A 46,136-nucleotide genomic window follows, 5' to 3' on the forward strand; every position below is an offset into this window, starting at 1 on the left:
CTCGACACGCTTTTCGTCGAGTTGACACCCCTACTCACATGTGGCCCGCTCTTGGTGCGGCTCGTGATGGGACCCCACCGCCAACGCAACCCTCATACAAAACAGGCAGCCGCTCTACGCAACAGGCGTGCCATCAACCCGCCCCCAGCGCTACCCCCATTTCAGATTGCCGGGGTCTGGGGCAGAGCCCCAGGGGAAGCACGCAACGCAACCAGGCCGCCCGCAACAGCAACCACCACAAAAAGCCGCGCTACTCCTTGGCCAACTCATCCAAAACAACCTGCAAATCCGAAGCCAAAACAGGCACCAAAAAGGCAGCAGCAACCCGATGCTCCTTGTCCACAACAAAAGTGGACGGCACCGAATTAGCCGGAACCCCCTTGAAAACATTGATAAAACTACGAGCAGAAGCATCATAAATAGACGGATAGGTCAAAGACCGATCCTTCATAAAATCCCGAGGATGATCCTTGGAGGTCTCCTTGACATCAACCCCGACAACCTGAGTCCCACCATCAAAGATCTTCTGCATCTCAGGAGCTTCAGTCCGACAGGGCCCACACCAGGCCCCCCAAATGTTGATCACAACAGGCTTCCCCGCGTAATCAGACAGCCGAACGGTCTTGCCGTCTTCGAGCAGGGATTCGCCTTCAAGCCCCTTGAGCTCTTTGCGCTCACCAGGTGCATACCGGATCTCGACCTTCCCCCCAGGAGCAACGAGGTAAAAATCCCCGCCACCAACCTGAGCAGCGTCCTTCCCGGTAGTACACCCAGCCAACAACAACAAAACAACCAAAAACCGCTTCATGCCCCAGTCACCCGAGGATTGGTAGCCCCAACAGGCTCAGAATAAGAAATCCGAACCAACTGCTCACCCTCAAAGATCAACGAGGTGAGAGAAGCCAGCGAACACTCCCGACGACGAGGGTCGTGCCACATCCGCTTCCCCTCCAAAAACCGCCGCACAGTCCAAATCGGCAACTGATGCGAAACGCAAACAGCCTCATGCCCCTCAGCCGCAGCCCGAGCCTTCTGCACAGCGCCAAGCATCCGATGAGCGATCTCGATGTAAGGCTCACCCCAGGAAGGCCGGAACGGGTTGACCAGCTTCGGCCAGTGCTGGGGAGACCGAAGAGCACCATCCCCCACAGCCACCTTCAACCCCTGGAACTGGTTGTCGGCCTCGATCAACCGCTCATCGGTCGCCAACTCCAGCCGATGCGAGTCGGCGATGGGAGAGGCAGTCTGCTGTGCACGGTCCAAAGGCGACGCGACGACGTGCACGATGTCGTGATCGGCCAAGTGTTCGGCGACGGTCAGCGCCTGCTTCTGCCCGCGCTCGGAGAGCTTGAAGCCGGGCAGGCGGCCGTAGAGGATGCCGGTCGGGTTGTGCACCTCACCGTGGCGCAACAGATGAACGACGGTGCGGGTCACTTGCGGGCCTCCTTGGCGGCACGGGCCGCGTGCGGCAGTGCGTCGGCGATCACGGCGAACTCCTCTTCACCCATGGCGGCGTTCACGAACCACGCTTCGAACGCCGACGGCGGGGCGTAGACGCCTCGTTCCAGCAGTGCGTGGAAGAACGGCGGGAAGCGCCACGTCTCGCACGCCTGGGCGCCCGCGTAGTCCTTCACCTCGGTAGAACCGAAGAACACGCTCACCAGGTTCCCGGCGAACTGCACGCGGTGCTCGACACCGGCGTCGGTCAGAGAAGACGTGAACAACGCGCCCAGCCGGGTCGCGTTGCGGTTCAGGGCCGCGTAGACGTCGTCGTCGGCCGCGCGCAACGTGGCGAGACCTGCGGCGACGGCCACGGGGTTACCCGACAACGTGCCGGCCTGGTAGACGGGGCCGGAGGGCGCGAGACGGGCCATCACGTCCGCACGACCGCCAAAAGCAGCCGCCGGCAGGCCGCCCGACATGACCTTGCCGAACGTGTAGAGGTCGCCGCGCACGCGCTCCAGGCCGTACCAGCCGCCGCGTGAGACGCGGAAGCCCGTCATGACCTCGTCCATGATCAGCAACGCGCCGTCGGCGTCGCAGAGCGCGCGCAGCGACTCGTTGAAGTCGGGGGAAGGCGCGACGGCGCCCATGTTGCCCGCCGCGGCCTCGGTGATGATGCACGCGATCTCGCCGGGGTTCTCCTCGAACGCCGCGCGCACCGCCTCGACGTCGTTGTACGGCAGCACGATCGTGTCCTCGGCCTGCGCGCCCGTGACGCCCGGCGAGGAGGGCAGGCCGAGGGTCGCGACGCCGGAGCCCGCCTGGGCGAGCAGCGCGTCGACGTGGCCGTGGTAGCAGCCGGCGAACTTGATGACCTTGCGACGCTCGGTGAAGCCGCGCGCGAGGCGGATCGCGCTCATCGTGGCCTCGGTGCCCGAGTTGACCAGGCGGACCTGGCGGACCGGCTCGACGCGGTCGATGATCTCGGCCGCGAGCTCGATCTCACCCTCGGTCGGCGTGCCGAACGACAGACCGGACTCGGCCGCCTTCTGCACCGCGGAGACCACCGACGGGTGCGCGTGCCCGAGGATCATCGGACCCCACGACGACACCAGGTCGACGTACCGGTTGCCGTCCGCGTCCCACAGGTGCGGGCCCTCGCCCCGAACCATGAAACGCGGGGTGCCGCCGACGGAGTGGAACGCCCGCACCGGAGAGTTGACCCCGCCGGGGGTCAGCGTCGACGCGCGCTCGAACAGGGCCTGGGATCGACTCGCAGTCACGTACCCCAGTCTCACATGTCGGAGTCGGCGGCTTTCTGCGGCCGGGTGCGCACGGCCAGCATGACCTGGCGCACAGCGTCCAGGACGAGCACCGCGGCGAGCGTGGCGGCGCCGACGGCGGTGCCCAGCCAGTTGCCGTGGTAGCGCGTGGAGACCAACGGCTCGCGGCCCTCGAACGGGTACTCCAGCCGCACGACACCGCGGTTCCAGCACCACACGGCGACGATCACCAGCAGGACGATCGCGACGGCCTCGCCCGCGGCGATGAGCCACCGCTTGGGCTGGTGCAGGCCCGGTCCGGCCGGCACCTCCTCGGGCTCCACCACGACGGTCTCCGGCTCGGTCACGGCCTCTGTCACGTCGCTCACCTTCTCACGACCCGCCGCAGCCCGGCGAGCAAGGCTTCCGGATCGCGCGCCCACGCCAGCACCACCGTGCCGTCGACCAGCCGCAACGGCACCGCGGTCGTTCCCTTGGGCACCGACCAGCCGCCACCGAGCACCTTGGCGCCGGTGGGCGCGCCGACGTCGGTGAACGCCTCGATCATCGCGACGGGCAGCTTCTCGCGCCCGAACCGGGCGTCCTCGGCCGTCAGCTCGATGCTGCCGGTCTTCACCCGCAGGTTCACCCACACCACCGCGCAGAGCGTCAGCACGAGCCCCACGATCGTCCACAGCGCCGCGGACGCGGGCCCGGTGATCAGCTCGACCAGGTACCCGCAGACGGCGAACGCCGGCCCCCACAGCAACGGCCACCAGCTGCTGCCGGACTCCCGGTAGAGCACTAGCGGACGTACCTGTTCGACGCGGGCAGGAACTGCAGCACCACGGCCGCGACCGTCAGTCCGATCACGACGACGCAGATCGCCGCACCCGGCTGCCACACCGGCAGCTGCAGTTCGAGCGCCAGCGTCACGATCATCGACAGGATCCCGAGCCCGCCGAGGATGGTCAGCAGGATGCGCGCCCAGTTCTGCCCGTTGCGCAGCACGACGGCGAACGCGATGTACGGCGCGGCCGCCACGAGCATCCCGAAGCCCGACATCACCGCGATGGTCCGCAGCCCGAGCTCACCGGCCCGCCTGCTCTCCTCGGTGATGGTGCGGTCGCCCGCGATCAGGTGGTCGGCGTTGACCAGCAGCAGCACGGGGACCACCGCGACGGACAGCAGCGCGCCCGCGATCCAGATCCACATGGCGGCGGTGATCGTCGGCGGCCGCGGCGGCGCCATCTCCTGCGGCAGCACGGGCGCGAGCGGCGTCATCGCGAAGCTCGCCTGGCCGACGTGGTTCACCTGGTACTGGCCGGTGGGCGGGTACTGCCCGGTGGGTGCCGGAGGGTAGCCGCCGGCCGGGTTCTGCCACTGCACGTCGTTGCCGGGGTTCTGCCACGGGTCCTGCGGATGGGTCACGGCTCACGCACCTCCGCGAGCCACTTTGCCGTACTCGTCTGCCACGTGAAGACGATTGCGGCGCAGAGGAGCAGCAACGTGACCAAGTTCGACGCGCTGATGCCGACGAACAGGATCCAGACCATGTGCGCGATCGCGACGAACGACATCGTGATCCGCGCCCAGTTCTTCCGCTTCAGGAACAGGCGGGTCAGCAGGACGTAGGCCACCACGAAGACCAGCGCGACCGCGGTCAGGGTGGCGAGGAAGCTCGTGACCTGCCCGGACGTCCAGTCCGTCAGCCGCTGCACCTCACCGCGCTGGAACCACAGCCCCGCCGTGGTGAACAGCACGAAGACGGCGGTCGCGAGCCACAAGCCGGTCGCGATGCGGACCGTCCGGGGTGTGTCCTGAGCCTTCACGTCAGCTGCTCGCGCTCGGACAGGTAGTCGGTCGACTGGCGGAAGTAGAACAGCACGAGGCCGGACACGGCGATAAGCGCCGTGACGATGCCGAGCGTGTTGGTGATCATCTGGAAGAACAGCCCGATCAGCAACGTGATCATCAGGCCGGTGCGGCTCTTCCTGATCCCCGACCTGACCTTGCCGGCCAGCCAGATGGCGAGGCCCGCCAGCACCACCGTCACGACCAGCGAGACGATCACCAGGCCGTTCATCGTCGAGGCGATCATGTCCGGCGTGATCTTCTGGTCCGTGTTGGCCCGCACGGCCGCGTCGATCAGCGCCTGCTTGTTCAGCAGCACGAACAACGCGGCCAGCACGCCGAGCGCGGAGCCGGCGGCGACGAGCCAGTAGCCCAGCTTGATCGTGAGAGGGGTGCCCGATTCCTTCGGAGACGTCACGCTCGCGAACCTATGTGCGCAGGAAGTCGCTGTCCACCGCGACCCGCTTCGCGAAGTGCCAGGACACCCGGTACATCAGCACGATCGCGGCCGCGTCCAGCACGGTGGTGACGAAGGTGACGCCCAGGTCGACCGGCCGCATCTCCACGCCGAGCGACGCCGCGACACCACTGGCCCAGGCGACGAGCCGGAACAGTCCAAAAGCGACGGACGCGGCGCCCAGCACCGTCAGCACGATCCTGGCCCAGTTGCGGCCGCGCGCCATCGTGTTGGCCAGCCGCGTGTACGCGACGAGCACGGCGAGGGCGATCACGAGTCCGAAGAGGACACCGCCGTTCACGCCCGCGTCGATCTGGTCCTGGCCCAGCTCCGGGTTCTGCCGCCGCGCCTCGGCCACGAGCGTCTCGCGGTCGAAGAGCTGCGCGACGAACCGCAGCATGCCGACGCACGCGCTGGCGATCCACAGCCAGCGCGCGACGTCGACCAGCTTCGGCGGGCGCTCTACCTGTCCAGCCATCGGGCGGCTTCCACTGCCCAGTAGGTGAGCACGATGTCCGCGCCTGCCCTGCGGATGGAGGTGAGCGACTCCAGGATCGAGCGCTCGCGGTCGATCCAGCCGTTCTGCGCGGCGGCCTCGATCATCGCGTACTCACCCGAGATCTGGTACGCCGCAACGGGAACGTCCGAGACCTCGGCGACCGCGCGCAGCACGTCCAGGTACAGCAGGGCGGGCTTGACCATGACCATGTCCGCGCCCTCGGCGAGGTCCAGCTGCACCTCGCGCATCGCCTCGCGGGCGTTCGCGGGGTCCTGCTGGTAGGTCTTGCGGTCACCCGCGAGCTGCGACTCGACGGCGTCGCGGAACGGGCCGTAGAACGCAGAGGCGTACTTGACCGCGTACGCGAGGATGCCGGTGTCGGCGAAGCCCGCGACGTCGAGTGCGTTGCGGATGAACGCGATCTGGCCGTCCATCATGCCGCTGGGGCCGACGACGTGGGCGCCCGCGCGGGCCTGGGCCACGGCCAGTTCGCCGTACGCCTCCAGGGTCGCGTCGTTGTCCACGGTGCCGTCGGGCGCGAGCACGCCGCAGTGGCCGTGGTCGGTGAACTCGTCGAGGCAGCAGTCCGACATGAGCACGGTGCTGTCGCCCAGCTCCGCGCGCAGGTCGTTCAGCGCGACGTTGAGGACGCCTTCCGGGTCGGTGCCGGCGGAACCGACGGCGTCGCGCTCGGACGGGACGCCGAACAGCATGATGCCGCCGACACCCGCCTGCACGGCCTCGACCGCGGCCTTGCGCAACGAGTCGCGCGTGTGCTGCAGGACGCCCGGCATGCTGCTGATCTCAGCGGGCTCTGCCAGGCCTTCCTTGACGAACATCGGCAGCACGAGCTGACGGGGGCGCACCTCGGTCTCGGAGACCAGGCGGCGCATGGCGGGCGTCGTGCGCAGACGCCGCGGCCGGTGAAGTGGGTACATCTCGCTGACTCCCTGACGGAAGAGAGTCGAAGGGGCCGCTCAAAGGATCTTGAGCGGCCCCGACGGCTTCGTTGACTTAGCTGCGGCGCAGACGCTTGGTCTTGCGCGGAGGAGGCAGCGCTCCCTCGGCGCGCAACCGGGCGGCGTGGGCGGCCAGCGCGTCGACCAGCGCGGGCACGTTCGCCTCCTCGGGCTGCACGTCGACCCGGAGGCCGAACTCCCGCGCCGTCTCGGCGGTCTGCGGGCCGATGCACGCGACGAGCGTGCGGGCGTGCGGCTTGCCCGCGATGCCGACCAGGTTCCTGACCGTGGACGACGAGGTGAAGCACACCGCGTCGAAACCGCCGGACTTGATCATCTCGCGGGTGTCGGCGGGCGGCGGCGCGGCACGCACGGTGCGGTACGCCGTCACGTCGTCGATCTCCCAGCCACGTTCGCGCAGGCCCGCGGCCAGCGTCTCGGTGGCGATGTCGGCCCGCGGCAGCAGCACGCGGTCGACCGGGTCCAGGATGTCGTCGTACGGCGGGAAGTCGTTGAGGAGACCCTCGGACGACTGGTCACCGGACGGCACGAGCTCGGGGATGATGCCGAACGAGCGCACCTTCGCGGCCGTGGCCTCGCCGACGCAGGCGATCTTCACGCCGGAGAACGCGCGGGCGTCCAGGCCGAACTCGCGGAACTTCTCCCACACCGCGCGGACGGCGTTGGTCGAGGTGAAGACGACCCACTGGTAGCGGCCGTCGACGAGACCCTTGACCGAGCGCTCCATCTGCGCGGGGCTGCGGGGCGGCTCGACCGAGATCGTCGGCACCTCGACGGCGATCGCGCCGTGCGAGTGCAGGCGCTCGGACATCGCGCCGGCCTGCTCCTTGGTGCGCGGGACCAGCACTCGCCAGCCGTACAGCGCCCGCGACTCCCACCAGGAGAGCTTCGAACGCGCGGCGGCGGCGGCACCGACGGTGACGACCAGCGGGCCGCCCATCTCACCGGCGTCGGCCGCGACGGCGGCCAGCGTGGTGTCGACGGTGCGCTGCTGGAAGCCCGTGCCCTCGGCGGTCACGGCGACCGGGGTCTGCGGCGCGAGGCCGTTCTCGACCAGGTTCGACGCGGCCTCTGCCAGGTGCGAACCGGTCGCGTGCAGCACCAGCGTGCCGGGCGAGGCGGCGAGGCCCGCCCAGTCCGTCACGGCGCGCACGTCGACCTCGGTGTGCACACCGCCGAGCGCGACGCCCGCGTACGCCGGAACCGCGGTGCCGGAGGGCACACCGGGAACGACGTCGAACGGGATCGTCGACTTGGCGACGGCCTGCGCCTCCTTGACGACCGAGTCGAGCGTCAGCGGGTCACCCGCGACGAGGCGGACGACGGTGAAACCGTTCTTCGCCTCGTTCACCAGGTCCTTGGCCACGTCGGCGGACTCGCCGACAGCGGGGCGGACCTCGACTCCCTCGGCCACGGTCGCGAGGACGTCCGAGGGGACGTCCGGGTCGGTGACCACGATCTCAGCCCTGGTGAGCAAGTCGTGGGCCCGGACCGTGAGCAGCCCGGTGTCGCCGGGGCCGGAGCCCACGAAGGCGACGCGTCCGGGGGTCTTGCGTGCGCGGGTCATCAGGGCACTCCCCATCGATTACGCCTCTGGGCCGCTCAGCACAGCGGCCCCGAGGTCGAGCAACTCGGCGGCCAGCGCCCGGCCGAGTCCCTCAGCTTCGGTCAAGTCACCGGTGGCGGACGCGCGGAGGAGATCGTTCTCCGGCGTCGCTGCGACCCCGCGCAGGGAAAGTCGGTACACGACCTTCCCGTCGTCGTCGAGGTCTTCCACCACATCGGCCAGCGCGCCGACCGGCGCGCTGCAGCCCGCTTCGAGCGCGGCCAGCATGGCGCGCTCAGCGGTCACAGCGGCCCGGCTGGCCGAATCGTCCAGAGTGGACTGGATCAGGTGCTCGGCGTCGACGTCGTCGACCCGGCACTCGACTGCCAACGCACCCTGCGCGGGTGCGGGAAGCATCTGGATGGGCTCCAGCGTCTCGGTGATCTCGGCGACGCGACCGAGGCGCGCGATGCCGGCGCGGGCCAGCACCACCGCGTCGAGCTCGCCGCTGCGGACCTTGCCGATGCGCGTGTCCACGTTGCCGCGCAACGGAACGATGTTCAGCCCGAGGCCCAACGCCTCCAGCTGAGCGGCGCGGCGCGGGGACCCGGTGCCCACAGTGGACCCCGGCAGCAGCTCGCCGAGCGTGAGTCCGTCGCGCGCCACGAGGGCGTCGCGCGGGTCCTCGCGCTGGGGCACCGCCGCGAGCACCAGACGGGGGTCCGGCGCGGTCGGGAGGTCCTTGTAGGAGTGGACGGCGATGTCGATCTCGCCGTTCGCCAGCGCGTCGCGAAGGGCCGACGTGAAGACGCCGATGCCGATCTGCGCGATCGGCGCGTCGGAGAGGTCGCCCGGCGTCTTGATGACGACGATCTCGACCTGAGCTCCGGCAGCCCTGAGCGCCTCGGCGACGGTCCCCGTCTGCGCGAGCGCCAGTGCGCTGCCTCGGGTACCCATCCGTAGGGTGCGGGTCACCGCGTTTCACCATCCACTGAAGACTTGGTCTGACTGACGGCCCCAGGCGTCTGGGGGTCGAGCCCGAACAGCTCGCGGAGAGCCTCCGCGTAGCCGGTACCACCAGGGGCGGAGGCGAGCTCCTTCACCCTGACGGTCGGCGTGTGCAGGAGCTTGTCTACAACGCGGCGCACCGTCTTGGCCAATTCACCGCGTGTCGCGGCGTCCAGTTCGGGAAGTCGCGAATCAAGACGGAGCAGTTCGGCGTCGACCACCTCGGCCGCGCGCTTGCGCAGGGCCGTGACGGTCGGCGTGACCTCGGCGGACCGCTGGCCCGCGAGGTAGGCCTTCACCTCGTCGGCGACCAGCGTGGCCGCGAGGCGGGCGTCCTGGCCGGCTGGCGCGTCGGAGAGACGGCGCTGCAGCGTTTCCAGGTCCACCACACGAACGTTCGGCAGCTCGGCCGCGGCCGGGTCGACGTCCTTGGGCAGCCCGAGGTCGCACATCACGAGCGGCCGCGAGCGCTTGCTGATCATGTCCGCGCGGACCGTCGTGCCGACCGAGCCGGTGCACGCGAAGACGATGTCCGCGAGGTCGATCTCGACGGCCAGCGCGGACAGGTCGACGGCCGTCGCGGGGACGCCCTCGGCCTTCAGCGACGTGGCCAGACGCACACCGTTGGCCTGCGTCCTGTTCGCGATGACGACCTCGCCGATGCCCGCGCGGCGCAGGTGGGCGGCGGCAAGGCCGCCCATGGCGCCGGCGCCGACGAGCAGCGCGCGCTTGCCGACGAGGGTGCCCAGCTGGGCCTCCGCGTCACCGAGGGCCTCGGACACGACCGACGCGCCCGCGTGGTCGATGCCGGTCTCGGTGTGCACGCGCTTGCCGACGCGCAGCGCGTTCTGCGTGAGTTCGTGGACGGTCTTGCCGACGGTGCCCGCCTCGTCCGCCGCCGCGTACGCACCGCGCAGCTGGCCGAGGATCTGGGACTCGCCGACGACCATCGAGTCGAGGCCGGCCGCGACGGAGAACAGGTGCTCGACGGCAGCGGCGGCGTAGTGCACGTAGAAGTGCTCGTAGAGGGCCTGGGGCTCGATCTGCGCGTGCTGCGCGAGAACCTCGACGACCTCGGACATGCCGCCGTGGAACGACTCGACGACGGCGTAGACCTCGACCCTGTTGCAGGTCGACAGGACCATCGCCTCGGAGACGCTGGACGCGGCGAGCAGCTGACCGAGCACCTTCGGCAGGTTCGGCTCGGCCACCGTGACGCGTTCGAGGACCGGGACCGGGGCGGTGCGGTGCGACAGACCGACTACGAGCACGCTCATGCAGTCATCACCACGTCTGCCGGAGCCGTTTGGCTCTCGCTCACGGGCGAATCACCATCCCGTCCACACCGAGTCCGTTGTTGCCGACCGAGACGCTGGCAGCCTCGTCCGCACGTCGAGCGACGTGGAACGACAGGATCTGCATCTCGACCGCCAAGTCAACCTTGCGCACCTCGACGTTGTCTGGAACCTGAAGGACAACCGGTGCGAAATTAAGAATGCACTGGACGCCCGCAGATACCAAACGGTCGCAAACCGACTGGGCGGCGGGCGGCGGCGTCGCGATGACGCCGATCGACACCTCGCGCTCCAGGCAGACGGCGGTGATCTCGTCGATGTGGTTGACGGGGATGCCCCCAACAGGGATTCCGACGAGATCGGCGTCCACGTCGAAGAGGGCGGTGACCGGGAACCCGCGGCCGGGGAAGCCGCCGTAGTTCGCGAGAGCGTGACCAAGGTTACCGATGCCGACGACGGCCACGGAGTGGTTGCGCGTGAGGCCCAGGATGCGCTCGATGTGGCTGACGAGGACCTCGACGTCGTACCCGACGCCCCTGGTGCCGTAGCTGCCGATGTAGCTCAGGTCCTTGCGGAGCTTCGCCGCGTTGACGCCGGCCGCCTGGCTCAGTTCCTCGCTGGAGACCGCCGTGACGCCCTGGTCGGCCATGCCGGACAGGACGCGGAGGTAGACGGCGAGCCTGGCCACCGCCGCCTCGGGGATCGCACGGGCGCGCTCCCTGTCGGCAGGCTCCGCAGGGGTGGTGGTCGTCTCACCTTCGCCCCGCTGTGATGCCACGCTCTCCGACCTCCGGGTGTGCTTCACCGCAGGAAGTCCGCGGCGCTGGTGATGAACACACCGTACCGCTTGTGAACGCATGCACAAAGTCGGTGATCGGGTGTCACAGCACCGGTGACAGGGCGTGACCAGCGCTTCCTCGGTTCATGATCACTACGGGGTGAGTTCCTACTCGACGGTGAAGGTGACCGAATGCCATCCCGTCGCACCGTCGGGAACCGGGTCGAGGCGCGCCTGGTCCTGGGTCAGGCCGGACTTGTCGGTGGCCCTGCACTCGACCGTGTGACTGCCCTGCCGGAGGTCCACCTCGACCCGCCACATGCGCCAGGTCGTGTCGCTGACGTCGGTTCCGAGCACGGCCTCCTGCCACGGCCCGCCGTCGATGCGCACCTCGACCTTGGCCACGCCCTTGGGCTGCGCCCACGCCGTTCCGGCGATGACCGACTTCCCGGGAACCTTCTGCATCCGCTTGGGGCGGTCGATGCGCGAGGACGCCTTGATCGGCGCCCTGGTCGCCCAGCCGCGCGGGATCCAGTAGCCCTGGTCCTTCGCGAACGTGGTGACGTTGAGGTCGGTGACCCACTTGGTCGCGGACACGTAGCCGTAGAGGCCCGGCACCACGAGCCGCGCCGGGAACCCGTGCTCCGCGGGCAGCGGCTCGCCGTTCATGCCGATCGCGATCAGGCCGTTCTCCAGGACGTAGTCGAGCGGGCTGCCGGCCGTGAAGCCGTCGTCGCTGGTGCTGAACAGCTGGTCGGCGCCCTGCTTGACGCCGGCCTCCCGCAGCACGTCGCCGATCCTGATGCCGACGAAGTTGCCGGTGGAGATGTACGGGCCGCCGACCTCGTTGGAGACGCACGTCAGCGTGACGGTCTCCTCCACCAGGTCCCGTCGGCGGATCTCGTCGAACGTGAGCACCATCGGCCGCTCGACCATGCCGTGCACCCGCAGCGCCCACTCCTCGGCCCGGATCCGCGGAACGCTCAGCGCGGTGTCGATCCGGTAGAAGTCCTTGCCGCTGGTGATGAAGCTCGGGGTGCCGTCCTTCACGAAGTCGGCGCCGAGCGGGATCTCCGGCGCCTTGGTCTTGGGCGTGAGGTCGCCGACGGCCTGCCTGCTGCCCTCGACGTCCGTCCGCGCGCCGAAGACCTGCCCCACGACCCCCGCCGTGACGGCCAGGCCCGCGGTGATCAGGAACCCGCGCCTGCTCTCGCTGTCCTGGGCCTGCACGTGCAGGTAGCGGAACACGTAGACACCCGCGGCGGTGCTGGCCACGGGCGCGAGCAGGGCGAGCTGGCCGACGTCGGGCCTGGTGACGACCGCCGCGAGGCCGGCGAACCCGAGCAGCACGACCACCAGCGTGCCCGGCGCGGGGCTGTTCCTGCTGGCCAGGCCCGCCCCGACGGCGACGCCCACGAGGACTACGGCCATGCCGATGAGCAGCACGAGCTTGTCCGCGGTGCCGAACGTCTCGACCGCGAAGTCCTTCAGCCAGGACGGCGTGAGGTCGATGAACGCGTTGCCCACGGCGAGGTACGGCGAGGCGCTCAGACCCACGAACGCCGCCACCAGGTGCCCGGCCGCGAGGGAGGCGGCGAGCGCGAGCAGTCCGGTGAGGGCGGCCTTGGCGGGCTTCATGCCTCTAATTCGACACCAGTGGGGCGGTGGTTCGCCGAAGTCGTAAGGGGGCGGTAATCAACTTCCGGGGTGGGCGGGGTCCAGTCCTGGCCGCCGGTCCCCGCACGTCTAGGCGAGGGCCGCCCGCAGGCGGTCCTCCTCCACCTTCCAGTACCCGTGCTCGGCCCCGTCCACCAGGAACACCGGCACCCGGTCGCCGTACTCGGCCCGCAGCTCGGGGTCGCTGTCGACGTCCTCGACGGACCAGGTGGCGCCCACCTCCGCGCAGATCCGCTCGATCTCGACGGCGGCCTCCTCGCAGGAGTGGCACGACACCCGGCTCATCAACGTCACGTGGTGGGACATGCCCTCATGCTCCCAGGGGCTTGCGGAGCACCGCACGCGCCAGCTTGCCGGTCGGCGAGTGCGGCAGGGCCGGGGCGAACTCCACGACCGCCGGCACCTTGAACTTGGCCAGGCGGGCGGCGCAGTGGGTGACGACGTCCTCCGTCGACAGCTCCTGGCCGTCGCGCAGGACGATCACGACCTTCACCGACTCGCCGGTCCTCTCGTCCGGCACGCCGACGGCCGCGGCCTCCAGGACCCCGTCCAGCTCGCCGACGACCTGCTCGACCTCGTGCGGGTAGACGTTGAAGCCGTTGACGATGATCAGGTCGCCCGCGCGGTCGACCAGGTGCAGGTCGCCGTCGGCGTCGATGAAGCCGACGTCGCCCGTGCGGAACCAGCCGGAGGAGTCCGGGCCGTGCGCGCCGTCTGGCCAGTAGCCGCTGAACAGGTTGTCGCCCTTGGCCGAGACCAGGCCGGTGCCGGGCTCGTCCTCGTCGATGTCGAGCACCGAGCCGTCGGTGTCGACCAGGCGGATCTCGACGCCCGGCAGCGCCTGGCCCACCGAGCCCGGCTTCGGCACGCCGCCGACCAGCGTGGACGTCAGCACCGGGCCGGTCTCGGTCAGGCCGTAGCCCTCGTAGACCGGGATGCCGATCGCGCCCTTCATCTCCGCGATGACGCCCGCGGGCAGCGGGGCGGCGCCGGAGGTGAACAGGCGGACGGTGGCGAGCTTCTCGCGCAGCAGGTCGACGGGGTGGGCGAGCATCGCCCGGTACATGGGCGGCACGCCGACCATCGTGGTGACGCGGTGCTCCTCGATGACGTCCAGCACGGTGGACGGGTCGAAGCGCTCCAGCAGGACCGCCGTCGCACCCGCGCCCGCCGCCTGGAGCAGGCCGGGGCCGAGGCCGTAGACGTGGAACAGCGGCAGCGCGAGCAGCACCCTGTCGCCCGCCGTCACGGGGGCCGGGCGCAGCGCGGCGCACTGCGTGACGTTCGCGAGCAGCGCGCGGTGGGAGAGCATCGCGCCACGCGGCACGCCGGACGTGCCGGAGGTGTAGCCGAGGACGGCCAGGTCCTCGCCGCCGCGGACGGCCTCGAAGGGCTCGGCGGTGGCCTCGACGTCGGGGACGTCGATCACGGTCGCGTCGGAGCCCTCGCCGTCGCCGACGAGCAGCGCGGCGCCGGAGTCGGCCAGGATGCGCTGGAGCTCACGCGGCGGGTTGCCGGGGCCGGTGGGGACCACGACACCGCCCACGCGGAGAATTCCGAACACGGCGACCACGAACTCGGGGCTCGTGGGCAGCCGTACCGCCACCCGGTCGCCCGATTCGAGTCCGGAATCGGCCAAACGGCGGGCGAAAGCGTCGACCGCGCGGTCGATGGTTTCCCACGTGAGGCTCTTTCCGCTCGCCACGTCGACCAAGGCGACATGGCCTGGTCCCCGCTGTGCCGAGGCACGAACCAGATCTGAGACATTGCGAGCGGAAGTCAACATGGCCTCCTCATGAACAACTGGACGCTTCGAGCAGTCTTCCACGCGTGACGGGCGTCATGAAGTCGCGGTTCGCACGTCTCCACACAGCAAGCCCGTCCGCTACCTACTACGGAGTAACAACACGTATGCTGCCGCCACGGCGACTCTGTGGAGGTGCCGCGAGCCGATGACCGCGCGGGCACGACCGAACACGATCAGGACCACCCGAACCATGACGGGGGGTCAGCACGACGACGCCGACGAGCCGTGGCAGCTCGTCAAGGCCGCCCAGGAGGGTGACACCGGGGCGTTCGGAGTGCTGTACGACAAGTACGTCGACATGGTGTTCCGCTATGTCCTCTTCCGGGTGGGCGGCGATCGCGCGTTCGCCGAGGACGTGACCAGCGAGACGTTCCTGCGCGCGCTGCGGAGCATCGGTTCGGTCAGCTACCAGGGCCGTGACGTGGGCGCGTGGTTCGTCACGATCGCCCGCAACATCGTGTTCGACCACGTGAAGTCGAGCCGCTACCGGCTGGAGGTCACGACCGCCGAGCTCCAGGACAACCGCGAGGAGACGAGCGGTCCCGAGCAGGAGGTCATGACCGAGGCGACCAACGCGGAGCTGCTCCGGTGCGTTTCCCAACTGGGTGACGACCAGCGCGAGTGCATCACGCTGAGGTTCATCGAGGGCAAGTCGGTGTCCGAGGTCGCGCAGCTCATGGACCGCAACGAGGGCGCCGTGAAGGCGTTGCAACACCGGGCCGTACGGCGGCTCGCACAGATCCTCCCGTCCTGGTTGCGGTGATCGCGATCGCAGGGGCGTAACCCAAAGCAGATCAACTTCGTTACTCGGGCTGAGATGGACGGCAAGGGAAGAACACCGCGGTGGCGGCAGACGGAGCACGAGCGATTCGCCCGTGCCGTTGAAGGCGGCCCACAGCCGCTGGGGAACGACGACCTCGCTGAGGACCTCGCGATCGTCGAACTCCTGCGGCGGATGGACGTCGGCCCGGACGCCGAGACACGCGAACGGATGAAACAGCGCATCCTCACCGCGCCACCGCCGGAGAAGCCATTGGTGCTCTCGTCGGTAAGACGCGTGGGAGCGCGCGGGCGGGTGGCGGTCGCGGCAGCCGCGGTCCTCTGCTTGCTGTTGTCCCTCACCGGTATGAGCGTGCTGCTCAGCCGTGACGCGCTCCCGGGAGACCCGCTCTACGGCGTGAAGCGCACCACTGAGAGCGCCTCGCTCGGCCTGACGTTCGACGAGCAGGACCGAGCCCTCAAGCACCTCGAGTTCGCCGCCTCCCGCGTCACCGAGATGGAGACGCTGGCCGAACGCGCATCGGACTCGTCCGCGCAGCTCACGGCCCTGTCCGACCTCGACACGGACGCGGTCGAGGGCTCCCGCCAGCTCACCACGTACGCGACGGCGTCCGACAAGGCCGCGCTGCCGGACCTCCGCGACTGGGCGCTCGGGCAGTACGAGAAGCTCGGCACGCTGAGGCCCCGCCTGCCCGACGACGCGCGGGCCCACGCCGAGACCACGATGTGGCTGCTGGCGAGCATCGCCCAGCGCGCCCACGACCTGGCCGCACGGGCGGGCTGCAACGTCGTGACCAGCGGTTCCTCGGACACGCTCGGCCCGTTGCCTGCCAAGGACGACTGCGTATCGGTCGTCCCCGACCCGAACTCGTCGCCGGGCAGCAGGCCGTCCTCGGTGGCGCCGACCCAGTCGGGCGTGCCGGTTCCGTCCGGCTCGGCGAACCCGTCGGTGCAGCCCACGCAGTCGGTCGCGCCGGGCTCCTCCGCCGCGCCGACGTCGAAGCCGGGCACCTCCACCCAGCCCTCGACCAGCAAGCCGGGGATCACGATCCCGCTGCCCCTCCCGCTGCCGAGCATCTCGCTGCCGCTGCTGCCGGGCATCAGCTTCGGCTGAGCACGGCTCCTCGCAGGATCGCGAGCTCCAGCGGTGACGCCTGCTCGCGCCAGCGGTGGGCGACCGCCGCGTAGGTGGTGACGTCGTGCCAGCGGCCCTGCGTGTGGAACAGCTCGCGCAGGGTCGCCTCGGGTTCGAGGCCGGCTCCGGTCATGACGCCGCTCATCATCGCGTGGTCCGCCCGATGCCCCGCCCACACGCGGTGGATGCCGAGCGGGCCGAACGCGTGCGCGAACAGCAGCCTGCCCGCCTCCGACCCGCAGCCCTTCACGGGCGAGCCGGGAAGGATCACCAGGCCGGTGCACATGGCGTTGCTGCCGTACTCCTCCAGCAGCAGGCCGATCATGCCCGCCATCGTGTCGTCGTCGTGCGTGGTGATCGCGAAGACGAGCTTGCGCGGGGTGGGCGTGTAGAACGAGGCGGTCGCCTTCTCCGGGCTCATCCGGTCGACGCCGAGGTACCGCGTCAGCACCGGGCTGCCGTAGATGCGCTGGTAGACGGGCAGGTCCTCGTCGGAGAGCGGGCGCAGCCGGACGTGGGGGCCGATGAGCACGGTCACGGTGCACCGCCGACGAGCTGTTCGAGGTCGACGTAGTGGCGACCGGACGGCTGGGGCCTGCCGAGGAGGATCCGGCGGGCGGCGTCGGTGACGATCGCGCCGCCGAGCATCGTGCCGGAGGCGAGCTGCGGCCAGCTGCTCAGCGTGCGGCCGATCTCGGTCATCGCCTGCGCGAGCGCGGGACTGATCCGGCTCCCGTCGACCATCTGGACCATGAGCTCCACCATGGCGGCGCGGTCGAGGTGCGCGACCTCGGCCGACGTGACGTCACCGATCCGGCCGTGGAACAGCGGCCGGTCGGGTTCGAGGTCGAACCGCTCGACGTCGAGCAGGCCGCGGTCGTTGGTGTCCATCAGCACGGGGATGCGCCGTTCCCGCGCCTGCTCCCGTGCCGCGATCTTGACCCACGCCGTGTCGCACTCCTCCACGACCAGGTCGACGCCGTCGAAGAACTCACCCGTGGAGTCGCCGGTCAGGCCCTCCCGCCAGATCTCGACGTCCAGGTACGGGTCCAGTTCGAAGAGCTGCCGCGCGCACAGGACCGTCTTCTCGACGCCGAGCTCGTGCACGCCGGTGCGCAGCCGGTTGAAGTTCGAGAGACCGAGGCGGTCGAAGTCGGCGAGCCGGAACGCTCCCCCGACGCCCTCCATCGCGGCGGTGAGCGCGGCGCTGTTGCCGACGGACAACCCGATCACCGCGACGCGCTTGCCGAGGAGCACCTGCTGCTCCTCGCGCGTGATCTTGTTCCGGTTGCGGTCGGTGCGGACGAACCGGAACTCGTCGCGGGGCAGGACGTGCACGAGCCGCCCGCTCCAGGGATAGAACGCCCACGTTCCGTAATCGGCGGGATCGCGCCCCTGGAGCACCTCGGCCTTGGCGGCGGCCCACTCCGCCGGTGTTCTGACCCGGCCCGGCCCGCGGGCCGAGATCAACTCTTCGAGCTGCTCGTCGATGCGGTCGTGCACCGCTGTGACCCGGTGGTTCGCGAACAGGTCGGCGAGCTGGTCCACGTCCAGCAGCTCGGGACGCCAGGACTCGGCGTCGAAGTTCTCGGTTAACCGGGAGGAAGCTGAAACGATCATGGTCATGATCCAAGTAGATCATTCGTGTACGCCGAACGGCGTACACCACTCCGTGGCGAACCGGACACGTGCCGTGACCGACATCGGTGTCCCGACGCGCCCAAGCCGTTCTGCACCAGCTCTGAACAGGTTGGGCCGTCAGATCGCTAGGCTTGCGACATGGCAGGCAAGCGTGACGTGGAGAGCGACCGGCTGGCCGAACTAGCCGGCGAGGCATCGGCAGAGGCGGCGATCCAGGCCGCCGCGATGGCGCCCGAGCTCGAAAACGCGCTGACGGTCCCACCTGACCTGACCGCGGCCGCCTTCTTCGACGTGGACAACACGATGATGATGGGCGCGTCGATCTTCCACTTCGCCCGCGGCCTGGCCGCGCGCAAGTACTTCTCGTCGTCCGACCTCGCGGGCTTCGTCTGGCAGCAGCTGAAGTTCCGCGTCGGCGGCCGCGAGGACCCGGAGTCCGTCAAGGCGTCCCGCGAGCAGGCGCTCTCGTTCGTCTCGGGCCGCAGCGTCGCCGAGCTGGTGTCGCTGGGCGAGGAGATCTACGACGAGCTGATGGCCGACCGCATCTGGAAGGGCACCCAGGCCCTCGCCCAGATGCACCTCGACGCCGGCCAGCGCGTCTGGCTGGTCACCGCCACGCCGGTGGAGCTGGCGCAGATCATCGCCCGCCGCCTGGGCCTGACCGGCGCGCTGGGCACCGTCTCCGAGTCCGAGAACGGCATCTACACGGGCCGTCTGGTGGGCGACCTCCTGCACGGCAAGGCCAAGGCGCAGGCGGTGAGATCGCTCGCCGCCAAGGAGGGCCTCGACCTGCGCCGCTGCACCGCGTACTCGGACTCGTCGAACGACGTCCCGATGCTGTCGGTCGTGGGCACCGCGGTGGCCGTGAACCCGGACTCGCAGCTGCGCGAGGTGTCCCGCCGCAAGGGCTGGGAGATCCGCGACTTCCGCACGGGCCGCAAGGCGGCCAAGATCGGCGTCCCGTCGGTGCTGGGTGCGGGTGCCCTGGCCGGTGCGGTGGCGGCGACGATGGCGTACCGGCGCCGGGTCAAGTAAGCCCGAGGTCCTTCCACCCCTGCTCGCCGGCGGGGGTCAGCACCACCGCGCGACTCGTCCCGATCCGGCGCACCCAGCCTCGTTCGAAGAACACCGAGCAGAGGTGGGCTCCTGCCGCGCCGGCGAGGTGGGGGACGCGCTCGGTCCAGTCGAGGCAGGCCCGGCTGAGCTGGCGCTTCGAGGGCTCGAAGCCGAGTTCTTTGAGCCAGACCATGCCCGGTTCGGTGATGGTGAGTTCGGAGGCGGCGCGATCACCATTGGCCCCCAGCACCCCTGACCTGAGCAACCCCACCTTGAGCGCGATGCCGAGCTTCCCGGCGAGGTGGTCGTAGCAGGTCCGCCCCCGAGCCATCGCCTCCGACACCGAGGCCGCCCGCAACCCGCGCGGCGATGGCTGCGGGCCGGCGAACGCGACCATCGCCTCCAGCAGCTCGGCGACGTGCGGCCCGGCCAGCGCCACGTACCGGTGCCGCCCCTGCCGGTGCTCGGTCAGCAGCCCGCCGTCGACCAGCTTCGTCAGGTGCTCACTGACGGTGGAGGCGGCCACTCCGGCGTGCGAGGCCAGTTCGCCCGCGGTCCAGGCCCGTCCGTCCAGCAGGGCTCCGCAGATCGCGGCACGGGTGGAGTCCGCGAGCAGACCGGCGACCTGGGCGAGTGCTTCCACCCCTCCATTCTGCGACCGGAACGCTTCGGCCGGCACCGAACCGTCCAGCCCCTACCGTCGTCGGGCATGAGCGAAGAGCTGCTGCTGCCGGTCCCGTCGGTCCCGCCAGGAGACACGGGCGTGGCCTGGCTCAGATCGTCGGTGGTCAGGTTCAGCAACGGCCGGGAACACGCCCGCAGACGCGCTCTCACCGAGCGGCTGCTGGACGGCGTGCGGGCGAGCACCCTCGACGAACTGGCCGCCGCGCTCGGCCTGCCAGGCGCGTTGGACGACATCGCGCGAATCGCCCCGAGCTACCAACCCCACGAACCGATCACCCCGGAGGCGGACGCCGCCGTCGAACGCCTGGCCGGTGCGCACGACGAGGAGGCAGCGGCCCGGATCGGCCTGCTCGTCCAGGCCTGGGCCGCCACGAACGCGCTCGCCGAACGCCTCCGCACGGGCGACACGGCCCCACCGGTCCCGATCACCCGCAGGGCCACCGACCGAGGCGTGATCGAGGTCAGCCTCCAGGACCACCCGTTCGGTCACGGCCCGCACGCCTGCCCCGGTAGGCACCTGGCGGCTCGGATCGCCAAGAGCCTGGCGTTCAGGGCCCTGCACCACCAGGCGGAACCGCTGGTCCTCCCCAACGCGTGGGACTACGCCTCCGCCGTCGCCCTGCACGCGGCGGGCTTCGCGGCGGTCGGCACGACGAGCCTCGGCGTGGCCGCCGCGCACGGCATCCCGGACGGCACGGGCCTGGCCGGTGACCAGGCCGTCGCGCTCGCGCGGATGCTCGCGGACCTGCCGTTCCCCGTCACGGCCGACCTGGAGTCCGGGTTCGGCGCACCGCCGGAGGAGGTCGCGGAGCTCGTGGCCGGGCTCGGCGTCGCGGGCGTCAACCTGGAGGACGGCCGCCCGCACGGCCTCGCCGCCCCGCAGGAGCAGGCCGAGCTGATCACCGCCGTCAAGACGCGCACGCCAGGGGTGTTCCTCAACGCCCGCATCGACACCCACTGGCTGGGCAGGGCGAAGGAGGAGACCGAGGACCGGGCCCGCCGCTACGTCGACGCGGGCGCGGACGGGATCTTCGTCGCGGGCCTCACCGAACCACGCGAGATCGCGAAGCTCGCAGAGCTCGCCCCGCTGAACGTGCTGGCCCAGCAGCGCACGCCGAAGGAGCTCGGCGACCTGGGCGTCAAGCGCGTCAGCACCGGATCACTGCTGTTCAGAGCAGCACTCCACCACACCGTCACGACCGCGCGGGCGGTGCTCGACGGTGGGACGGCACCGGCGTTCAGCTACGAGAGCGTGCAGGACCTGATCAGCCGAGGAACACGTTCCGGCGCTGGGTGAGCAGCCGGTACAGGGTCTGCTGGATCGTCTCCCGCACCTGGTCGGTGAGGTTGAAGACGAGCATCGGGTCGTCGGCCGCGTTGTCGCCGAACACGTCCGTCCGGATCGGCTCGCCGAACTCGATGTACCACTTGGACGGCAGCGGGATCGCGCCCAGCGGCCCGAACAGGGGGAAGAACGGCGTCACCGGGAAGTACGGGAAGCCCAGCAACCGGGCGAGCGTCTTGATGTCGCCGATCATCGGGTAGATCTCCTCGGCGCCGACGATCGACACCGGAATGATCGGCACGCCGGTCTTCAGCGCCGCCGACACGAAACCGCCGCGGCCGAAGCGCTGCAGCTTGTAGCGGTCCTTGAACGGCTTGCCGATGCCCTTGAAGCCCTCCGGCCACACGCCGACGAGCTCACCGGACGACAGCAGCCGTTCGGCGTCCGCGTTGCAGGCGAGCGTCTGGCCGCCCTTGCGCGCCAACGCGCCCAGCATCGGCGTGCGGAACACGAGGTCGGCTCCCAGCCCGCGCAACGGCCGGTGTGCAGGGTGCTCGGACGCGATGCCGTACGCCGTCATCAGCGCGTCGAGCGGCACGGTGCCGGAGTGGTTCGCCACGATCAGCGCGCCACCGGCCATCGGGATGTTGTTCAGGCCGATCGTCTCGACGCGGAACCACTTCTCGTACAACGGCTTCAGCGGAGGCATCAGCACGTTCTCGGTGAGGTCCTTGTCGAACCCGAACTCGTCGATCCGGTAGTCGCCCGCGATCCGCCTGCGCGCGAACGACAGCAGGTCGGTCAGCCTGCGTTCCCAGTCCGGTGCGGCGGACTGCTGCTGCTCCGGCTCGGGAACCACCTCGACGTGGCGCGATCTGCGCGCCGCGTCGCGTTCCGGGTCGTGCAGCGGGATAACGCGTGCTCCTGCCACTGCGTTCATCTCCTCATAGCAAAGATCAGCGGAAACGGGCGGCCGCGTCGAGGATTCCCCGTTCCGCGGCGTCGATCGTCTCCGGGTCGATGAGCGGCTTCAGGCCTCGGCCGTTCACGTAGTCGTCGAACGCCTGCTGGGTGGTCCACCGCGGCGTGAACCCGAACTCCTTGCGCAGCAGGGTGGTGTCGACCACGCGCCCCCAGTTGAGGAACCTCATCTGGTCGGGCGAGAAGTCGACGAGCCGGGCGCTCCGGAAGAAGCCTCCGACCGTGGGCACGGCCATGCTGGGCACCGGCAGGTTCAGCCTGCCCGCCCGCCGAATGGCCTGCGACAGCAGCAGCACGCCGTCGCCGCCGACGTTGTAGACACCTGGCAGGTCGTGCAGCGTCGCGCGTTCCAGGACCGCCAACGCGTCCTCGGAGTGCAGCAGCTGCACACGAGCGTCGTAGCCCAGGACGGTGGGCACGACCGGTAGTGCGAAATAGCGCGTCAGCACCGTGTCGATGCGCGGGCCGATGAAGTTCGTGAAGCGCAGCGTCGTGACGTTGACGTCCGGCCTGCGGCGGCCGAACCCGCGCACGTAGCCCTCGACCTCGACCGCGTCCTTGGCGTAGCCGGACGACGGCAGGTCCTTGGGGCCCATGTCCTCGGTGAACACCGCAGGGTCGCGGCTGCTGGACCCGTAGACGGCGCTGGTGGACTTCACGACGAGCTTCTGCACCTTGGGCGACTTCTGGCACGCGGCCAGCAGCTGCATGGTGCCGATGACGTTCATCTCCTTCATCACCGTGCGGCCGGTGGGCCCGGCGGGGCTCGCGGTGACGGAGGCGTGGACGACCGTGTCCACGTTCGCGGTGGAGATGACCTTGCTGATCAGCGGGTTGCGGATGTCGGCGCGCACGAACTCGGCCCTGCCCATGCGGCGCAGCAGGTCGCGTGGCGGCGGCTCGGTGTCCACACCGAGCACGCGCTCGATGTCCGGGTTCGCGGCGAAGCGCGCGGCGAGGTGGCCGCCGAGGAAGCGGCTGACTCCGGTGACGAGGACGACCTTGGGCGTCATGCGACTCCAAGCACGAAGGACGTGGCGATTGGTCGATGCTACAGACCGGATTGAGAACCGCACGGGGCCGGAACGCCGTCTTGACGCAGGTCACGCAGGCTTTACTGCCTAATCACCCGAACGGCGGCCCTCGTTCCCGTGGAAGCTCGGGCCCATCTCACTGGGTGATATCGCGTGACTCCGCAAGCACCCGAACAGGTCCGGAAAAACGCAACCGCCGCCGGCCTCCTCGCGGAGACCGGCGGCGGCAGAGCGCATGCGGGCTTACTTGCCGCGCTTCCTGCGCTGGACCCTGGTCTTGCGCAGCAGCTTGCGGTGCTTCTTCTTCGACATGCGCTTGCGGCGCTTCTTGATGACCGAGCCCATGCGGGTTCCTTAGCTCTAGACGTTGCTTTGACTGGCGCGCCCCAGCCTTGGCCGTGTCAAGCACGGCGCGCCGGTAAGCACGATCGGCCTACCAGTCTACCCGGCGGGGTTCACCAGCCTTCAGCCAGCGTCGAAGTACGCGTTCTCCAGGTAGGCGTGGACTGCCTTCTCGGGCACCCGGAACGACTTCCCCACCCGCACCGCGGGCAGTTCACCGGAGTGCACCAGGCGGTACACGGTCATCTTGGAGACCCGCATCATCGAGGCCACTTCGGCCACGGTCAGGAACTGCACCTGAGCGAGGCCCGTTCGTTCGTTCTCCTTCGCAGGCATAAATCACCGCATCCTTCGACACGTGTCGTGCCGTCGGTCTTCCCCACCGACGGTTCGACACGCACGTGCTGCCCTGAGAGTAGCGGGACTGGTGTGACTCCTGCGACGTCCAAGTGGGGCCGGGCCCTCACTTCGGTCAGTCCTCGTGCTGCCTGCCCAGCTCAACGGACCGGTCACGAGCGCTTTCGATGGCCGCGAGAAGGGCCGCGCGCACGCCGTGCTTCTCCAGCTCGCGGATCGCCATGATGGTCGTGCCGGCGGGCGACGTGACCGCCTCGCGCAGGATCACCGGGTGGTTCGAGCCCTCGTTGAGCATCGTGGCGGCGCCCACCGCGGACTGGATGATGAGCTGCGAGGCCAGGTCGCGCGGGATGCCGAGCAGGATGCCCGCGTCGATCATCGCCTCGACCAGGAAGAAGAAGTACGCGGGACCGGACCCCGACAGCGCCGTCACCGCGTCCTGCTGCGACTCCGGCACCACCGCGACCTTGCCCACGGTCGACAGCAGCTCCTCGACGACCTTGAGGTGCTCGGGCGTGGCGTTGGAACCGCCGGAGACGGCGCTCATCGCCTCACCGACGACCATCGGCGTGTTCGGCATGACCCGCACGACCGGGGTGCCCGCGGGCAGCCTGCGTTCGTACAGGGCGGTCGGAAGGCCCGCGCAGAGCGAGACGATCAGCGTGCCGGGACGCAGCACCGGCGCGAGCTCGGTGAGCAACGGCTCGATGTCCTGCGGCTTGACCGCCACGACCAGCACGCCGGCCTTCGCCGCCGCGCCCTCGACCGTGACGGCCTCGAACCCGTACTGCTCGGTCAGGGCCTTCGCCCGTGACTCGTGCTTCTCGGTGAACAGCAGATCCGAGGCCGCGCGACCACCCTGCAGGAGCCCGGACAGCAGCGCCTCACCGATCTTGCCCGCGCCGAGCACCGCGATCTTCGTCATCGGTCAAGTCTCACACAGCGGGGGTCAGCGCCAACTGCCGTGCCTGGCACACGAGCCGCCCGGCCGAGTCGATCACCGTGGCGTCCTCGTCGAACCACTGCCCGTGCACCGCCTGGCAGGTCACGTGGATGCGCAACCAGCCGGGAGCGGGCCGCGCCCGCAGCAACGCCGTCAGCTGCACCGTCGGTGACCAGCCGAAACGCCCGAGGTTGAACGTCACGGGCATCGACAGGTCCCCTGCGAGCAACGCGAAGTACGGGTCGGGCTGCTCGTCGGTGGGCCGCGCCCACAGCTTGAGCGTCAACGGCCCGTCCGTGCGCCGGTCGAGGAACGTCGCCGACTCGCGGTCCACCCGCAGGTCGCACAGGGCCCCGACCTTGTAGCTCCCGCCGGTCGGGAAGTTCCCGAGCTCCACCGCACCGGGCGGCGGCGCTGCGGGCATCGCCGGCAGGTTCACGTAGTCGGCCCGGTTCTCCGGTATCCGCCCGGTCGTCACCGACGCCTCGACGCACACCTGACCGCGCTGCTCCAGCGACACGGCGATGACCGTGGCCGTCCGCCCGGCCTTGCGCACGTCGGTCCGCACCAGCACCGGCCCGACCTCGGGCGCCCGCAGGAACTGCGCGGACACCACCAGCGGATCCCCGTCGGCGACCTGAGCCGCCGCACGGGTCATCACGGCCAGCAGGAAACCACCGTGGGGCTTCGGCCCGACGGTCCATTCGGCCGGCAGGGACGCGGTGAACGTTCCGTCACCGAGCGACCGCACCGCACTGGACTTCGAGAAGGTCATGAGCGGCTGGCCAGCGACCGCAGGAAAAAGGTCACGTTGGCAGGCCGTTCTGCTAGTCGCCGCATGAGATATCCGTACCACTGCTCACCGTAGGGAACATAAACGCGAGTCCCGAGACGCCTCTGCTCCTCGGTCCGGACGCCGTAGAGCATCTGGTACTCGAAGTCAGTTTTGTCATACCAGCGCGCCCGTTCGCCAATGATTTCGATCAGCCGCGGGTCGTGCGTGGCGAACATCGGGTAACCCTCTCCAGCGAGGAGAACGTTCACACACCGCACGTAGTTCAGATCAACCTCTGATGGATCCTGAACCGCAACCTCGGGAGGCTCCGCGTAGGCCCCCTTGACCAGCCGAACCCTGCTCCCGGCCCCGGCGAGCCGCCGGCAGTCGTCCAGCGTCCGGTGCAGGTAGGACTGCAGCACGGCCCCCACCCACGGCCAGGTGCGGCGCAGCTCGTCCAGCACCCGCAGCGTCGAGTCGGTGGTGGTGTGGTCCTCCATGTCGAGCGTGACCGTGGTCCCGCACTGCTCGGCGGCCGCACAGATCCGGGAGGCATTCGTCAGGGCGAGCGCCTCGTCGAGCGTCTGCCCGACCGCGCTCAGCTTCACGCTGACCTCGGCGTCCTTCGCGAGCCCCGCCGCGTGCAACGCGTCGAGCAGTTCCAGGTACGCCTGCACGGTCTTCTCGGCCTGGGCCTTGTCGGTGGTGTCCTCGCCCAGGTAGTCCAGCGTCACCGGCAACCCGAGGTTCCGCACGACCTCGACCGCGTCGGCTGTGCTCTCGCCCGCGACGAACCGCTTCACGACGTCCCGGCTGATGGGCGCGCCTGCGACGAGGTGGCGGACCGTCTCGTTGCGAGACGCGGCCATGATCAACGCTCGCAGCGGGTTCACACCGGAACCCTAACTCGCCGCGCGACACGCCGACGCCGGGGCGCGCGGTGCCGACCGCGAGCAGCCTCAGCGACCCAGTCCGGGCCGCGCCTTCCCCGACCCGCCCTCGACGGCCCAGTCCAGGTGCAACCGGGCGAACAGCAGCGCCTCGGCCAGCATCTCCCGCCGGGCGTCAGCGGTCCCGGCCCGCCGGGTGTTGACCTCCAGCACCACCTGGCCGTCGAACCCGGACCTGGCCAACGTCTCGCAGAGCTCCGCGCAGGGCTGAGTCCCCCGACCGGGCACCATGTGCTCGTCCTTGGGCGCCCCGGACCCGTCGGCGAGGTGGACGTGCCGCAGCCCGTCCCCCATCCGCTTCGCCAGCTCCAGCGCGTCCATGTGCGCGGCGGCGGAGTGCGACAGGTCCAGCGTGTAGTTCGCGTGCCCCACATCGGTGGGATCCACAGAAGGCTTGAACGCGTTCATCTCCACGGAACGCCCACGTCCGAGCGGACGCTTCACCGGGAACATGTTCTCCACGGCGATGGCGATCCCGCTCTCCGCCTCCAGCGACGAGACCAGCTCGGCGAACCCGTCGGCGTACTTCCGCTGCCACCGGAACGGCGGGTGCAGCACCACGGTGGGCGCGCCGAGGTCGCCGGCCGCCTCGACGGCACGCCGCAACCGCTCGGACGGGTCAGGCGACCACACCCGTTGCGAGATCAGCAGGCAGGGCGCGTGCACGGCGAGCACCGGCATGCCCGATCGGGACGACAGGCGGTCGACCGCCCGGATGTCCTGCGACACCGGGTCGGCCCACACCATCAGCTCGACGCCGTCGTAGCCCAGTTCGGAGGCGATGTCGAACGCCGCTCCGGCGGGCTGCGGGTAGACCGACGCCGTGGAGAGCCCGACCGGGATGCGGGCGGTCAACTCTTCACCAGCAGCATCGCCGCTGGTGAGACGGTCACGATGAGGCCCACGAGCACGGCCAGGACGGTGGTCTGCAGATCGTCCGCGCGGCGGATCTTTCGCACCAGCAACACCAGACCCACGGTAACCGCCAGCGCGACCACCAGTGCGGCGGCGGGCACCGCGCGCCACAGGTAGTTGAACGCCAGCCACAGGCCCGCGCCGCCGAGCACGCCGACGGCGAGCTGGCCGATCATGACCAGCCACTCCTTGCCGGCCGAGCGCGGTTCGGCTTCGGGCTCCTCGTCGACCTCGGCCGCGTCGTCCAGGCCCGCGGGGCCGTCGTCGTCCTCGGCGTCGGCGTCGTCCGCGAGGTAGTCGTCCTCGGCGCGGTAGGCGGCGTACTCCTGCGAGTCGTCGTCGTCCACGTACGGGCCGGGGTGCGCCGCGGTCGACTCCATCGGGGGCATCGACAGGTCGGTGTGGGCGTTGGGGTCGTCGTCGCCGAACCAGGCGTCGGGCTGGTTGCCCGGCAGCGGCTCCGGCAGCCTCGGCGGGGCGGGCGGCACGATCAGCACGGACTCGGTCTCGAGCGCGGCGATCTTGTCGACCGGCGTCTTGGCCGGGATGCGCGGAAGCTGCTCGGTCATCGCCTCGCGGGGCGGACCGGCCGGCATCGGCGGCTTGGGCCGGGCGATGTTCGTGCGCGACGGGTTCGGCGCGGCCGTCGTCGCCTGGTCGAGACGAGCCTCCAGCCGGCCGGGCACCTCCGGGCGCGGCATGTCCGAGCGCGACGGCTGGTCGCGGACCTGCGGCACCTGCCTGGTCTGCTCGGCGGCCGCGGGAGGCGGCATCGGCGCCGCGGGCTTGGGCGCGGCCGGCTTCGGCGGTGCGGGCTTGGGGGCCTGCGGAGCCGGTCTGCGGACCTGCGGCGGCTGGGCCTGCGGCAGCGGCATCTGCTGCGACGGCTGCGGCTTCGGCGGTGCCACCGGCGGTTTCGGCTGGTAGGCGGTGCGCTCGGCCGCTGCGGGAGGCGGTTCCGGTGCGGCGCGACGACCGGGCTGCGGCACGTCGTCGTCGCGGATCGCCATCAGGCGGCCGCTGTCGGACAGCACCCGCTCGATGATCGTCTGGGGTGCGGTCTCCGGCTGCTGGACGTCGTCTTCCTCGTCCGCAGCCCGGCGGCGTCGCCGACGTGGCGCACTCTCTGCGCTGCCCCCGTACTGGGCGAGCAGCTCAGCGACTGTGCGCTGCGTCTGGTCCGATCCGCTCTCTCGACTCATCAACTCCACCGTGCCCCGGTCTGGCCAGTCCGTCCAGTATCGCCCTGGTCGGTGCCGTCAGTGTGGTCCAGCCGCCGGAGGATGACACCTTCCCGGAGTGCCCAGGGGCAAATCTCCAGCTGGGTGAGTGACAGGGCTCGCATTGTGGCCTCCGCGACCAGTGCGCCCGCGACGAGCTGGTGGGCGCGCGAGGTGCTCACGCCCTCCAGTTCCGCGAGGTCACCGGCCGACATCCGGGAAATGAACGCGATCAGCTGCCGGAGCCCGGCGTCGGTGAGCACCCGACGCGCCCTGGGCCCGGCAGACGATGGCGCGGCCCCGGTGAGCCGCGCCAGCGTTCGGAAAGTTTTTGAGGTTGCAACCACCCGATCGGGTTCACCCGCGCGTTTCAGCTTCCGCGCCACGGGCGCGAGCTGCTCGGCGAGCCAGTCGGTGGTCTCGCGGACCTCGGAGCGCCGGGGCGGGTCCTTCTTGAACCGGGTCCTGGTGAGCCTTCCCGCGCCGAGCGGCACGGAGAAGGCCAGGTCCGGGTTCTCGTCTCGGCCGATGGCGAGCTCCAGCGAGCCGCCGCCGATGTCGAGGCTGAGCAACTTCCCCGCGGACCAGCCGTACCAGCGGCGGACCGCGAGGAAGGTGAACTTCGCCTCGTCCTCGCCGGAGAGGACCTTCAGCTCGACCCCGGTCTCGGTGCGGACCCTGTCGAGCACCTCCGCGGAGTTGCCCGCCTCGCGCACCGCCGAGGTCGCGAACGCCATCAGGTCCTCGCAGCCGGACCGCTTGGCCGAGGCCTTGGCGGCGGCGACGGCACGAACGAGCTGGTCAGCGCCCGCTTTGCGGAGCTGACCGGAGTCGTCGAGCTGCTCGGCGAGACGAAGGATCGTCTTCTCCGACGTCATCGGGATGGGGTGGGCACCACGATGCGCGTCCACCACCAGTAGGTGGACGGTGTTGGAACCCACGTCGAGAACGCCCAGGCGCACGCCGGAAACGGTACCTGGTCGTGTCCGTCAGGACTCGAACTTGTAACCCAGACCCCTCACCGTCACCAGGTGACGAGGGGCCGACGGGTCGGGTTCGATCTTGGACCGCAGCCGCTTGACGTGCACGTCCAGCGTTTTCGTGTCGCCCACGTAGTCCGCTCCCCAGACGCGGTCGATCAGCTGTCCACGGGTCAGGACGCGGCCGACGTTGCGCAGCAGGTACTCCAGGAGGTCGAACTCCTTGAGCGGCAGGCTGATGTCCTGGCCGCTGACGGTGACGACGTGGCGTTCCACGTCCATCCGCACCGGGCCGGCCTCCAGGATCTGCGGGAGCAGGTCCTCGGACTCGCCGCCGCGGCGCAGCACCGCGCGGATGCGGGCGATGAGCTCACGGGCCGAGTACGGCTTGGTGACGTAGTCGTCGGCGCCCAGTTCGAGCCCCACGACCTTGTCGATCTCGCTGTCGCGGGCCGTCACCATGATCACGGGGACGGCGGAGCGCTGGCGCAGCTGCTTGCACACGTCCGTGCCGCTCATGCCGGGCAGCATCAGGTCGAGCAGCACGATGTCGGCGCCGTTGCGGTCGAACTCCTCCAGCGCCTCCTGGCCGGTCGCCGCGAGCGCCGCGGTGAACCCCTCCTTGCGCAGCAGGAAGGCGAGCGGATCGGCGAAGGACTCCTCGTCCTCCACGATGAGCACCCTGGTCACAGCTCTCCTCCTGGGTCACCCGTGCCAGCCGGCACGAGAGTCAGATTCGGTTCGGTCGCCGCGGCAGGCAGCCGCAGCGTGAAGGTGGACCCCGTTCCTGGCAGGCTCCACAGCTTCACCTCACCGCCGTGGTTGGCGGCGACGTGCTTGACGATCGCGAGCCCGAGGCCGGTACCCCCGGTGGCCCGCGACCGGGCCTTGTCGACGCGGTAGAACCGCTCGAAGACGCGGACCTGCTGGTCCTCGGCGATGCCGATGCCGCGGTCGGTCACGGCGATCTCGACGTGCCCGTCCACCAGCCGCCGGCTCACGCTGACCGGGCTGCCGGGCGGCGAGTAGGCGACAGCGTTGTCGAGGAGGTTCGTCAGCGCCGTGACCAGCAACGACCGGTCACCCGGCACGACGAACCCGCTCGGTTCGTCGGTGGTGATCGCGATGTTGACGGACTCGGCGGCGAGCTTGGACCGCGACAGCGCCTCGTTGATCACGACGTCGATCTCGGTGTCGGCCAGTTCCGGCAGCTTCTCGGCACCCTGCAGCCGCGACAGCGCGATCAGCTCGGTGACGAGCGCACCGAGGCGGGTCGCCTCCTGCATGATCTTCGCGCTGAACCGGCGGACCTCGTCCTGGTCGTCGCTCGCGTCCAGCACGGCCTCCGCGAGCAGCGCCAACGCCCCGACGGGGGTCTTCAGCTCGTGGCTGACGTTCGCCACGAAGTCGCGCCTGGTCTTCTCCAGCCGCACCGACTCCGACTCGTCCGTGGCGTCCACGACCGTGAAGTCCTCGATGAGCAGCCGGACCTCGGCGTGCACGGCCTCCGGCTGCCGCCCGGTGCGGTAACCGTCCAGCGGCGAGAGGTCGACGTACACGACCTCGTTGCTGTTGCGGACCCCCTCGGCGGCCTTGCGGGCCCGGTCGTCCACGCGGTTGTTGCGGACGATCCCGAGCTCTTCGGCGCGGGGGTTGTGCAGCACGACGTCACCGAAGTGGTTGAGCACCACGATGCCGTCGTGGGAGTCGTGCACGATCTGCTGGATCAGCTCGGCGACGGTGAGGCCGTCCGGCTTCCTGGGCTGCCTTGGTGCGGTGAACCGGCCGATGAAGAAAGCGGCTATCACGCCGATGAGCGCGAGGCCGATCGACACAGCGAGGTAACCCGTTGTGGTCACGAAGCGAATGGTAAGCAGCTCAGAGGTGTCCTGGCCTAGTGCGGAAGCGTGAACCGTGATACCCGCGACACCTCAGTGGACGGTTGTTCTGTAGCTGGTCAGACGCCGTTCACCCAACCGTGTCCTTGGACGCGAAAAGGCGCACCCGAACGCCGGGTGCGCCTTTCTCGGAATGCGGTCAGCGACCCTGGTTCGCGACCGCCGCAATCGCGTCCTTCGCGGCGTCGGGGTCGAGGTACTCGCCGCCCGGCTTGATCGGCTTCAGGTCCTCGTCGAGGTCGTAGCGCAGCGGGATGCCGGTGGGGATGTTGAGCCCGGCGATGGCCTCGTCGGAGATGCCGTCGAGGTGCTTCACGAGGGCGCGCAGCGAGTTGCCGTGCGCGGCCACCAGGACCGTCTTGCCGGTGCGCAGGTCAGGGACGATCTGCTGGTCCCAGTACGGCAGCATGCGCTTCACGACGTCGAGCAGGCACTCGGTCAGCGGCAGGTCGGGGCCGAGGCCCGCGTAGCGCGGGTCGGTGTCCTGGCTGAACTCGCTGCCGGGCTCGATGGGCGGCGGCGGGGTGTCGTAGGACCGGCGCCAGAGCATGAACTGCTCCTCGCCGAACTCCTCCAGCGTCTGCTTCTTGTTCTTGCCCTGCAACGCGCCGTAGTGGCGCTCGTTGAGGCGCCAGTCGCGCTTGACCGGGATCCAGTGCCGGTCGGCGGCGTCGAGCGCCAGGTTGGCGGTCATGATCGCCCGGCGCATGAGGCTCGTGTGCAGGATCTCCGGCAGGACGCCGGCCTCCTTGAGGAGCAGGCCGCCGCGGCGGGCCTCCTTCTCGCCCTTCTCCGACAGGGGAACGTCCACCCAGCCGGTGAAGAGGTTCTCCGCGTTCCACGTGCTCTCGCCGTGGCGGAGCAGGACCAAGGTTCCGACAGACATGGCGGCTAGCCTGCCATGCCGACCCGCCTGCCGTACCCCGGCCGGTCACCGTGATCCACGCCATGTTCCTCGTCGGTGTACAGGTGGATCTCCAGCCCGTCGGGGTCGTTGAAGACCAGCAACCAGCCGATGCTGGCCTCGATCTCCGGCGAGTGCGGGATGCCGAGGCCGTCGAGGTGCGCGATCCAGTCGTTCAGGTCCTTCCTGGTCTCCACGGCCCAGTTGACCGGGTCGAAGCCGGCGATCGCCCTGGCCTTCTCCGGGTTCTCACGCAGGCTGAGCCCTGCGGCGCCGTCGCTCACGTAGCCCGCGACGCCCCTCGTGGTGCCGTCCGCGTCGGTGAACTCCCACTCGGGTTCGAACCCGAAGACTTCGCGGTACCACTCGGTGCTTCTCTTGAGGTCGGTCACCGGGATCTTCACGCCTCTGATGCCTCTGAGCTGCGCCATCTCGGTCGCTCCTTTTGAGTGCATGACCACTGCAACCAATGTGGTTAGACTGCGCTCGATGAAGGACGAAGTCAAGCGTTCGTACAGCTCACCGCTGCGGGAGCAGGCGGCCGCCCAGACGCGCCTGCTCGTGCGCGACGCGGGCCACCGGCTGTTCGCGCGGGACGGGTTCGCGGCGACGTCGATGCGGCGGATCGCTCACGAGGCGGGCGTGTCCGAACGGACCGTGTACACGCACTACCGGAACAAGGTCGAGCTGTTCCAGGACGCGCTGAACGTGGCGATCGCGGGCGACGAGGAGCCCGTGGCGTTGCGGGACAGGCCATCGTTCGCGGAGGTGCTCGCGGTTCCGTCGGCCCGCGAGTTGATCGCGGAACTGGTGCGGCGCAACGGGGTGGTGCTGGAGCGCGCCGGTGCGCTGATCATGGCCGGGATCGAGTCGTCCGGCGCTGATGCCGACATGCGGCGGATCTCGGACGAGGGTGAGCGCGCGATGCGGGCGAACTGCCTGGCGCTCGCGGAGGCGTTGGTGGGGACCGGGGAGGTGCGGCCGGAGTTGGACGCCGCACAGGTCGCGGACGTGCTGGTGACGATGTGCTCGCCGCACGTGCACCAGGTGCTGGGCTGGCCGGCCGATCGCTACCGCGACTGGCTGGCCAGCACCCTCACCGCTTCGTTGCTCAGGCCTGTTCGCGAGCCCTGAGGTCCTTGCGCAGGATCTTGCCCGCGGCCGACTTCGGGATCGCCTCGATGAACTCCACCACGCGCACCTTCTTGTGCGGCGCCACGTGCGAGGCCACGAAAGCCATCACGGCGTCCCCGTCGATCTCGGACCCCGCCTGCCGCACGACGAACGCCTTCGGGATCTCCTCGCCGTCCGCGTCCTTCACGCCGATGACCGCCGCGTCCGCGATCTCCTCGTGGGTGAGGAGCACGGCCTCCAGTTCGGCCGGCGGGACCTGGTAGCCCTTGTACTTGATGAGCTCCTTGACGCGGTCGACGATCGAGACGATGCCGTCGGCGTCGATCACGGCCACGTCGCCGGTGTGCAGCCAGCCCTCGTCGTCGAGGGTGGCGGCGGTGGCCTCGGGGTTGTTGAGGTAGCCCTTCATGATGTTCGGGCCCTTGCACCACAGCTCGCCGCGCTCGTTCACGCCCACGTCGTCGCCGGTGGCCGGGTCGACCAGGCGGCACTCCAGGTTCGGGATGATCACGCCGACGGTGCCCACGGAGATGTCGTCGCGGCTGTCCGGGATGGCGTGGCTGACCGGCGACATCTCGGTCATGCCGTAGCCCTGCGACACGCGGCAGCCGAGGCGCTTGCTCACGGCGGCGGCGAGGTCCACGTCGAGGGGTGCTGCGCCGGAGAAGATCGCCTTCAAAGGCGACAGGTCGTAGTTGTCGACGATCGGGTGCTTGGCGAGGGCGACGGCTACCGGCGGGGCGATGTAGACGCGGTCGGTCCTGTGCTCGGCGATCACCCGCAGGAACTCCGGGAGGTCGAACCTCGGCAGCGTCACGACGGTGGCGCCCACGCGCAGGCCGCCGTTCATCAGCACCTGCATGCCGTAGATGTGGAAGAACGGCAGCACCGCGAGGATCCGGGTCTCCTCGTTCAGCGCGAGCAGCGGCTGGCACTGCTCCAGGTTCGCGACCAGGTTGCGGTGCGTCAGCATCACGCCCTTGGGCAGCGCGGTCGTGCCGGACGAGTAGGGCAGCACCGCGACGTCATTCGCCGGGTCGATGGAGACCTCGGGCACCGGGTGCGAGTTCGCGAGCAGTTCCGGCAGTGACGGGTAGCCCTCGGCTCCGTCCAGGACGACCACGTCGGTCACGCCGGCCTTCGCGGCGCCCGGAGCGGCGTTCGGGAGCAGCACGGACACCGTGAACAGCATCTTCGCGCCCGCGTCGTGCAGCTGGTGCGCGACCTCGTCCGGCGTGTAGAGCGCGTTGATCGTGGTCGCCGTGGCGCCCGCGCGGAGGATGCCGTGGAACACGACGGCGTAGTACGGCGTGTTGGGGCTCAGGATGCCTACGACATCACCTTTGCCAATACCTCGCGCCGCGAGGGCCGCGGCCATCCGGTCGATGGCGCCGGCCAACTGGCCGTAGGTCATCTCCGCGCCGGACATGCCGTCGATCAGCGCAACCCGGTCCGCGCGGTCGGCGATGTCGCCGAACAGCAGCTGGTGCAGCGACACGTCGGGGATCTCGACGTCGGGGAACGGACTGCGAAAGACCATGCGGCGACCTCATTCACATCGCTGTACATCGCTGTACACCCAGCCTGTGGGCACATCGTGATCCAGCCCACTGGGCAGGTCAAGGACAACTCGATCGCTACAGAGCCGTTACTTTGCGCGGCTAAATACACTCGAATGGAGTAATACAAGCACTTGTGATCGCAAGGACGTATCTGAGAAGTTGATACCGCCTCCGCGAGTCGGCTCCCACGCTTACTCGACGAGCGCGAGGCGCATGCGCGGTTCGTCATCCCCCGTCGAATCGCGTGGCCCGCTTGGGATCCGCAGGCTCCCCCCGTCCACGGATCCATGCAGCGGGGACCTTTGACGCGGAACGGCTCGATGCGACTCCCCCTCTCTCCCGAGCCGTTCCGCGCATCATCAAAGACCCACTCTCAGTAGAACTTGATCACCCTGCTTCGTTCATCCGGGTGACGCGGCGCCGACGCCGGAGCAGGTAGACCACCACGAACGCGGGGATCCCGAGCGCCACCACGAACGGCAGCATCGCGCCCAGGCCGATCAGGATCACGCCCGTCACCGCGACCAGCGCGTTCCAGCCGCCGGCCAGGGCTCCCAGGAAGCCGACCTTCTCCTCCTCCGGCGGCGCGATCGGCGTCGTCGCGACGTCCACGGTCAGCGTCGCCATCGCGACCTGGCCCTTCAACGACTCGCTGCGCCGCTGCATCGACTCCAGCTCGGCCTGCCGCTTGGTCAGCTCGCTCTCGACCTGTGCGACCTCGGACGTCGACCCGGCGCGTTCGAACAGCGCGCGCAGCCGCTCGACGCTGGCCTTCTGCGTGGCGATGCGCGACTCGACGTCCACGAGCTGGTCGGTGACGTCCTGGCTCTTCACCTCGCTGCGGGTGACCTCGCCCACGTTCACCAGGTCCTGCACGAGCTTGTCCAGCTCGGCCGACGGCACCCGCACGGTCACGGACCCGGACCTCTTGGTCGAGTTCTCCTGCCCCGCGAACCCGCCCACCGCCCGCGCCCGGTCCTTGACCTGGCCGATGGCCTTCAGCACGTCGTCAGCCCGCAGATCAACGTCCGCCGTGCGCACCAACTGGCGTTCCTGCTGCTGCACCGCCTGCACGGCCGGTGCGTTCTCCTGCTGAGGCGCAACGTTCTGCGCCGCCTGAGGCGGTGCGGCGGCATCCTTCGCCGCCGTGCCCCCGCTGTTCGAACTGCTGCCACACCCTGTTGCAACCAGGGCCAGCAACACCGCTCCCACCCACAGCACTGGTCTACGCATGCCTGTCGGACGGGCGAGGGCGGACCGGGGGTTGCCGGGGAAGCCGAAACGAGTCGGCGGCTAGTCCGAAACGAGATGTTGGAACGCAGCCAGGCTCGCGAGCGACTCGCCGCGCGACACCCGCCACGCCCACTCCCGCCGGATCGCGTCGGCGAACCCGATCTCGAGCAACGGGTTGAAGTCGCCGTCCGCCGCCTCCAGGACCTGCCCGAGCACGCGGTCCAGCTCGTCCACGGTCACGGCGTGCTTGCCGACCCGTCCGACCAGGTAGATGTCACCCTCGGCATCGATCGTGTAGTGCACGCCGTACAGCCGTGCGTTGCGCCGCAGCAGGAACCGGTACACGTCCTCGAACGACTGGTCCGGCCGCCGGCACACGAACGCCTCGACGACCAGCGCGTGCGAGGTCTCGACCAGCCACACGTTGGTCTGGAGCTTCTTGGTGCCCGGCAGCGTCACGAAGAACTTCCCCGGTTCGCGCCGGTCGTACTTCAGCTCCCGCTCGTCCAGGAACTCCTTGATCACACCGTCGACGCTCAAGCGAAAACCTCCCGGCGGAACACCTCTGCCGCCTCTTGATACCCCGCCAGCAGCGCATCAGTCGTGCGGTCCCACGAGAAGCGTCGTGCGTGTCCCACGGCGTTGCTCGCCAGGTGCTCCCGCTGCGGCAGCGCGACCCCGCTGATCGCCGAGGCCCACTCGCCGGGTTCGTGCCCGTGCACGAGCACCCCGGACACCCCGTCGTTGACCGCCACGGGCAGCCCACCGACGGCCGCGGCGACCACGGGCGTCCCGCAGGCCTGGGCCTCCAGCGCCACCAGCCCGAACGACTCGTTGTGGCTCGGCACGGCGACCAGGTCTGCGGCCCGGTAGACCTCCGCCAGCGCCGGTCCCGGCTGCGGCGGCAGGAACCGCACGACGTCCGTGATCTGCAGCTGGGCGGCCAGCTCCTCCAGCGCCTTCGGCCGTTCCGTGCCGGAACCCGAAGGCCCGCCCACGATCAGCACGACCAGCCGCGAGCGCAGCCCGGGATCACGCACGAGCATCTCGGCGGCGGCGCGAAGCAGCACGTCAGGGGCCTTCAGCGGCTGGATCCGGCCGACGAACGCCAGCACGACCGCGTCCTGCGGCACGCCGATCGCGTCACGGGCGGCGCACTGGTCACCGGGCGTGAAGCGGTCGAGGTCGACCCCCGGCGGCACGACGGCAACCTTGGACGGCTCGGCGTCGTAGAGCTTGATCAGCTCGCCGGCCTCGATGTCGGTGTTCGCGACGAGCCGGTCCGACTCGTTCACGACCTGCTCCTCGCCGATCACCCGCATCCGGGGCTCCGGCGCGTCGCCCTCGGCCAGCGCCAGGTTCTTCACCTTGGCGAGCGTGTGCGCGGTGTGCACCAGCGGCACGCCCCACCGTTCGCGGGCGAGCCAGCCGACCTGCCCGGACAGCCAGTAGTGCGAGTGGACCGCGTCGTAGTAGCCGGGCTCGTGGCGTGCTTCCGCCCGTAAGACGCCCGCCGTGAACGCGCAGAGCTGACCGGGCAGCTCCTCCTTGCCCAGGCCCTCGAACGGCCCCGCGGCGACGTTGCGGACGCGCACGCCCGGCGCCAGCTCGACGACCGGCGGCAGCTCCGACGACGTGGCCCGTGTGAAGATCTCCACCTCGACGCCGCGCTGGGCCATCCGCGTGGCCGTCTGCACGATGTAGACGTTCATCCCGCCCGCGTCACCCGTCCCCGGCTGTTCGAGCGGCGAGGTGTGGACTGAGAGCACCGCCACGCGCTTCATCGGGCGACTCGCAGGAGTTCGGCGGCGAACCGCTCCGGCCGTTCGAGGAACGGCGCGTGCGCGGTGTCGGGGTACAGGCTCAACTCGGCTCCGGGGATCAGGGCGGCGGAGTACTCGGCGGCGGCGGGCGCGACCACCTCGTCTTGAGTTCCGTGCACGACCAGGGTCGGCACGTCTACGGCCTTCAACACTTCGGCGCTGCCCACGTCCCGGCGGAACAGCTCACCTCGAACTTTATGGCTGACCGAGGTCGCGGCGGCTGTGAGTTCGCCGACGGTCGAGGCGGGCAGGGCGGGGGCCATGGCCTGGCAGAACGCCGTCAGCACGGCGTCGTCGGTGATCGCGCCGGGCAACGCGGCCCGCATGACCGGCCCGGTCTCGCCTCCTGGGCGACCGCGGCCGATCTCGGTGATGGCGCTCACGAACACCAGCGCGGTGATGCCCGCGGTGCCGTGGAAGCGCAGGTAGTCGGTGGCGACGAGGCCGCCGTAGGACCACCCGACGACGGTCGCGGGGCCGGTGTGGTCGAGCACGGCCTTGAGGTCAGCGGCCCAGTGCGCGGAGTCGCGGTAGTCGCCGAAGTCGTCGGATTCGCCGTGTCCTCGCAGGTCGACGGCGTAGGTGTGGAAGCCGCGCAGGTCCCAGACCGCACCCGTCTGCGCCCAGCCGTGGAGCAGGACCACCGGCGGCGCGTCCGCCGGACCCGATTCGCGAACGGCCAGTCGTCCCCCGCCCGGCGGCGTCACGCGTGTCAGATCCACACACGTTCGAACGACCTGGTCGGGGGACGCATTCCCGCCTGCCCTACTTGACGGCGGACTTGCCCTTCCACTGGTCCCACGAGAGCTGCCAGTCGTACCAGTCGAACTGGGCAGGCAGCGTGGTGATGGAGTTCGTCACCTCGACCGGGTCGCCGACCAGCGCCGAGTCGAAGTACGCCTTCGCGTCGGCCTCCAGCAGGTTCGCGCAGCCGTGCGAGGTGTTGTTCGTGCCGATGTTGCCCGCGTTGTCGTTGTTCTCGTGGATGAACTCGCCGTGGTTCGAGAACCGCACGGCCCACTTCTTCACGACGTTCGTGTAGCCGTAGCGCGGGTTGTCGAACGAGAACGTGTCGTGCTTCGACATGACCACGAAAGTGCCGTTCGGCGTCGTGAGCTCCGGGTCCGCGTCCTTGCCGAACGACGCCGGGTAGTCGGCGGTCTGCTGGCCGTCGCGGAACACCTTGAGCCGGTGGGTCGGGTTGTCGATCTTCACGACCTGGTTGCGGCCGATGGTGAAGTCGCTGGTCACGTCGGCCTTGCCGAACGCGCCGCCGCCGTAGTTGACGCCGTAGAGCTTGGCTTCGACCTTGACCGTGGTGTTCGCGGGCCAGTACTGCTCCGGCCGGTAGTGGACCTCCTGGGCGTTCAGCCACGCCCACGAGCCCTGCACGTTCGCCGAGTTGGTGACCTTGAGCGCCTTCTCGACGGTCGCCTTGTCCTCGACCGGCGCCTCGAACTTGACCATGATCGGCGCCGCGACGCCGACGGTCTGGTTGTCGGACGGCCAGAGGGTCGCGCGGGTCTGCGAGCCGGGCGCGACGGTCGTGAACGAGCCCTTGAGCTCGACCGGCTTGCCGTCGGAGCCGACGACCTTGCCCGAGTAGCTGTACGTCTTGCCGTAGCCCAGCGGCTCGGCGATGGTCCAGCCCGACTTGTCCTCGGTCAGGGTGCCCTTGACGTCCTTGCCCTCCGGCGACTTCACGGCCACGGACTCGATCTTGCCGTCCACGACGGTGACCTGGACCGGGGTCGTGACCTGCACGTCCTTGGTTCCGTCGACCGGGGACAGGGTCACCTTCGCGGCCGGCAGCGAGCTGTCCGCCTTGGGTGAGCCCGCCTCGACACTCGAGCAGCCGGTCAGCAGCGTCAGTCCGGCGACCAGCGCTACAAGTGTTCTCTTCACGGTTTCGACCTCCCACCAAGCAGGACGTCCAGCACGACCGGATGGTGCGGGTGACGTCGGTCACACGCGGGTCGGCCGCCTACGATCGAGGTCGTGAATCGACCTGTCGCAGTAGTGACCGGAGCTAGCGCGGGCATCGGCGAGGCCACCGCGCGGCGGTTGGCCGCCGAGGGCTTCCACGTCGTGCTCGGTGCACGTCGTCTGGACCTCCTCCACGTTATCGCGAAGGAGATCGACGGGACGGCCATCGAGCTGGACGTCACCGACGAGGCCTCCGTCGCCGCCTTCGCGGACCGGGTACCCCAGGCGAACGTGCTCATCAACAACGCGGGCGGTGCTCGCGGGCTGTCGACCGTCGCCGAGGGCGATCCGGCGGAGTGGCGCTGGATGTGGGAGGCGAACGTCCTCGGCACCCTGCTGGTGACCAAGGCGTTCGTGCCGAAGCTGATCACGTCCGGGGACGGGCACATCGTGTCCGTGACGTCCATCGCGGCGTTCGAGGCCTACGACAACGGATCCGGGTACACGAGCGCCAAGCACGCCCAGTCGGCGCTGCACCGCACGTTGCGCGGCGAGCTGCTCGGCCAGCCGGTGCGGATCACCGAGATCCAGCCGGGCATGGTCGAGACGGACTTCTCGGCGAACCGGTTCGGCGGCGACACCGAGCGCGCGGCCAAGGTCTACCAGGGCATCACGCCGCTGGTCGCGGACGACGTGGCGGACGTGATCGCGTTCGCCGTCACCCGGCCCTCGCACGTGAACCTGGACACGATCGTGCTCAAGCCGCGGGCCCAGGCCTCCGCGTCTCGGGCACACCGGGAGTGAGCAGTTCCACGTCGAGCTGACGCAGGACGGGCTCGATCGGGTTCGCGAACCCGGTCGAGCCGCTTCCGGCCACGTACAGGCCGACGACCCGGTTGTCGGCGTCGACCAGCACCGCACCCGAGTCACCGTGGTCGCCGAAGCGTTCGGACGAGTGCACGCGGATCTGGTCGCGCAACGTCCTGACGCCGATCCCGTCGCCGAAGTCGAGCCTGACCGTGGCGTCCGTCGACTCGATCACGCCGTACGTGAGCTCGGTGGTGCGGCCACGTTTGCGCACCGACGAGCCGATCTCCGCCGGCGCGCTGCCGGTGATCGCGCCGATGTCGAGCACCTCCGCGCGGAACGGCCTGGGGCCCATCCGCAGTCCCGCCGCGGACACGGCGCCCGCGAGCGCGGCCCGGTCCAGCACGGCGACCTCGTCCGCGCCGGGCACCCCACCGTCCACTCTGGAAGGATGCACGAACCCGTCGCCCACCGCCCACGAGTCGTCGACACAGCCGACGTGGAAAGTCGTGAGCCCCAACACCTTCCGGTCGTCACGGGTGACCGCGAACGCGCCGAGCGTGCCGGCGATCACGTACTCACCGGCCCGCTCGACCTCGGGCGGCACGACCCGGAACGACCTCGCCGGGCCGATGCCGATGCCTCCGCGCAGGACCGAATGCCGTTCCGCCGCAACGGGATGGTCGTCCGACGCGCGGGTGAGCCGCGCCCGGTGCAGCACGATCGACTCCGCGACCACGTCGGTCGGCACGCCACCGACCTCGACCGGGATCTGCTCCGGGTGGTCAGGCCCCTTGGCGCACACGTAGACCACGATCGCGGCCTTGCCGGTCGGGCGGCCGCCGGTGACCTTCTCGCCGATGTCGACACCGATGACGCCGGGCCTGGCGAGGAACTCGTCTTCGACCATGCGCTTGATCGGCCTGATGACCGCTCGCGCGTTTTCGTCGAGGTAGCTCATAGCGACCTCCGCATCCATCTACGTCAATGAAACACGCCTGGTAGCGGTTGGTCACATAGAGTCACTCGAACAGACCTAGATCTGAACTCCCACGAAGACCGGTTCGGGGTGCAGTTCCACGCCGAACGCCGCCCTCACGCCGTCACGAACCTCGCGCGCGAGATCCAGCAGGTCCTCGGTCGACGCGCCACCGCGGTTGGTCAGGGCCAGCGTGTGCTTGCCGGACAACGACACGCGGCCGCCCGGCCCCTGGTGGCCCTTGCGGAAGCCCGCACGCTCGATCAGCCACGCCGCGGAGAGCTTCTTCTGGCCGTGGCCGGCGGGGTAGCTCGGCACGTCGACGTCCGAGCCGAGGCGTTCGGCGATGCGGATCAGCACGCCGTTGAACGTCGAGTCGTCGATGATCGGGTTGGTGAAGAACGAGCCCGCGCTCCACGTGTCGTGGTCGGTGGGGTCGAGCACCATGCCCTTGCCGCGGCGCAGCTCCAGCACGGCCTTGCGGGCCGCGTCCGCCGGAACGCGGTCACCCTGCGCCACGCCGAGGACGCGCGCCAGCTCGCCGTAGCGGATCGGCGCGGACATGCCGCCGGCCGTGAGCGAGAACCGGGTGCGCAGCACGACGGCGTTGTCCGTGCCCTTGAGGACGCTGGTGCGGTAGTCGAGGCCCAGCTTCGCGGCGGGCACCTGGTGCACCTTGCCGCTGCGGCGGTCCAGCAGGTCGACCGACTGCAGCACCTGGGAGATCTCGACGCCGTACGCGCCGACGTTCTGCACGGGCGTGGCGCCGTTGAGGCCGGGGATGCCGGAGAGGCATTCGAGGCCGCCGAGGCCCTGCGCGACCGCCTCGGCGACGACCGCGTCCCACTCCTCGCCCGCCTCGACGGTGAACTGGACGATGCCGCCGCCCAGCGGGTCGAGCCGGAAGCCCTTGGTGGCGACGTGCACGACGGTGCCGTCGAAGCCGCCGTCGGAGATCACGAGGTTGGACCCGCCGCCCAGCACGAGGACCTTCTCGTCGGCGGCGGCGTCGGCTGTTCGCACGGCTTCGACCAGCTCAGCGGCGGTCGTGGCGTGGACGAACCGCGCGGCCGGGCCACCGAGTCGGAGCGTGGTGCGCTCGGCCAGAGGTACGGACTGCGTGGTGGTCACAGACGTCAACGGTAGCCTCCGCGACATGGCACGCCGCATCGAGCACCACACCACGTCACCCCATTCGGCGGAGAAGGTCTTCGGCGCGATGACCGACGAGACCTATCTGCGGGACAGGCTGGCCGCGATCGGCGGCACGAACTCGGCGCTCATCTCGTTCGACAAGACCGACGAGCGGACGTCGTACCAGCTCAAGCAGGGTGTTCCCGCCGAACACCTGCCGTCGGCGGTCAAGGCCGCTCTCGGCGGCGACCTGGTGATCCAGCGCACCGAGACCTGGGCTGCGGGCGCCGGCACGGTCGAGGTGGCGGTCGGCGGCGTGCCCGGCCGTCTCGAAGGCTCGTTCACCGTCCTGGACAACGGCTCGGGCTCCAAGACCACCCTCACGGGGGAGGTCAAGGTGAGCATCCCGCTGCTGGGCGGCAAGTTGGAGAAGCTGATCGCCGAGCAGGTCGCCGTGCTGCTCGACAAGGAGAGCGAGTTCACGTCCGAATGGCTCGCAAACCGCGGCTAGCCGCCGGCCGGGCCCGCGCGCTCGGCCTGCCGACGCGCGGCACGACCAACCCGAACCGCCTGCGCAGGGTCGACCGGTGGATGACCGGAACGCTCGCCGGATTCCTGCGCGACGCCGCCGACCCGCTAGTGGTCGACCTCGGGTACGGCGCCACGCCGATCACCACCGTCGAGATGGCGGCACGCCTGCGTGTCGTCCGTCCCGACGTGCGCGTGCTCGGGCTGGAGATCGACGCCGACCGGGTCGAGGCGGGCAAGGCCGTGGCCGACCCGCCGTGGCTGGACTTCCGGCGCGGCGGTTTCGAACTGGCCGGGGCGCGGCCGGTGCTGATGCGCGCCTTCAACGTGCTGCGCCAGTACACCGAGGAGCAGTCGTTCGAGGCGTGGGACACCATGCTGTCGCGGATGGCTCCCGGCGGGTTGGTCATCGAGGGCACGTGCGACGAGATCGGCCGCCGGTGCACGTGGGTGACGCTGTCGGCCGAGGGGCCTCGGACGTTCACGCTGGCGGTGAAGCCGTCCGCGATCGAGGTGCCCTCCGACGTGGCCGAGCGGCTGCCCAAGGCGCTGATCCACAAGAACGTGCCCGGCGAGCGCGTGCACGCCCTGCTGGCCGAACTGGACGCCTGCTGGGCCACCGCGGCCCCGTTCGCCCCGTTCGGGCCGCGGGCGCGGTGGGTGGAGTCGGCGCGGCTGCTGACCGAACGCGGCTGGCCGGTGCTGGACGACCGGCGGCGGTGGCGGCTCGGTGAGATCACGCTCGAATGGGCCGCCGTCGCCCCCTAGGGTGGGTTTTGTGGACTACGTCGCGCAGGTTGAGACCCAGGCTTCCGCTCTTCGTTCGGCCGCTGTGAAGGCAGGTGCGGACGCCCCGGTCCCGTCGTGTCCTGAGTGGACTGTTCTCGGCCTCGTGCGGCACATCGCGGAGGTGCACACGTGGGCGGCCGAGGCCGTCGTCACCGCTCCCGAGGACGGCCGGCCGAAGTGGCCGCACGCTCCGAAGGACTTCGACGAGGCGCTTTCCTGGTGGGAGACCGGGCTTTCCACGCTCGCGGAACGGCTGCGCGAGGTACCGGCCGACCGTCCCGCGTGGACGTTCAGCGGCCCGCAGCTCGCCGGTTTCTGGTCGCGCAGGCAGGCGCACGAGACGTCGATCCACCGCCTGGACGCGGAGCTGGCCACCGGTCACGAGCTGCCGGCGCTGGTGTTCGACCCGGAGTTCGCCGCGGACGGCGTCGACGAGTACCTCACCGTCATGGTGGCCCGCAGGATCGAGCTCGGCTTCCCCGTCACGGCCACCGGCAGGCTCCTGCTGCACGCCGCCGACGCGGGCCGCACCTGGCAGCTCGGGCTGACCGCGGGCGAGTCGCTGGTGGTCACCACCGTGCAGGACTCGGCCTTCGAGGAGGACGCCACCCTCGCGGGCACCGCGGACGCGCTCTACCGCGCCGTGTACGCCCGTCCGAGCCACGCGATCGTGACCGGGGACGAGTCGCTGTTGGCGGGTCTGCCCAGGCCGTGAATACTTCAGCGTCGTGTCATCGCCTGAACGCCGCTATGTGATCACCTTCGGCTGCCCTGACCGCACCGGCATCATCGCGAGGATCTCGTCGTTCCTCGCGGAGAACGGCGGCTGGATCGTCGAGGCCGCGTACCACACCGACCCCGAGACGGGCTGGTTCTTCACGCGCCAGGAGGTCCGTGCGGACTCCCTGCCGTTCGGCGTGGACGACCTGCGCGCCCGCTTCGCCGACGTGGCCGCGTCGCTCGGCGCGCAGTCGACGTGGACGGTGACCGACACGGGCTCGCGCAAGCGCGTGGTGATCCTGGTGTCGAAGGAGGGTCACTGCCTCTACGACCTGCTGGCGCGCGTCGCGACCGGTGAGCTGGACGTCGAGGTGTCCGCCGTCATCGGCAACCACCCGGAACTCGGTGACATCACGCGCGCGCACGGCATCCCGTTCCACCACGTGCCGTTCCCGGTCAACGACCCGGAGGGCAAGCAGGCGGCGTTCGCCCAGCTGCGGCTGCTGGTCGAGAAGCACGACCCGCACGCCGTCGTGCTGGCCCGCTTCATGCAGATCCTGCCGCCGGAGCTGTGCGCGGCGTGGAGCGGGAAGACCATCAACATCCACCACAGCTTCCTGCCGTCGTTCATCGGCGCGCGCCCGTACCACCAGGCGCACCGCCGCGGCGTGAAGCTCGTGGGCGCCACCTGCCACTACGTGACGGCCGACCTGGACGCCGGGCCGATCATCGAGCAGGACGTGATGCGCGTGCACCACGGCGACTCGGTGGCGGACATGGTGCGCAAGGGGCGTGACATCGAGAAGGTGGTGCTGGCGCGCGGGTTGCGGTGGCACCTGGAGGACCGCGTGCTGGTGCACGGCAACCAGACGGTGATCTTCTAGTGGCGTGGGGGGGGGGGGGGGGGCGGCGGGCCCCCCCCCCCCCCCCCCCCCCCCCCCGCCCCCCCACGGGTGGTTCGCACCCCCCCCCCCCCACACAAGACACCAACCGCGGACCCCCCCCCCACACCCAC

At 69.9% G+C, this 46,136-nt stretch carries 52 protein-coding genes; 10 read left to right on the forward strand and 42 right to left on the reverse strand.

Features of this window, described 5'->3' with window-relative positions; all coding sequences use genetic code 11:
* Positions 1–250: 250 nt before the first annotated feature.
* The 17 genes from ACFWN2_RS37340 to ACFWN2_RS37420 form a co-directional block, all read right to left on the reverse strand.
* Entirely contained in the window at positions 251–808 is a 558-nt protein-coding gene (locus ACFWN2_RS37340; protein WP_382435283.1) for a TlpA family protein disulfide reductase, read from the reverse strand.
* Positions 805–1,434 (reverse strand): histidine phosphatase family protein, encoded by a 630-nt coding sequence (locus ACFWN2_RS37345; RefSeq protein ID WP_382435284.1) that lies wholly within the window; start codon positions 1,432–1,434, stop codon positions 805–807. The genes ACFWN2_RS37340 and ACFWN2_RS37345 overlap by 4 nt, the downstream gene beginning before the upstream one ends.
* Positions 1,431–2,726 (reverse strand): glutamate-1-semialdehyde 2,1-aminomutase, encoded by a 1,296-nt coding sequence (gene hemL / locus ACFWN2_RS37350; protein WP_382435285.1) that lies wholly within the window; start codon positions 2,724–2,726, stop codon positions 1,431–1,433. Before hemL ends, ACFWN2_RS37345 begins: the two co-directional genes overlap by 4 nt.
* An 11-nt stretch (positions 2,727–2,737) precedes the next feature.
* Positions 2,738–3,085: a hypothetical protein gene (locus ACFWN2_RS37355; protein ID WP_382435286.1), complete on the reverse strand. Its 348-nt coding sequence runs from the start codon at positions 3,083–3,085 to the stop codon at positions 2,738–2,740.
* Between the two features lie 5 nt (positions 3,086–3,090).
* A complete protein-coding gene (locus ACFWN2_RS37360; RefSeq protein ID WP_382435287.1) occupies positions 3,091–3,510 on the reverse strand; it encodes a hypothetical protein in 420 nt (139 codons plus the stop codon).
* A complete protein-coding gene (locus ACFWN2_RS37365; protein WP_382435288.1) occupies positions 3,510–4,136 on the reverse strand; it encodes a hypothetical protein in 627 nt (208 codons plus the stop codon). Before ACFWN2_RS37365 ends, ACFWN2_RS37360 begins: the two co-directional genes overlap by 1 nt.
* Positions 4,133–4,537, reverse strand: a complete 405-nt coding sequence (locus ACFWN2_RS37370) for a hypothetical protein (protein WP_382435289.1) — start codon at positions 4,535–4,537, stop codon at positions 4,133–4,135. Before ACFWN2_RS37370 ends, ACFWN2_RS37365 begins: the two co-directional genes overlap by 4 nt.
* On the reverse strand, positions 4,534–4,977 hold the full coding sequence (locus tag ACFWN2_RS37375; RefSeq protein WP_382435290.1) for a hypothetical protein: 444 nt from the start codon (positions 4,975–4,977) through the stop codon (positions 4,534–4,536). The genes ACFWN2_RS37370 and ACFWN2_RS37375 overlap by 4 nt, the downstream gene beginning before the upstream one ends.
* A 10-nt stretch (positions 4,978–4,987) precedes the next feature.
* The gene (locus ACFWN2_RS37380) at positions 4,988–5,494 is read right to left on the reverse strand and encodes a hypothetical protein (protein WP_382435291.1); all 507 of its coding nucleotides are present in this window, start codon (positions 5,492–5,494) and stop codon (positions 4,988–4,990) included.
* On the reverse strand, positions 5,479–6,453 hold the full coding sequence (gene hemB, locus ACFWN2_RS37385) for a porphobilinogen synthase (protein WP_382435292.1): 975 nt from the start codon (positions 6,451–6,453) through the stop codon (positions 5,479–5,481). Before hemB ends, ACFWN2_RS37380 begins: the two co-directional genes overlap by 16 nt.
* 76 nt (positions 6,454–6,529) lie before the next feature.
* Positions 6,530–8,062 carry a uroporphyrinogen-III synthase gene (locus tag ACFWN2_RS37390; protein WP_382435293.1) on the reverse strand — a complete coding sequence of 511 codons (1,533 nt, stop codon included), beginning with the start codon at positions 8,060–8,062 and terminating at the stop codon, positions 6,530–6,532.
* A gap of 18 nt (positions 8,063–8,080) precedes the next feature.
* A complete protein-coding gene (hemC, locus tag ACFWN2_RS37395) occupies positions 8,081–9,016 on the reverse strand; it encodes a hydroxymethylbilane synthase (RefSeq protein WP_382435294.1) in 936 nt (311 codons plus the stop codon).
* Positions 9,013–10,326: a glutamyl-tRNA reductase gene (locus tag ACFWN2_RS37400; protein WP_382435295.1), complete on the reverse strand. Its 1,314-nt coding sequence runs from the start codon at positions 10,324–10,326 to the stop codon at positions 9,013–9,015. The genes hemC and ACFWN2_RS37400 overlap by 4 nt, the downstream gene beginning before the upstream one ends.
* Positions 10,327–10,366: 40 nt before the next feature.
* Positions 10,367–11,122, reverse strand: coding sequence for a redox-sensing transcriptional repressor Rex (locus ACFWN2_RS37405; protein WP_382435296.1), 756 nt, complete (start codon positions 11,120–11,122; stop codon positions 10,367–10,369).
* Positions 11,123–11,290: 168 nt separating this feature from the next.
* Complete coding sequence (locus ACFWN2_RS37410) at positions 11,291–12,760, reverse strand: molybdopterin-dependent oxidoreductase (RefSeq protein WP_382435297.1); 1,470 nt, start codon at positions 12,758–12,760, stop codon at positions 11,291–11,293.
* Positions 12,761–12,868: 108 nt separating this feature from the next.
* Entirely contained in the window at positions 12,869–13,105 is a 237-nt protein-coding gene (locus ACFWN2_RS37415; RefSeq protein ID WP_382435298.1) for a glutaredoxin family protein, read from the reverse strand.
* Between the two features lie 4 nt (positions 13,106–13,109).
* On the reverse strand, positions 13,110–14,585 hold the full coding sequence (locus ACFWN2_RS37420; protein WP_382435299.1) for an AMP-binding protein: 1,476 nt from the start codon (positions 14,583–14,585) through the stop codon (positions 13,110–13,112).
* A gap of 211 nt (positions 14,586–14,796) precedes the next feature.
* On the opposite strand from ACFWN2_RS37420, the gene ACFWN2_RS37425 reads away from it, so the two are divergent.
* On the forward strand, positions 14,797–15,369 hold the full coding sequence (locus ACFWN2_RS37425; protein WP_382435300.1) for a sigma-70 family RNA polymerase sigma factor: 573 nt from the start codon (positions 14,797–14,799) through the stop codon (positions 15,367–15,369).
* Positions 15,370–15,423: 54 nt separating this feature from the next.
* Positions 15,424–16,500: a DUF5667 domain-containing protein gene (locus tag ACFWN2_RS37430; RefSeq protein WP_382435301.1), complete on the forward strand. Its 1,077-nt coding sequence runs from the start codon at positions 15,424–15,426 to the stop codon at positions 16,498–16,500.
* Here ACFWN2_RS37430 and ACFWN2_RS37435 read toward each other — a convergent pair.
* Complete coding sequence (locus ACFWN2_RS37435) at positions 16,487–17,059, reverse strand: GNAT family N-acetyltransferase (protein ID WP_382435302.1); 573 nt, start codon at positions 17,057–17,059, stop codon at positions 16,487–16,489. The two genes, ACFWN2_RS37430 and ACFWN2_RS37435, sit on opposite strands and share 14 nt — an antisense overlap.
* Positions 17,056–18,141, reverse strand: coding sequence for a ThiF family adenylyltransferase (locus tag ACFWN2_RS37440; protein ID WP_382435303.1), 1,086 nt, complete (start codon positions 18,139–18,141; stop codon positions 17,056–17,058). Before ACFWN2_RS37440 ends, ACFWN2_RS37435 begins: the two co-directional genes overlap by 4 nt.
* Before the next feature lie 159 nt (positions 18,142–18,300).
* Between ACFWN2_RS37440 and ACFWN2_RS37445 the strand changes: the two genes are divergently transcribed.
* Positions 18,301–19,197 (forward strand): HAD family hydrolase, encoded by an 897-nt coding sequence (locus ACFWN2_RS37445; RefSeq protein ID WP_382435304.1) that lies wholly within the window; start codon positions 18,301–18,303, stop codon positions 19,195–19,197.
* Here the strand turns inward: ACFWN2_RS37445 and ACFWN2_RS37450 are convergent.
* Entirely contained in the window at positions 19,190–19,861 is a 672-nt protein-coding gene (locus ACFWN2_RS37450; RefSeq protein ID WP_382435305.1) for an ArsR/SmtB family transcription factor, read from the reverse strand. The genes ACFWN2_RS37445 and ACFWN2_RS37450 overlap by 8 nt on opposite strands.
* 66 nt (positions 19,862–19,927) lie before the next feature.
* On the opposite strand from ACFWN2_RS37450, the gene ACFWN2_RS37455 reads away from it, so the two are divergent.
* Positions 19,928–21,199 carry an isocitrate lyase/phosphoenolpyruvate mutase family protein gene (locus tag ACFWN2_RS37455; protein ID WP_382435306.1) on the forward strand — a complete coding sequence of 424 codons (1,272 nt, stop codon included), beginning with the start codon at positions 19,928–19,930 and terminating at the stop codon, positions 21,197–21,199.
* Here the strand turns inward: ACFWN2_RS37455 and ACFWN2_RS37460 are convergent.
* The 14 genes from ACFWN2_RS37460 to ACFWN2_RS37525 all read right to left on the reverse strand — a co-directional run bounded on the left by ACFWN2_RS37460 (position 21,168) and on the right by ACFWN2_RS37525 (position 32,917).
* Positions 21,168–22,127 carry a lysophospholipid acyltransferase family protein gene (locus tag ACFWN2_RS37460; protein ID WP_382435307.1) on the reverse strand — a complete coding sequence of 320 codons (960 nt, stop codon included), beginning with the start codon at positions 22,125–22,127 and terminating at the stop codon, positions 21,168–21,170. The two genes, ACFWN2_RS37455 and ACFWN2_RS37460, sit on opposite strands and share 32 nt — an antisense overlap.
* A gap of 16 nt (positions 22,128–22,143) precedes the next feature.
* Complete coding sequence (locus ACFWN2_RS37465) at positions 22,144–23,181, reverse strand: NAD-dependent epimerase/dehydratase family protein (protein WP_382435308.1); 1,038 nt, start codon at positions 23,179–23,181, stop codon at positions 22,144–22,146.
* 264 nt (positions 23,182–23,445) lie between these two features.
* Complete coding sequence (locus ACFWN2_RS37470; protein WP_015105422.1) at positions 23,446–23,547, reverse strand: 30S ribosomal protein bS22; 102 nt, start codon at positions 23,545–23,547, stop codon at positions 23,446–23,448.
* A 120-nt stretch (positions 23,548–23,667) separates the two neighbouring features.
* Positions 23,668–23,880 carry a helix-turn-helix domain-containing protein gene (locus ACFWN2_RS37475; RefSeq protein ID WP_030477960.1) on the reverse strand — a complete coding sequence of 71 codons (213 nt, stop codon included), beginning with the start codon at positions 23,878–23,880 and terminating at the stop codon, positions 23,668–23,670.
* A 136-nt stretch (positions 23,881–24,016) separates the two neighbouring features.
* Positions 24,017–24,826, reverse strand: a complete 810-nt coding sequence (proC, locus tag ACFWN2_RS37480; RefSeq protein ID WP_382435309.1) for a pyrroline-5-carboxylate reductase — start codon at positions 24,824–24,826, stop codon at positions 24,017–24,019.
* A 10-nt stretch (positions 24,827–24,836) separates the two neighbouring features.
* Positions 24,837–25,619 (reverse strand): thioesterase family protein, encoded by a 783-nt coding sequence (locus ACFWN2_RS37485; RefSeq protein WP_382435310.1) that lies wholly within the window; start codon positions 25,617–25,619, stop codon positions 24,837–24,839.
* Positions 25,616–26,512, reverse strand: coding sequence for a proline dehydrogenase family protein (locus ACFWN2_RS37490; RefSeq protein ID WP_382435311.1), 897 nt, complete (start codon positions 26,510–26,512; stop codon positions 25,616–25,618). Before ACFWN2_RS37490 ends, ACFWN2_RS37485 begins: the two co-directional genes overlap by 4 nt.
* Positions 26,513–26,578: 66 nt before the next feature.
* Positions 26,579–27,424, reverse strand: a complete 846-nt coding sequence (locus ACFWN2_RS37495) for a sugar phosphate isomerase/epimerase family protein (protein WP_382435312.1) — start codon at positions 27,422–27,424, stop codon at positions 26,579–26,581.
* Complete coding sequence (locus tag ACFWN2_RS37500) at positions 27,421–28,686, reverse strand: hypothetical protein (protein ID WP_382435313.1); 1,266 nt, start codon at positions 28,684–28,686, stop codon at positions 27,421–27,423. The genes ACFWN2_RS37495 and ACFWN2_RS37500 overlap by 4 nt, the downstream gene beginning before the upstream one ends.
* Positions 28,686–29,666, reverse strand: a complete 981-nt coding sequence (locus ACFWN2_RS37505) for a hypothetical protein (protein WP_382435314.1) — start codon at positions 29,664–29,666, stop codon at positions 28,686–28,688. The genes ACFWN2_RS37500 and ACFWN2_RS37505 overlap by 1 nt, the downstream gene beginning before the upstream one ends.
* Positions 29,667–29,693: 27 nt before the next feature.
* Positions 29,694–30,374, reverse strand: coding sequence for a response regulator transcription factor (locus ACFWN2_RS37510; protein WP_109629061.1), 681 nt, complete (start codon positions 30,372–30,374; stop codon positions 29,694–29,696).
* The gene (locus ACFWN2_RS37515) at positions 30,371–31,543 is read right to left on the reverse strand and encodes a sensor histidine kinase (RefSeq protein ID WP_382435315.1); all 1,173 of its coding nucleotides are present in this window, start codon (positions 31,541–31,543) and stop codon (positions 30,371–30,373) included. The genes ACFWN2_RS37510 and ACFWN2_RS37515 overlap by 4 nt, the downstream gene beginning before the upstream one ends.
* Positions 31,544–31,721: 178 nt before the next feature.
* The gene (locus ACFWN2_RS37520; RefSeq protein ID WP_382435316.1) at positions 31,722–32,468 is read right to left on the reverse strand and encodes a phosphoglyceromutase; all 747 of its coding nucleotides are present in this window, start codon (positions 32,466–32,468) and stop codon (positions 31,722–31,724) included.
* 5 nt (positions 32,469–32,473) lie between these two features.
* Positions 32,474–32,917 (reverse strand): VOC family protein, encoded by a 444-nt coding sequence (locus ACFWN2_RS37525; RefSeq protein WP_382435317.1) that lies wholly within the window; start codon positions 32,915–32,917, stop codon positions 32,474–32,476.
* A 58-nt stretch (positions 32,918–32,975) separates the two neighbouring features.
* On the opposite strand from ACFWN2_RS37525, the gene ACFWN2_RS37530 reads away from it, so the two are divergent.
* Complete coding sequence (locus ACFWN2_RS37530; RefSeq protein WP_382435318.1) at positions 32,976–33,620, forward strand: TetR/AcrR family transcriptional regulator; 645 nt, start codon at positions 32,976–32,978, stop codon at positions 33,618–33,620.
* Here the strand turns inward: ACFWN2_RS37530 and ACFWN2_RS37535 are convergent.
* The 6 genes from ACFWN2_RS37535 to ACFWN2_RS37560 all read right to left on the reverse strand — a co-directional run bounded on the left by ACFWN2_RS37535 (position 33,598) and on the right by ACFWN2_RS37560 (position 40,143).
* The gene (locus ACFWN2_RS37535; protein ID WP_382435319.1) at positions 33,598–35,160 is read right to left on the reverse strand and encodes a 4-coumarate--CoA ligase family protein; all 1,563 of its coding nucleotides are present in this window, start codon (positions 35,158–35,160) and stop codon (positions 33,598–33,600) included. The two genes, ACFWN2_RS37530 and ACFWN2_RS37535, sit on opposite strands and share 23 nt — an antisense overlap.
* A 409-nt stretch (positions 35,161–35,569) precedes the next feature.
* Positions 35,570–36,256: a DUF4349 domain-containing protein gene (locus tag ACFWN2_RS37540; RefSeq protein WP_382435320.1), complete on the reverse strand. Its 687-nt coding sequence runs from the start codon at positions 36,254–36,256 to the stop codon at positions 35,570–35,572.
* A gap of 219 nt (positions 36,257–36,475) precedes the next feature.
* Positions 36,476–36,955: a YbjN domain-containing protein gene (locus tag ACFWN2_RS37545; RefSeq protein WP_382435321.1), complete on the reverse strand. Its 480-nt coding sequence runs from the start codon at positions 36,953–36,955 to the stop codon at positions 36,476–36,478.
* Positions 36,952–38,199: a D-inositol-3-phosphate glycosyltransferase gene (gene mshA / locus ACFWN2_RS37550; RefSeq protein WP_382435322.1), complete on the reverse strand. Its 1,248-nt coding sequence runs from the start codon at positions 38,197–38,199 to the stop codon at positions 36,952–36,954. Before mshA ends, ACFWN2_RS37545 begins: the two co-directional genes overlap by 4 nt.
* The gene (locus ACFWN2_RS37555; RefSeq protein ID WP_382435323.1) at positions 38,196–38,960 is read right to left on the reverse strand and encodes an alpha/beta fold hydrolase; all 765 of its coding nucleotides are present in this window, start codon (positions 38,958–38,960) and stop codon (positions 38,196–38,198) included. The genes mshA and ACFWN2_RS37555 overlap by 4 nt, the downstream gene beginning before the upstream one ends.
* Positions 38,961–39,003: 43 nt before the next feature.
* Positions 39,004–40,143, reverse strand: coding sequence for an Ig-like domain-containing protein (locus tag ACFWN2_RS37560; RefSeq protein WP_382435324.1), 1,140 nt, complete (start codon positions 40,141–40,143; stop codon positions 39,004–39,006).
* Between the two features lie 93 nt (positions 40,144–40,236).
* Here ACFWN2_RS37560 and ACFWN2_RS37565 point away from each other — a divergent pair, with 93 nt between their 5' ends.
* Positions 40,237–40,968 carry an SDR family oxidoreductase gene (locus tag ACFWN2_RS37565; RefSeq protein WP_382435325.1) on the forward strand — a complete coding sequence of 244 codons (732 nt, stop codon included), beginning with the start codon at positions 40,237–40,239 and terminating at the stop codon, positions 40,966–40,968.
* Here the strand turns inward: ACFWN2_RS37565 and ACFWN2_RS37570 are convergent.
* Together ACFWN2_RS37570 and ACFWN2_RS37575 are read right to left on the reverse strand one after the other, a co-directional pair.
* Positions 40,922–41,932, reverse strand: coding sequence for a hypothetical protein (locus tag ACFWN2_RS37570; protein WP_382435326.1), 1,011 nt, complete (start codon positions 41,930–41,932; stop codon positions 40,922–40,924). The two genes, ACFWN2_RS37565 and ACFWN2_RS37570, sit on opposite strands and share 47 nt — an antisense overlap.
* A gap of 75 nt (positions 41,933–42,007) precedes the next feature.
* Positions 42,008–43,108 (reverse strand): UDP-N-acetylmuramate dehydrogenase, encoded by a 1,101-nt coding sequence (locus tag ACFWN2_RS37575; protein WP_382435327.1) that lies wholly within the window; start codon positions 43,106–43,108, stop codon positions 42,008–42,010.
* Between ACFWN2_RS37575 and ACFWN2_RS37580 the strand changes: the two genes are divergently transcribed.
* The 4 genes from ACFWN2_RS37580 to purU are packed head-to-tail and all read left to right on the forward strand — an operon-like array spanning position 43,107 to position 46,005.
* Positions 43,107–43,595 carry a DUF2505 domain-containing protein gene (locus ACFWN2_RS37580; RefSeq protein ID WP_382435328.1) on the forward strand — a complete coding sequence of 163 codons (489 nt, stop codon included), beginning with the start codon at positions 43,107–43,109 and terminating at the stop codon, positions 43,593–43,595. The genes ACFWN2_RS37575 and ACFWN2_RS37580 overlap by 2 nt on opposite strands.
* The gene (locus ACFWN2_RS37585; protein WP_382435329.1) at positions 43,574–44,380 is read left to right on the forward strand and encodes a class I SAM-dependent methyltransferase; all 807 of its coding nucleotides are present in this window, start codon (positions 43,574–43,576) and stop codon (positions 44,378–44,380) included. Before ACFWN2_RS37580 ends, ACFWN2_RS37585 begins: the two co-directional genes overlap by 22 nt.
* A gap of 10 nt (positions 44,381–44,390) precedes the next feature.
* On the forward strand, positions 44,391–45,116 hold the full coding sequence (locus ACFWN2_RS37590; protein WP_382435330.1) for a maleylpyruvate isomerase N-terminal domain-containing protein: 726 nt from the start codon (positions 44,391–44,393) through the stop codon (positions 45,114–45,116).
* 13 nt (positions 45,117–45,129) lie between these two features.
* Entirely contained in the window at positions 45,130–46,005 is an 876-nt protein-coding gene (gene purU, locus ACFWN2_RS37595; RefSeq protein ID WP_382435331.1) for a formyltetrahydrofolate deformylase, read from the forward strand.
* The last annotated feature ends 131 nt before the right edge of the window (positions 46,006–46,136 follow it).

This window comes from Lentzea sp. NPDC058436 (genome assembly GCF_042721515.1).
In the GTDB taxonomy this organism is placed as follows: Bacteria; Actinomycetota; Actinomycetes; order Mycobacteriales; family Pseudonocardiaceae; genus Lentzea.

Bases quoted from the DNA above. Each gene is read 5' to 3' on its own strand.
- ACFWN2_RS37470 (WP_015105422.1), bottom strand. From the start codon at position 23,547: ATGGGCTCGGTCATCAAGAAGCGCCGCAAGCGCATGTCGAAGAAGAAG.
- ACFWN2_RS37425 (WP_382435300.1), top strand. From the start codon at position 14,797: ATGACGGGGGGTCAGCACGACGACGCCGACGAGCCGTGGCAGCTCGTC.
- hemB (WP_382435292.1), bottom strand. From the start codon at position 6,453: ATGTACCCACTTCACCGGCCGCGGCGTCTGCGCACGACGCCCGCCATG.
- ACFWN2_RS37580 (WP_382435328.1), top strand. From the start codon at position 43,107: ATGGCACGCCGCATCGAGCACCACACCACGTCACCCCATTCGGCGGAG.
- proC (WP_382435309.1), bottom strand. From the start codon at position 24,826: ATGACGAAGATCGCGGTGCTCGGCGCGGGCAAGATCGGTGAGGCGCTG.
- ACFWN2_RS37430 (WP_382435301.1), top strand. From the start codon at position 15,424: ATGGACGGCAAGGGAAGAACACCGCGGTGGCGGCAGACGGAGCACGAG.
- ACFWN2_RS37420 (WP_382435299.1), bottom strand. From the start codon at position 14,585: ATGTTGACTTCCGCTCGCAATGTCTCAGATCTGGTTCGTGCCTCGGCA.
- ACFWN2_RS37525 (WP_382435317.1), bottom strand. From the start codon at position 32,917: ATGGCGCAGCTCAGAGGCATCAGAGGCGTGAAGATCCCGGTGACCGAC.
- ACFWN2_RS37390 (WP_382435293.1), bottom strand. From the start codon at position 8,062: ATGACCCGCGCACGCAAGACCCCCGGACGCGTCGCCTTCGTGGGCTCC.
- ACFWN2_RS37485 (WP_382435310.1), bottom strand. From the start codon at position 25,619: ATGACCTTCTCGAAGTCCAGTGCGGTGCGGTCGCTCGGTGACGGAACG.
- mshA (WP_382435322.1), bottom strand. From the start codon at position 38,199: ATGAAGCGCGTGGCGGTGCTCTCAGTCCACACCTCGCCGCTCGAACAG.
- ACFWN2_RS37520 (WP_382435316.1), bottom strand. From the start codon at position 32,468: ATGTCTGTCGGAACCTTGGTCCTGCTCCGCCACGGCGAGAGCACGTGG.
- ACFWN2_RS37500 (WP_382435313.1), bottom strand. From the start codon at position 28,686: ATGAGTCGAGAGAGCGGATCGGACCAGACGCAGCGCACAGTCGCTGAG.
- ACFWN2_RS37440 (WP_382435303.1), bottom strand. From the start codon at position 18,141: ATGATCGTTTCAGCTTCCTCCCGGTTAACCGAGAACTTCGACGCCGAG.
- ACFWN2_RS37570 (WP_382435326.1), bottom strand. From the start codon at position 41,932: ATGAGCTACCTCGACGAAAACGCGCGAGCGGTCATCAGGCCGATCAAG.
- ACFWN2_RS37415 (WP_382435298.1), bottom strand. From the start codon at position 13,105: ATGTCCCACCACGTGACGTTGATGAGCCGGGTGTCGTGCCACTCCTGC.
- ACFWN2_RS37475 (WP_030477960.1), bottom strand. From the start codon at position 23,880: ATGCCTGCGAAGGAGAACGAACGAACGGGCCTCGCTCAGGTGCAGTTC.
- ACFWN2_RS37465 (WP_382435308.1), bottom strand. From the start codon at position 23,181: ATGACGCCCAAGGTCGTCCTCGTCACCGGAGTCAGCCGCTTCCTCGGC.
- ACFWN2_RS37530 (WP_382435318.1), top strand. From the start codon at position 32,976: ATGAAGGACGAAGTCAAGCGTTCGTACAGCTCACCGCTGCGGGAGCAG.
- ACFWN2_RS37340 (WP_382435283.1), bottom strand. From the start codon at position 808: ATGAAGCGGTTTTTGGTTGTTTTGTTGTTGTTGGCTGGGTGTACTACC.
- ACFWN2_RS37460 (WP_382435307.1), bottom strand. From the start codon at position 22,127: ATGAACGCAGTGGCAGGAGCACGCGTTATCCCGCTGCACGACCCGGAA.
- ACFWN2_RS37380 (WP_382435291.1), bottom strand. From the start codon at position 5,494: ATGGCTGGACAGGTAGAGCGCCCGCCGAAGCTGGTCGACGTCGCGCGC.
- ACFWN2_RS37410 (WP_382435297.1), bottom strand. From the start codon at position 12,760: ATGAAGCCCGCCAAGGCCGCCCTCACCGGACTGCTCGCGCTCGCCGCC.
- ACFWN2_RS37575 (WP_382435327.1), bottom strand. From the start codon at position 43,108: ATGTCGCGGAGGCTACCGTTGACGTCTGTGACCACCACGCAGTCCGTA.
- ACFWN2_RS37445 (WP_382435304.1), top strand. From the start codon at position 18,301: ATGGCAGGCAAGCGTGACGTGGAGAGCGACCGGCTGGCCGAACTAGCC.
- ACFWN2_RS37455 (WP_382435306.1), top strand. From the start codon at position 19,928: ATGAGCGAAGAGCTGCTGCTGCCGGTCCCGTCGGTCCCGCCAGGAGAC.
- ACFWN2_RS37535 (WP_382435319.1), bottom strand. From the start codon at position 35,160: ATGGTCTTTCGCAGTCCGTTCCCCGACGTCGAGATCCCCGACGTGTCG.
- ACFWN2_RS37585 (WP_382435329.1), top strand. From the start codon at position 43,574: ATGGCTCGCAAACCGCGGCTAGCCGCCGGCCGGGCCCGCGCGCTCGGC.
- ACFWN2_RS37400 (WP_382435295.1), bottom strand. From the start codon at position 10,326: ATGAGCGTGCTCGTAGTCGGTCTGTCGCACCGCACCGCCCCGGTCCCG.